This window comes from Mycobacterium europaeum (assembly GCF_002102155.1).
In the GTDB taxonomy this organism is placed as follows: Bacteria; Actinomycetota; Actinomycetes; order Mycobacteriales; family Mycobacteriaceae; genus Mycobacterium; species Mycobacterium europaeum.
In genome coordinates, this window is record NZ_LQOU01000035.1 from 1 (window position 1) to 57,071 (window position 57,071).

General features: G+C 66.4%; 49 protein-coding genes and 4 pseudogenes (1 of these 53 running past the window's edge). 28 read left to right on the forward strand and 25 right to left on the reverse strand.

Annotated features, from left to right (window positions below; translation table 11 throughout):
• Positions 1-363 (reverse strand): annotated as a pseudogene (locus AWC03_RS16610) (transposase); the annotation flags it as partial.
• 56 nt (positions 364-419) lie between these two features.
• Here AWC03_RS16610 and AWC03_RS27030 point away from each other — a divergent pair.
• Positions 420-599 (forward strand): annotated as a pseudogene (locus tag AWC03_RS27030) (IS3 family transposase); the annotation flags it as partial.
• A gap of 218 nt (positions 600-817) precedes the next feature.
• On the opposite strand, the gene AWC03_RS16620 reads toward AWC03_RS27030, so the two are convergent.
• From AWC03_RS16620 to AWC03_RS16640, 5 genes are all read right to left on the reverse strand, one after another.
• On the reverse strand, positions 818-3,790 hold the full coding sequence (locus tag AWC03_RS16620; RefSeq protein ID WP_085241827.1) for a Z1 domain-containing protein: 2,973 nt from the start codon (positions 3,788-3,790) through the stop codon (positions 818-820).
• A complete protein-coding gene (locus AWC03_RS16625; protein WP_085241828.1) occupies positions 3,787-4,773 on the reverse strand; it encodes a PD-(D/E)XK motif protein in 987 nt (328 codons plus the stop codon). Before AWC03_RS16625 ends, AWC03_RS16620 begins: the two co-directional genes overlap by 4 nt.
• Positions 4,770-6,305 carry an ATP-binding protein gene (locus AWC03_RS16630; protein WP_085241829.1) on the reverse strand — a complete coding sequence of 512 codons (1,536 nt, stop codon included), beginning with the start codon at positions 6,303-6,305 and terminating at the stop codon, positions 4,770-4,772. The genes AWC03_RS16625 and AWC03_RS16630 overlap by 4 nt, the downstream gene beginning before the upstream one ends.
• A 555-nt stretch (positions 6,306-6,860) precedes the next feature.
• Positions 6,861-7,847 (reverse strand): NaeI family type II restriction endonuclease, encoded by a 987-nt coding sequence (locus AWC03_RS16635; protein WP_085241830.1) that lies wholly within the window; start codon positions 7,845-7,847, stop codon positions 6,861-6,863.
• A gap of 441 nt (positions 7,848-8,288) precedes the next feature.
• Positions 8,289-9,386 carry a DNA cytosine methyltransferase gene (locus tag AWC03_RS16640; protein WP_249025905.1) on the reverse strand — a complete coding sequence of 366 codons (1,098 nt, stop codon included), beginning with the start codon at positions 9,384-9,386 and terminating at the stop codon, positions 8,289-8,291.
• A 64-nt stretch (positions 9,387-9,450) separates the two neighbouring features.
• Between AWC03_RS16640 and AWC03_RS16645 the strand changes: the two genes are divergently transcribed.
• The 3 genes from AWC03_RS16645 to AWC03_RS16655 all read left to right on the forward strand — a co-directional run bounded on the left by AWC03_RS16645 (position 9,451) and on the right by AWC03_RS16655 (position 12,936).
• The gene (locus AWC03_RS16645; protein WP_085241832.1) at positions 9,451-9,888 is read left to right on the forward strand and encodes a very short patch repair endonuclease; all 438 of its coding nucleotides are present in this window, start codon (positions 9,451-9,453) and stop codon (positions 9,886-9,888) included.
• Positions 9,889-10,096: 208 nt separating this feature from the next.
• A complete protein-coding gene (locus AWC03_RS16650) occupies positions 10,097-11,911 on the forward strand; it encodes an ATP-binding protein (RefSeq protein WP_158089977.1) in 1,815 nt (604 codons plus the stop codon).
• On the forward strand, positions 11,908-12,936 hold the full coding sequence (locus AWC03_RS16655) for a DNA cytosine methyltransferase (protein WP_085241834.1): 1,029 nt from the start codon (positions 11,908-11,910) through the stop codon (positions 12,934-12,936). Before AWC03_RS16650 ends, AWC03_RS16655 begins: the two co-directional genes overlap by 4 nt.
• 437 nt (positions 12,937-13,373) lie before the next feature.
• Here the strand turns inward: AWC03_RS16655 and AWC03_RS16660 are convergent.
• Positions 13,374-13,832 (reverse strand): annotated as a pseudogene (locus AWC03_RS16660) (VOC family protein).
• A gap of 226 nt (positions 13,833-14,058) precedes the next feature.
• On the opposite strand from AWC03_RS16660, the gene AWC03_RS16665 reads away from it, so the two are divergent.
• Positions 14,059-14,817: a hypothetical protein gene (locus AWC03_RS16665; RefSeq protein WP_085241835.1), complete on the forward strand. Its 759-nt coding sequence runs from the start codon at positions 14,059-14,061 to the stop codon at positions 14,815-14,817.
• A gap of 121 nt (positions 14,818-14,938) precedes the next feature.
• On the opposite strand, the gene AWC03_RS16670 is transcribed toward AWC03_RS16665, so the two are convergent.
• Both AWC03_RS16670 and AWC03_RS16675 read right to left on the reverse strand, forming a co-directional pair.
• A complete protein-coding gene (locus tag AWC03_RS16670) occupies positions 14,939-15,697 on the reverse strand; it encodes an SCO6745 family protein (protein ID WP_085241836.1) in 759 nt (252 codons plus the stop codon).
• 230 nt (positions 15,698-15,927) lie between these two features.
• Positions 15,928-16,380 carry a VOC family protein gene (locus AWC03_RS16675; protein ID WP_085241837.1) on the reverse strand — a complete coding sequence of 151 codons (453 nt, stop codon included), beginning with the start codon at positions 16,378-16,380 and terminating at the stop codon, positions 15,928-15,930.
• 88 nt (positions 16,381-16,468) lie between these two features.
• On the opposite strand from AWC03_RS16675, the gene AWC03_RS16680 reads away from it, so the two are divergent.
• Genes AWC03_RS16680 through AWC03_RS16690 form a run of 3 tightly spaced genes read left to right on the forward strand, consistent with a single transcriptional unit; the run spans position 16,469 to position 19,827 of the window.
• On the forward strand, positions 16,469-17,722 hold the full coding sequence (locus AWC03_RS16680) for a cytochrome P450 (RefSeq protein WP_085241838.1): 1,254 nt from the start codon (positions 16,469-16,471) through the stop codon (positions 17,720-17,722).
• A 47-nt stretch (positions 17,723-17,769) separates the two neighbouring features.
• Positions 17,770-18,771, forward strand: a complete 1,002-nt coding sequence (locus tag AWC03_RS16685) for a tocopherol cyclase family protein (RefSeq protein ID WP_085241839.1) — start codon at positions 17,770-17,772, stop codon at positions 18,769-18,771.
• A 51-nt stretch (positions 18,772-18,822) separates the two neighbouring features.
• Positions 18,823-19,827, forward strand: coding sequence for an NAD-dependent epimerase/dehydratase family protein (locus AWC03_RS16690; protein WP_085241840.1), 1,005 nt, complete (start codon positions 18,823-18,825; stop codon positions 19,825-19,827).
• On the opposite strand, the gene AWC03_RS16695 is transcribed toward AWC03_RS16690, so the two are convergent.
• From AWC03_RS16695 to AWC03_RS16705, 3 genes are all read right to left on the reverse strand, one after another.
• Positions 19,817-21,427, reverse strand: coding sequence for a WS/DGAT domain-containing protein (locus tag AWC03_RS16695; RefSeq protein ID WP_085241841.1), 1,611 nt, complete (start codon positions 21,425-21,427; stop codon positions 19,817-19,819). The two genes, AWC03_RS16690 and AWC03_RS16695, sit on opposite strands and share 11 nt — an antisense overlap.
• Positions 21,428-21,542: 115 nt before the next feature.
• Entirely contained in the window at positions 21,543-22,973 is a 1,431-nt protein-coding gene (locus tag AWC03_RS16700; RefSeq protein ID WP_085241842.1) for a serine/threonine-protein kinase, read from the reverse strand.
• Between the two features lie 148 nt (positions 22,974-23,121).
• Complete coding sequence (locus AWC03_RS16705) at positions 23,122-24,546, reverse strand: CehA/McbA family metallohydrolase (protein WP_085241843.1); 1,425 nt, start codon at positions 24,544-24,546, stop codon at positions 23,122-23,124.
• 141 nt (positions 24,547-24,687) lie between these two features.
• On the opposite strand from AWC03_RS16705, the gene AWC03_RS16710 reads away from it, so the two are divergent.
• Positions 24,688-26,058, forward strand: coding sequence for an FAD-binding oxidoreductase (locus AWC03_RS16710; RefSeq protein WP_420845678.1), 1,371 nt, complete (start codon positions 24,688-24,690; stop codon positions 26,056-26,058).
• Here the strand turns inward: AWC03_RS16710 and AWC03_RS16715 are convergent.
• The 3 genes from AWC03_RS16715 to trxB form a co-directional block, all read right to left on the reverse strand.
• Positions 26,055-26,870 (reverse strand): 1-acyl-sn-glycerol-3-phosphate acyltransferase, encoded by an 816-nt coding sequence (locus tag AWC03_RS16715; protein ID WP_085241949.1) that lies wholly within the window; start codon positions 26,868-26,870, stop codon positions 26,055-26,057. The two genes, AWC03_RS16710 and AWC03_RS16715, sit on opposite strands and share 4 nt — an antisense overlap.
• 140 nt (positions 26,871-27,010) lie before the next feature.
• Positions 27,011-27,655 carry a TIGR03085 family metal-binding protein gene (locus AWC03_RS16720; protein WP_085241845.1) on the reverse strand — a complete coding sequence of 215 codons (645 nt, stop codon included), beginning with the start codon at positions 27,653-27,655 and terminating at the stop codon, positions 27,011-27,013.
• Between the two features lie 22 nt (positions 27,656-27,677).
• Positions 27,678-28,679, reverse strand: coding sequence for a thioredoxin-disulfide reductase (gene trxB, locus AWC03_RS16725; protein WP_085241846.1), 1,002 nt, complete (start codon positions 28,677-28,679; stop codon positions 27,678-27,680).
• 485 nt (positions 28,680-29,164) lie between these two features.
• Here trxB and AWC03_RS16730 point away from each other — a divergent pair, with 485 nt between their 5' ends.
• The 3 genes from AWC03_RS16730 to AWC03_RS16740 are packed head-to-tail and all read left to right on the forward strand — an operon-like array spanning position 29,165 to position 32,344.
• The gene (locus tag AWC03_RS16730; RefSeq protein ID WP_085241847.1) at positions 29,165-30,832 is read left to right on the forward strand and encodes a nitrite/sulfite reductase; all 1,668 of its coding nucleotides are present in this window, start codon (positions 29,165-29,167) and stop codon (positions 30,830-30,832) included.
• Between the two features lie 55 nt (positions 30,833-30,887).
• On the forward strand, positions 30,888-31,631 hold the full coding sequence (locus AWC03_RS16735) for a phosphoadenylyl-sulfate reductase (protein WP_085241848.1): 744 nt from the start codon (positions 30,888-30,890) through the stop codon (positions 31,629-31,631).
• Positions 31,628-32,344, forward strand: a complete 717-nt coding sequence (locus tag AWC03_RS16740) for a sirohydrochlorin chelatase (RefSeq protein WP_085241849.1) — start codon at positions 31,628-31,630, stop codon at positions 32,342-32,344. Before AWC03_RS16735 ends, AWC03_RS16740 begins: the two co-directional genes overlap by 4 nt.
• Here AWC03_RS16740 and AWC03_RS16745 read toward each other — a convergent pair.
• Complete coding sequence (locus tag AWC03_RS16745) at positions 32,341-33,285, reverse strand: LysR family transcriptional regulator (protein WP_085241850.1); 945 nt, start codon at positions 33,283-33,285, stop codon at positions 32,341-32,343. The genes AWC03_RS16740 and AWC03_RS16745 overlap by 4 nt on opposite strands.
• 102 nt (positions 33,286-33,387) lie before the next feature.
• Between AWC03_RS16745 and AWC03_RS16750 the strand changes: the two genes are divergently transcribed.
• Both AWC03_RS16750 and fdxA read left to right on the forward strand, forming a co-directional pair.
• The gene (locus AWC03_RS16750) at positions 33,388-34,749 is read left to right on the forward strand and encodes an FAD-dependent oxidoreductase (protein ID WP_085241950.1); all 1,362 of its coding nucleotides are present in this window, start codon (positions 33,388-33,390) and stop codon (positions 34,747-34,749) included.
• Between the two features lie 32 nt (positions 34,750-34,781).
• Positions 34,782-35,108: a ferredoxin gene (gene fdxA / locus AWC03_RS16755; RefSeq protein ID WP_085241851.1), complete on the forward strand. Its 327-nt coding sequence runs from the start codon at positions 34,782-34,784 to the stop codon at positions 35,106-35,108.
• A gap of 2 nt (positions 35,109-35,110) precedes the next feature.
• Here fdxA and AWC03_RS16760 read toward each other — a convergent pair whose 3' ends face one another.
• On the reverse strand, positions 35,111-35,776 hold the full coding sequence (locus AWC03_RS16760) for an esterase (RefSeq protein ID WP_085241951.1): 666 nt from the start codon (positions 35,774-35,776) through the stop codon (positions 35,111-35,113).
• A 152-nt stretch (positions 35,777-35,928) separates the two neighbouring features.
• Between AWC03_RS16760 and AWC03_RS16765 the strand changes: the two genes are divergently transcribed.
• The 3 genes from AWC03_RS16765 to AWC03_RS16775 are packed head-to-tail and all read left to right on the forward strand — an operon-like array spanning position 35,929 to position 39,274.
• A complete protein-coding gene (locus tag AWC03_RS16765) occupies positions 35,929-36,765 on the forward strand; it encodes a PPE family protein, SVP subgroup (RefSeq protein WP_085241852.1) in 837 nt (278 codons plus the stop codon).
• Positions 36,766-36,795: 30 nt separating this feature from the next.
• Complete coding sequence (locus AWC03_RS16770) at positions 36,796-37,950, forward strand: PPE family protein (RefSeq protein ID WP_085241853.1); 1,155 nt, start codon at positions 36,796-36,798, stop codon at positions 37,948-37,950.
• A gap of 49 nt (positions 37,951-37,999) precedes the next feature.
• A complete protein-coding gene (locus AWC03_RS16775; RefSeq protein WP_085241854.1) occupies positions 38,000-39,274 on the forward strand; it encodes an alpha/beta hydrolase in 1,275 nt (424 codons plus the stop codon).
• Here AWC03_RS16775 and AWC03_RS16780 read toward each other — a convergent pair.
• Positions 39,271-39,894 carry a TetR/AcrR family transcriptional regulator gene (locus AWC03_RS16780; RefSeq protein ID WP_085241855.1) on the reverse strand — a complete coding sequence of 208 codons (624 nt, stop codon included), beginning with the start codon at positions 39,892-39,894 and terminating at the stop codon, positions 39,271-39,273. The genes AWC03_RS16775 and AWC03_RS16780 overlap by 4 nt on opposite strands.
• Before the next feature lie 62 nt (positions 39,895-39,956).
• Between AWC03_RS16780 and AWC03_RS16785 the strand changes: the two genes are divergently transcribed.
• Positions 39,957-40,445, forward strand: a complete 489-nt coding sequence (locus tag AWC03_RS16785; protein WP_085241856.1) for a DUF1707 domain-containing protein — start codon at positions 39,957-39,959, stop codon at positions 40,443-40,445.
• Here the strand turns inward: AWC03_RS16785 and AWC03_RS16790 are convergent.
• A complete protein-coding gene (locus AWC03_RS16790) occupies positions 40,432-40,884 on the reverse strand; it encodes a protease inhibitor I42 family protein (RefSeq protein WP_085241857.1) in 453 nt (150 codons plus the stop codon). The two genes, AWC03_RS16785 and AWC03_RS16790, sit on opposite strands and share 14 nt — an antisense overlap.
• Positions 40,885-41,126: 242 nt before the next feature.
• Here AWC03_RS16790 and AWC03_RS16795 point away from each other — a divergent pair, with 242 nt between their 5' ends.
• From AWC03_RS16795 to AWC03_RS16810, 4 genes are all read left to right on the forward strand, one after another.
• Positions 41,127-42,719 (forward strand): Na+/H+ antiporter, encoded by a 1,593-nt coding sequence (locus tag AWC03_RS16795; protein ID WP_085241858.1) that lies wholly within the window; start codon positions 41,127-41,129, stop codon positions 42,717-42,719.
• 30 nt (positions 42,720-42,749) lie between these two features.
• Positions 42,750-43,940, forward strand: a complete 1,191-nt coding sequence (locus tag AWC03_RS16800) for an AAA family ATPase (protein ID WP_085241859.1) — start codon at positions 42,750-42,752, stop codon at positions 43,938-43,940.
• Positions 43,941-44,032: 92 nt separating this feature from the next.
• Positions 44,033-44,680, forward strand: a complete 648-nt coding sequence (locus tag AWC03_RS16805; RefSeq protein ID WP_085241860.1) for a TetR/AcrR family transcriptional regulator — start codon at positions 44,033-44,035, stop codon at positions 44,678-44,680.
• Complete coding sequence (locus AWC03_RS16810) at positions 44,673-46,199, forward strand: FAD-dependent monooxygenase (RefSeq protein ID WP_085241861.1); 1,527 nt, start codon at positions 44,673-44,675, stop codon at positions 46,197-46,199. Before AWC03_RS16805 ends, AWC03_RS16810 begins: the two co-directional genes overlap by 8 nt.
• Here the strand turns inward: AWC03_RS16810 and AWC03_RS16815 are convergent.
• Together AWC03_RS16815 and AWC03_RS16820 are read right to left on the reverse strand one after the other, a co-directional pair.
• Positions 46,196-46,903 carry a TetR/AcrR family transcriptional regulator gene (locus AWC03_RS16815; RefSeq protein ID WP_085241862.1) on the reverse strand — a complete coding sequence of 236 codons (708 nt, stop codon included), beginning with the start codon at positions 46,901-46,903 and terminating at the stop codon, positions 46,196-46,198. The genes AWC03_RS16810 and AWC03_RS16815 overlap by 4 nt on opposite strands.
• A gap of 38 nt (positions 46,904-46,941) precedes the next feature.
• Positions 46,942-47,532 (reverse strand): annotated as a pseudogene (locus tag AWC03_RS16820) (SRPBCC family protein); the annotation flags it as partial.
• 45 nt (positions 47,533-47,577) lie between these two features.
• Here AWC03_RS16820 and alsS point away from each other — a divergent pair.
• The 3 genes from alsS (at position 47,578) to AWC03_RS16835 (ending at position 51,294) form a co-directional block, all read left to right on the forward strand.
• Positions 47,578-49,260, forward strand: a complete 1,683-nt coding sequence (gene alsS, locus AWC03_RS16825; protein ID WP_085241863.1) for an acetolactate synthase AlsS — start codon at positions 47,578-47,580, stop codon at positions 49,258-49,260.
• Between the two features lie 5 nt (positions 49,261-49,265).
• A complete protein-coding gene (gene budA / locus AWC03_RS16830; protein ID WP_090423333.1) occupies positions 49,266-50,063 on the forward strand; it encodes an acetolactate decarboxylase in 798 nt (265 codons plus the stop codon).
• 85 nt (positions 50,064-50,148) lie between these two features.
• Complete coding sequence (locus AWC03_RS16835) at positions 50,149-51,294, forward strand: glycosyltransferase (protein WP_085241865.1); 1,146 nt, start codon at positions 50,149-50,151, stop codon at positions 51,292-51,294.
• A gap of 37 nt (positions 51,295-51,331) precedes the next feature.
• Here AWC03_RS16835 and AWC03_RS16840 read toward each other — a convergent pair whose 3' ends face one another.
• The 3 genes from AWC03_RS16840 to AWC03_RS16855 all read right to left on the reverse strand — a co-directional run bounded on the left by AWC03_RS16840 (position 51,332) and on the right by AWC03_RS16855 (position 53,487).
• Complete coding sequence (locus tag AWC03_RS16840) at positions 51,332-51,811, reverse strand: MPT63 family protein (RefSeq protein ID WP_085241866.1); 480 nt, start codon at positions 51,809-51,811, stop codon at positions 51,332-51,334.
• Positions 51,812-52,352: 541 nt separating this feature from the next.
• Positions 52,353-53,072, reverse strand: coding sequence for a TetR/AcrR family transcriptional regulator (locus tag AWC03_RS16850; RefSeq protein ID WP_085241867.1), 720 nt, complete (start codon positions 53,070-53,072; stop codon positions 52,353-52,355).
• Complete coding sequence (locus tag AWC03_RS16855) at positions 53,056-53,487, reverse strand: hypothetical protein (protein WP_085241868.1); 432 nt, start codon at positions 53,485-53,487, stop codon at positions 53,056-53,058. The genes AWC03_RS16850 and AWC03_RS16855 overlap by 17 nt, the downstream gene beginning before the upstream one ends.
• 154 nt (positions 53,488-53,641) lie before the next feature.
• Here AWC03_RS16855 and AWC03_RS16860 point away from each other — a divergent pair, with 154 nt between their 5' ends.
• A complete protein-coding gene (locus AWC03_RS16860; protein ID WP_085241869.1) occupies positions 53,642-54,496 on the forward strand; it encodes a sulfurtransferase in 855 nt (284 codons plus the stop codon).
• Between the two features lie 3 nt (positions 54,497-54,499).
• Here the strand turns inward: AWC03_RS16860 and AWC03_RS16865 are convergent, their stop codons facing one another.
• Positions 54,500-55,378 (reverse strand): 5'-methylthioadenosine/S-adenosylhomocysteine nucleosidase family protein, encoded by an 879-nt coding sequence (locus AWC03_RS16865; protein ID WP_249025906.1) that lies wholly within the window; start codon positions 55,376-55,378, stop codon positions 54,500-54,502.
• A gap of 133 nt (positions 55,379-55,511) precedes the next feature.
• Between AWC03_RS16865 and AWC03_RS16870 the strand changes: the two genes are divergently transcribed.
• Positions 55,512-56,309: an alpha/beta hydrolase gene (locus tag AWC03_RS16870; RefSeq protein ID WP_085241871.1), complete on the forward strand. Its 798-nt coding sequence runs from the start codon at positions 55,512-55,514 to the stop codon at positions 56,307-56,309.
• Between the two features lie 7 nt (positions 56,310-56,316).
• Positions 56,317-57,071, forward strand: partial view of an SDR family NAD(P)-dependent oxidoreductase gene (locus tag AWC03_RS16875; protein WP_085241872.1) — the 5' portion only. It continues 28 nt past the right edge of the window; the window shows 755 of its 783 coding nt (coding positions 1-755); its start codon is at positions 56,317-56,319; the stop codon falls past the right edge of the window.

The following is a 57,071-nucleotide window of genomic DNA, read 5'->3' on the forward strand; positions in this document are numbered from 1 at the left end:
CGTCGATGAAGTCGACTATTTCTTGTGTTGGCGGTCGAGCTCCGCCCCGAAGAAACTGGCCGCTCGTTTCAGTATTTCGTTGGCGCGCTTGAGTTCTCGGTTCTCCTGCTCAAGTTCTTTGATCCGGGCCGACTCCGCGGTGGACACTCCCGGTGCATACCCGTCGTCGATGTCGGCTTGACGCACCCAGGAGCGCACGGACTCGACCCCGTAGCCGAGCTGACGAGCCACCCGCGAGACGGTGCCCTGCTCGGTGCCCAGCTCCGCGCGCAATGCCCGCACCATCCGCACTGCGGCGGCCTTCTCCTCCGGGCTGTATCTGCGACTGGTCGGCTTCTTCCCCGACGACGATTCCGTGGGCATACCTGCATCCTCGTTTCCAAGGTCAGGAGCCTCCGGGATTTCCAGGGCGTTTCAGACCGGCCCACAGCGGGCCCTGGAAAACCGTCGAGGACGTCGAGCTGGCCACCCTGGGGTGGGTGTACTGGCACAACACCAGCCGCCTCCACAGCTACCTCGCTGACGTTCCTCCGACCGAGTTCGAAGCCGCGTTCTACGATGCACAACGGACCGACCAACCCCTGGTCGGAATCCAATAACCCGAGCCTCCGACAGAGTCAGGGCGTTTCACTGATCGTGCAGCAGACCCCATCGAACGCTGCCCGCTCAAACTCCAGCTATTCAATTGGACTTGGTCGTTGCACCGACGTGTTTCGGTTGGTCTAGGAAGTGCAGACAGAGCGGTTTGCCCCTTCTTGACCACCTGATCCGCCGGTTTGGCCACCTATTGGCCCGCATCCGAGCTCGTCGCGGTGGCTCACACAGCGTCGACGGTGGCTTCGGTGGTGTCTTCCACTTCTACGCTGAATTTCAAAACCGTATCCTGTCCCACCGCGGAGTGCGGTAAGTACAGGGCGAACGCCAGGATGAGACCTCGCTCGGCGGAAGCTCCCGCTGGCGACTTGGTCGATGCCTGCGGGTCAAGTTGAGGCTTCTGCTCTCTAACGAGGTAGACAAGGGCGACGCCGCGTGTGGGCTTCCACCATTGTGCAAGCGGCCTTCCTTTGGGGGCATGGGGATTGACCAAGGGCAGCACGAGATCTCGATGCTTTGGATCCGTGATCTCACCGAATTTCTGGACGAACTCTCCGCCACGAGCTCTCCGATCGCGGTTGACGATCCTCCGTGTTCCGACGCCGGAGAGCTTCACGTTCTTTTCGCCTGGCTGGGGAAGAATGACAAGGAAGTCCTTCAGCGGCGAGGGTTTCTTCTTGAGTAGCTGTCGATAGTGGGCGAGTTTCGGGTCGACCGAAGTGATCTTGTAGTCATACATCCATTGCATGTCGTCGATCACGTCGATCAGCCGCTGAGCGTCGACAAGTCCGGCAAAAGCGCGCAAGTTGTTTTGGTCGCCCGCGGGGAATGCGATGTCCTCATCGCAGGCGCTGAGAAGCGGGCGCCAAAGATCCAGGTTTTTCCTTTGAGCGTCGAGGTGGTGTGGATAACCTGCGGGGCTGAACACTCGGTCGCTCTGTTCTTTGAGCTTTGCGTTGAACATTTTGTTCCCCGCAGTGGGCTTGAGCCATGGAAGATGCTGCCACACGAGAGGCGGTATCTGCGAAGGACGGACTCGGGGCTTGTCGCCATCCCATTCGGCGTAGATAGCGAGTTGGTCGCGGAACGCCGCTTCATCGAGAGCGATCGCCTCGAAGGCTTTGTAGAGGTCGACCCGTTTTGTGGCATTGAACCTGGCGTCCCGGTCGATGAAGAGCCGCACCAGGTCTCGGTATCCATGACGAAATCCAAACCAGCGGCCCATCTGAGTGAGGGAGTCAGCCATCTTGGCGGTTCGCCGGAAGTAGGTGACCGTCAGTCCCTCCACTGTGAAGCCCCGACTCAGCTTCGCGCCCCCGACGAGAACCCGCCATGTGCTGTTGCGGTCGAAGTCCAACTGCTGCTGCAATTGTTGAACCTCTTTGTCACTGTTCACCACCAGAACCGGGTTGTTGTTATGTTCAGTGATGCGGCCGACAGCTTTTGCGATGTAGGGTTTTAACGCGTCGAACTCGGGGAGAGCCGGCACGTTTTTCTCGCGCCGCGCCTTGGACACCCGCAAGACGTCGTCGGTGTAGAGGCTCCGCAACCGCTTCATTCCGGCAGGAGTGGTGAAACCGGCGTCGCCCCACAATTCTCGAATGTCGTCGGCGAGTCTCTTCTGGTCGGCGGTGCGCACCGATTCGTGGATGAGCATGGTGTGATGCCGAAATTCCGAACCCCCCTTCCGCGTTGCACGGTAGAGCTTGCACGCTCCCGTGAGAACGAACATGTCGAGCGCCCTCGACAGCTCCTCCATTCGCTCATGTTCGTCGTCTGGACTGTCCGAGGCTATGAGATCTCTGACGTAAGCGTCGTAGTTGCTGTTGGCGGCTGTAGTAGGCGGCTGGATCTCCTCGAGGTCGTGGAAGTCCTCCACGCCCATGTAGCCATCCGGCCTCGGGAGGCTGAGCACGAAGTCCTTGGGATAGATGTCCTCGGGGTCAGACGGGTCGATGAAGACGTTGGCGAATGGAGTCGCGGTGTAACCGACGTATTGGGCGCGCGGCATTAGCGCCAACATTTCGGCGATGCGTGCGTTGATCGCGCGTCGCTCTTTGGCTTCAGACGATTCCTTCTGCGACTTCTGCGGGTTGACAGTGTTCACGGAAGCCTGGTCGGACTCATCGTCGATGATGAGGACGGGAATCTCGGCGAATGCCTTTTTATTAGCCTTCACGTCGGAAACGATTTTCTTGAGAACCGTCGAGTTCTTCTTCGTCACCACGAGGCGGGCGGCTGTCGAGAACAGGTTCACCGGGTCGTACAGAGGCTTGCTGGCTTGGAACCGCTCGAGCTTCAGATTCACGAATTGCTTCTGATAATCGTGCTTATGGCTGGTGAGGCGAATGATCTCCGTGGGCCTCGCCTCCTGCTCGAAGTCGAGGAAGCGCCCTGCCTGCCAGTCGCCATCATCCTGGTAGTCGACGTGTTCGGAAGCAGCTTCGTCGGGAGTGAGGTCCCCGAGGATGTTTTGTTTCCCCAACATCTCCATGTCGATCCGACGCTGCGTCTGCGCTCGGAGCATCTCGATAGTCCCGGTCATAACGATCACCAACCGGTAGCCGGCATCGATGGCCTTCGCGATCACGCCGGTGAAGTTGGCCGTCTTCCCGCTCTGGACGTAGCCGACGACGAGACCCTTGGCCTGGTGACGTTCCATTCTCGTCGGGTCCGCCAGTCGTTCCACGACACGGGTTGTGGCGAGATCGAGTGCGGTGACGTTGTCCTGGGGCCATTTTCGGACTTGAAGCAAGTAGTCCATGTAGTGCGACCAGTAGAAGCTGTGCGAGTTCGCCCGTTCAGGGGTGTACCAGTGATTCCATTCTGCTGTGACGATCACGCTCGTGTCGACGAAAATTGGTCTTTTGGCTAGCAGCTCGGCTGCGGCCGACTTATTGAGCCCGAGATTGGAACAGATCAAGTCTCTTCTCGCGGGTGTCGACGGAGCTGTCCCGCCCGTCCACTCAACCTTGTCCGACTCTGCGTCCCATTTGTGAACCTGCATTCCCAACGCTGTCAGCAACGGGTCGGCAGGCGACGCATCTTTGATCAAGGTCGTTAGATCGCCCGCACTAACACGTACCCCGTGGTCGTCGGCGTCGGGCTTGACACGGGCGATGAGGTCCTTCGGCGGCCCGTTGCCGATAGCTTTGAGCACACCGAGAAGCGACGAAGAGAGCCAGTCATGAGTCATGGGGATTGCCCTGGTAGTGCGATGGGGAACAGCTCGTCCTGCGCGGTGAGGCCTTCAAGATGAATGCGGTAGCGTACATCGGTGATGCGTTCGGCTTGAGGAACATTGGCGAACAGCAGCTTGCTTGTCAGCGCAGGGAATTGGTCGTCGACGAGATAGAAATTCGGTATTGACCGGAGCCTCCAACGCGATCGATAGAGGTCGGCGTGCCGGTCGTAATAGCCAGCCGATTCCAGTGTGCAATTCAGCTCCGCCATCGGCATTCCGGGACGTGTGCGAGCGGTCTGCACGATCTCGGCCAAGCTCATGCCAGGCTCGGCCCCAGCCGTTGTTAACTGTATCGACAGCAGTCGAAGAGCGCGTCCGGGAGATGGGTACAGCTGGGCCAGGCTGTTAATCCAGTGCGATCGCTCCTCGAAGGTGGTGGTCTTCACTTCCAAGTCGCTATCCGGCAATCCGAAGTCGTGTTCTTCTCGATCCGGACCACGCCAAGCTTTGACCGCCTCTTCTGGGCCGAGCTGGGCAGCAAGGGAGAGTAGCACCAGGAGTTCGCCGAAGAGACCGACTTGTTGCTCGCGGGACAGTCCGCCACGTCCTGCGAGAATCTCGCCTAACCCGCTCAAGACTGACAGAACGGCCTCGGTGAAGGATTCGCCTTTGAGCTGAACGCGATCAAGAACGGTGCAGAAGACCGGATACACCTCGCTGAGGTTGTCCTCATAGGCTACGTCGAGACGGTGCCAGACGATGCCCGCCTGGTCTTCAAGCGCATAATCGAGGTTCGCCAGGCTTTGAACATCGGGGCCCGGCACGTTATCGGTTGCTTGTACCAGAAGCGTGATGATGTGCTGGCCCGGCGATATTTGGATGCGACCGGGCGGAGTTCCCTCCGCTGGAAAAACGCCCGACACCCCTTCGGCCGCGTAGGTTTCCAGGACGGTGGGCGGCACATGCCTGTCGGCGGGCTGCTCGGACATGGTCATTCGTACTGGCTCCCTTGCTCGGCTTCGGCCGCCGCAGTGAGGACCTCGCCCCAAAAGTCGCGGTTCTCTTTGTCTTTGGGGCCCATGGCCTGCCCTCGAAATAGGTCTTCGTAGAGCAGAAAAAGGAGTGCCTTGACTATTGGGGCGTCGTTTATGCCAGCTGGATCACCGTGCAGGACGGCGCTGCGATAGATGTTGTTGAGCCACAACGTCCGGTTCGGTCGATCCACCTCGACGAAGTCGTCGCCGCTTATGCGCTTCCACCGGATGCGAATCGGATCTTCGCCCTCGAGCAGTGGTGACTCGCGTTCGATCGCTCGCTTCACCCGCGGATGTAGGCCCGGTCCGGGTGGAAGGATCTTCGTGCGTTTGCGTTTTCGAACATTGCCCTTCTTGAAGGCTTGTTCGGCGTCGTTCAGGTAGTCCCGAAATGAGACGCGGCGCCCGTCGCTTGCCTGCTCGATGGCATGTACCAGGTCTTCGGACAGTTGCACGCCTGCCTTTTCGACGCTCATCTTGAACACGTCGAGATGCTCGTCGATGTCGATCGCGACCCGCGCGAGTCGGTACGACTTCTTTTCGTGTATCACGCCCCCCCAGCCGCCTGCCATGAGTAGACGGTTCTTGCGGTACAGATAAAGACCCTGGAAGTTCTCGACAGGCTTTCCGTACAAGCGGTATTGGTGCGAGTCGGATCGGGCTGGCCAGATGCAACAACGCAACACGACCTTGCTGTCGGCGAGTTCCGCCACGAGATCCTTCGGGTATCCCTGGCATCCGGTCCTGCGAGCTGGATATGGGAAGGGATTCACGGGCTCGATCATCACGGGAGGTCCTGATTCATCGTCGTCCGCCTCGTAGGCATCGACGGTTATCTGCACGTCCCCCCGCTCAAGTAGTCGGTGGTACACCATCCCGAGGTGCCATCGCAGCGCCGCGACCTGCTTGTCGACGAACGCTGTCGTCACCGCTGGATCCCGCGATTGCGGGAAGCTGCGGCAGTCGTCCCATTGCACGACGGTCCCTGTCTTACCGGTGATCCCCGGTCCGACGAGGCGGAGATACTGTCCTAGTCGGTGGGACACAGTCTCCGGGTTCAACACGTCCACGTCGAAGTCGCGTCCCGGTCTCTCCCGATACATCCGACGACCCTGTGCCTGGCTGCGAGTCCGCTTCGACATGACCGTCAGGGTCGAGGCCTGGCCGAATGAGGCGGCTTTCAGACCCATCCCGTAACGACCATGACTTGCCTTCGCCACACTCTTAGGCCGACCGAGCTGCATAGCAGCGTCAATCCGCGGCTCATCCATCCCTTTCCCATTGTCGACGATGAGAAGCTGCATCACCCGGCCGGAGTGTAGGACGAAGCGGACGAGGACCTCGTTCGCTTCCGCGTCCAAACTGTTGTCGATGAGGTCCGCGACAGCCGCCTCGAAGCTTTGGTTCAGCCCAAGCGCGCGGAAGATACCCGGATTCGGCGGCACGCGAATACGGCGAACAGTTTCAATCGGTGTCGCCCTTAGATCGGTCATCCCACTGGCGTCTTCCCCCCTTCAGCATTTCCAGCAAGTTCTAACACACCGCGTTGACTACGACGGGCGGATTGAATTCAGCGAGATCTGCACCGTCGCCCGGGACGATCTCGACCGGCGGCGTTGTCGAACGGTCGTGCGGGGCATTCTGCGGTTTCGCTGAAGTCACGCCGCGAACCGATGTGCCTCGGCTTGGATGACGAAAGCTGACCGGAGACGTCCATAGAGGCTGCTGCTCACCACCGCAATCCGCCTACTACCCCCGCCGAAACATCTAAGAGAGTGAAAAGCATGTGGTCGACCATCATTGCCGCGACTAACCGTCGCGCTCTCTTGCCTTGCGATGGGCAGCTCTTGCATGACTTCCGAGGTTGGAGATGGTTCGAAGCACGAAATCAATCGGACGCTGGCGGCTCTGCTCCGCAGCGGCGAGTTATCCGAATCGTCGAGGCATCTAGCGACGCCCTGGTGTAGAGCATGGACCATCACGGCTAACAGCGACGCAGGGCACATGCTGGCTGGGCGGCCAAACTCAGGCCTTCCGTCGACACAGACTCACCTATTGCGGGCTTTGGTTCCGGCGCTCGTGCCCGGCATCGTGGCGAGGCGTCGCTGCTTGGGCTTCTCTTCTAGGCGTCGCGGCGTCGATCCGTCGGTGCGTAGGCAGACCCACTCCGTGTGGTTTGCGATCACTACGCCGCCGAGATCCAGTGCACGGGTTCGGTCGGCTCTCCAGTGACCGTTGAGCACCTCGAAGCCCAGGTTCCGCATATTCTGACGCGTCTCACCTCGGAATCGACGAGCTTCATCGATCTGCTGGCCGATCGATTCGATGGTGTGTCGCCTGATGACGACACCTTCGCAGCGCAGGAATAGCTCACGCGCACGGGCATCACCTCCCTTATGGCCCAGGATCGCTTGTCTGTCCTCGTCGGGGAGCTGAAGCAAGAAGTTGGGCGGAAGTGCATTCGTCCGGGGAACGAGCCATCGTATCTCGCCGCGCCCCTCGGGCGACTGGATCTTGCGCTTCTTGTCTTGGTTTCCGCCCACGAGGATGTCCTCCCGGATCCGAAGGACTCCTACGGCAAACTCGCAATCGTCATCGCAGGCCCAGACGAGCAGGCATACGTGCCCCACGGCCTCGCGCGGTATCTCCCATCCGCCCCAGTTCTTCGACCACTTGCAGTCGACGTCGACACCGTCGATGCAGTAGTCCATACGGTTCGGCCCGCATGCCAGATCGAAGCGCGCGCGAATAACATGCTCGACTTTCACCCCCACATAGGCCTGCTCCTGCTTTCCGCAGTCGTCGAGGTTCCAACGACCCGTGCGTGGAGTGTCGATCACCTCATCGATCGCCGTCCGTACGCACATGCCAAAGGTCTGCTCGAGATCGCCCTGCGACTCAAACCATTCAGAGACCCGGTCTAGTTCCGGATCAGCTCCTCGTGGCGGCGGCGGCACCCAAGTGAGCATGCCAGCGAGCCTCGAGGGCATCAAGGCCAGAGCCAGCGGATAGAGCACGACCAACGCTTGCGGCACACTGCAACCATGTCGCCGGACCCCGGCGCCGCCGACCGCCCGCGTCGACTATCCCGCTAACTCGTCGCCGTGGCCGACCTCTGTGTAAATGCGTCCCGGGCGGGCCTGACAACATTGCCGCCGGCCTAGGAGTTGTGCTCGTGCGGCGGTTCGGTTGAAGACCTCGTGCGGCTCGGGGCGAAGAAGCCCGTCGCCAATCCTCGCGCGCCTACGGCCAACCTCGATCAACGGCTCGACGGAGGGGAGCTGGTCGCGGTGAACGGCATCCGGGTATGAGCACGACGCGTCCGGCAACCGTGAGTCAGGCAGGGTGGCATTGTCGAGCGCGACGACCATTACCGGTTACGGTGCGCCGAACTTAACTGCACGACAGCGATGGCTGGGATGTGGCGGAAACCGCCGATTTCCAAAAGAGCGGCGCCACGAGCACCGGAACACTGATCAGCCGAGCGCTGCGCGAATCACGCGTGCGACGGCTGCGGCCAACCCAACAGGCACCGCATTGCCGATTTGTTTGGCAATCTCGATTTTGGAACCGCACCATGCGAATGATTCCGGGAAGTCCTGCAGCAGTGCGGCTTCCAGATGTGTGATTACCCGATTTACGCGCTTGCGCGGATTCTTCCGGTCCCACTGCGGGTGAAGATACTGCCCCTTTTCGGGCTTGAAGAATTCCGTACGGATCGTAAGCGAAGGGGCATCCCACCGCATACGTCCCATTACGTCGGTTGTGCCGGTGGGCTTGTTCCGCCAGCAATCCGGCAACAATTCGTCAGGAAGGTCGAACCTGCCGCCGCCAGGTGGGATGCAGTCGTAGCGAAGTAACGACGATTCACGCGGGTTCCGGCCGAAGTGTAAGTCGAGCCATTTGAATTCACCCGGGACGACCTCTCCGAAGAAGCTCGTCCGAGTGTCCGGCAGCGAGGTCGTCGAAGGCCGTTCCGGCAACTTCCGTATTCGATCCCTAACAGTACTCCACGGCTCGAGTCCGGGATTCGGGTGTCTTGCGTGCGTCGGCGCTGGCAGGTCAATTAGCCCCATCCGTGACCCGATGACAATTGTCCGGGGTCTCCGCTGTGCAACACCGTAGTCCGCAGCAAGCAAGACGCCATGGGATAGCTTGTAGTCGCTGATCATCCCATTCTTGGCTTCATCGATCAGCAGCTGGAATTCAGCGCTACTTCTAAATCGATCGACGTTCTCGATGACAAACACCTGGGGATGGGCCTGTTCGACCACCTGCAGGTAGCTCTTCCAAAGCTTGTTTCGCGGGTCGTCGACGTCCTTGGAGCCAAGGTTTGAGAAACCTTGGCATGGTGGCCCCCCGATGACTATGTCGGCCTCTGGCACTCCGTCCGCGAGCGCGTCGTTGATATCGCCCCAATAGGTGTGGTCTTCACCAAAGTTCGCCGCATATGTTGCGGCTGCGCAGAGGTTCGACTCAACGGCTAACACCGGCCTGAAGCCGTGACGAACGAAACCGGACGTCATCCCCCCACAACCTGCGAAAAGATCGATCATCGTCCGGGGCTTGGGCACGCCGACATCGTATTGGCCCCCACCGACAAGTGACGTGTCGGCGCGCCGTTCCTACGCTAGACGGATGACTGAGTCGTGGGCCTCCTCTCCTGCGACCAGGGCTAGCATGCGGTCGAACAAGAGCAGAGACACCAAGCCTGAGGTAGCGCTACGCTCAGCTGTGCACCGACTTGGCCTCCGGTACAGGGTGTCGGTGCGACCACTAACGAACCTGAGACGCACAGCCGACCTCGTCTTCCCGAAGCAGAAAGTCGCGGTCTTCCTCGATGGATGTTTCTGGCACGGGTGCCCTCAACACCACACCGTAGCGGTAACCAACGCTCGGTTTTGGGCTGACAAAGTCAGCGGCAACATGGCACGTGACCGCGACACCGACCGGCGGCTGTCAGACGCCGGATGGGCAAGCATTCGGATCTGGGAACATGAAGAACCCCAGGCCGCTGCCCTTCGCGTCCGCGATGTCGTATTCGCGCGGAGGGATCAGGGCCAGACCGGCCAGTAGGTAGCCCGGAACACAGGACGTCGTCCTCGCCCTTGAAGCTGATCGCACATCGCGACACGCTCTTCAACATCTAGGCTGCGGCTTGTCAGTAGTGCGTCTTGGACCTACCGGCCGACAGGGAGCCAGCATGACGCGCGCTCAGCTTCACCCCGGACGTCTGCGGTGTTTGTTACGTTCCACGAGAAGTTACATGGCGTCAGGAGCGGCCTTGAGCAACATCCACGACGAGTTGTCTGAGATGTGGATTAAAGGCGTGTTTGAGCCAACGATTCACTACATTCGGTTTCCAGTCTTCAAGAACTTGGCTCCGAATATGACGATAGACTTCAGCCATCCAGTTACCGCCCTAGTCGGGACGAATGGATCAAATAAGACGGCGATTTTGCGCGCGCTGCAAGGATGTCCAACCGGAAATGATCTCGGCAATTACTGGTTCGGTACCGCAATGGATGCAATTCCAGCGGAGGCACGTCATCGGTTCATCTATGGTCGGAATTCTAATTCAGTCGACGGAGTCGTCGAAGTTGTTAAGACACGCATTGGCCGCCGGCGAAGCAGCAGGTCCAGGAAAGAAATAGATCCCGATTTATTTGAACCAAGTCGGCCTTTGACCAACCCGCCCGATAGTATGGAGAGATACCCCTTCAAGGAGACACCTCCAAGTGATGGATCGAAAACCCGGTGGAATACTATTGATAAAGAGGTTCTATATCTTGACTTCCGTTCGCAATTATCCGCATTCGACTGGGCGTTCTACCATGCGGAAGCGTACCATACCGGATCGCTCACTTTTCTCCAGGCTCTGCGATTACGTAAAGCGGCAATACGAAAGCGATCTAGACGACTGGCCGCCGCAATTAGCGACAGCAGACAGTCCGATGTTTGGTATGGTATCGAACGAATTATTCAACCGATCCACGACGTAACCGCGGAAGAACTTGGCGTTATCAAGGCTATTTTGGGAAGGGACTATGAGTCGATTCGCATCATTCATCATCGCTATTTCGGCAGGCAGGGTGGTTGGACAGTACTGATGAAGACTTCTGGTATCCAGTACTCGGAAGCCTTTGCCGGAAGCGGTGAATATGCAGCTGTAATGCTAGTTTGTTCCGTGGTTCAGGCAGCACCCAAATCTCTGATTTTGCTAGACGAGCCTGAAGTCTCCCTCCACCCTTCGGCCCAGCGGGCAGTAGTGAATTTTCTGTCGAACACAGCCCGTCAACGCCACCATCAAATAATATTTGCGACGCATTCTCCCGAAATGGTTCGCACGCTTCCCGTGAACGCGATCAAGGTGTTATCGATCCGAGCAGACGACGGGAGGGTGGATATTCCATCCCAACAGGTTGCGCCTCATGCCGCGTTCGAGGCCGTCGGCGCTTCGTACGACCACCCCACGGTGGTTGTTGAAGATCGCCTCGCCGCGGCGCTCGTCGCGCGCGCGATCAAGGACCTCACAATTGCACCATCCGTCGACGTAAAGTTCATCCCCGGAGGCGCCGCTACTCTGTGGAGCCATTACCTTCCGATGTGGGCCCACGATGAACGCGAAAGCCTGCTGTTGCTTCTAGACGGCGATCAATCTACCGCGCAGCCACCAGCCTCGGGTCAAGTTGCGCCAGATGATTTGGAGTCGACGGTCGTTGATGCATTGAAAGGCAACCAACCAAAATTACCGTACGGAGCTAATGAGAAAGACAGCTCCACGCACCGCGCTGAGTCACTTCGTAAAGTGCTCGACTGGCGGGGTTCCTTCGTGAGCTTCTTCCCTTTTGATACCCCAGAAGAGTTTCTGCTCCGTGCACGTGCCAGTCGCCTTGGCGAGGGTCCCCGAGAGGAACAAGCGGCCGATAGCAAGGCGGCATGGAGTGACATCGCCGCCAACGAGTTAGGCCGGCAAGCGTCAGGTGACGAAATATTTGTGTTTCAGCAGGCCGAGATAAACAAGTTGCCGTCTACTAATGAGTCAGTGTTGGCTATCGCGGCGATTGTCCAGACGTTTGTAGAAGGAGTCAGGCCATGAGACCGGACGAAGTTTCGGTCGTTGACTTTTTTGCTGGTTGCGGCGGCACTAGCATGGGGTTCCGTGACGCCGGGCTCAACGTTGTTGGGGCTATAGATCATGATCAGGACAGTGCCAATACATTCAAGGCAAATTTTTCTAATATTCCCGTTCTGACGCGTGATATTCGAGATCTAGAGGTCGATGAAGTCGAGGCTCTCCTCTCGGGCGGAGGAGTTCGGATGTTTTCTGGCTGCGCCCCATGTCAGCCATTTTCACGACATAACAAACACAAATTTAGAGGAGATCCTAGAAGGACGCTGTTGCAGCAATTTCAGCGTTTTGTTTCTGCTTTGCACCCAGAGCTCGTAGTAGTAGAGAACGTTCCCGGCCTCCAGTCGACCAACAATAGCGAGCCGCTGCGCGCGTTTCTACGTGAGCTTGTCAGGCTGGGCTACGACACCGAGTTAGCAGTACTCCGTGCACTCGAATTCGGAGTGCCCCAAGAGCGACGACGCCTGGTGATCGTCGCTTCACGCATCGGCATCGCTGCATTGCCCCGACCGACCCATGTCGTCACAAAGCGGCCAGCCCGAACAGTGCGAAGGGCGATCGGCCATCTGAGGCCACTCACCGACGGCGGCGTGGACAGGTTCGATCCTGACCATGCTGCAATGCGTCTGTCCGAAGCCAATAAGGTCCGTATTCGAGCTACGCCGGAGGGTGGCGATCGCCGCAACTGGGATCGAGCGCTTCTATCCGATTGCCATTTGGCCCATGGCGGTCACACAGACGCCTACGGTCGCATGTGGTGGGACAAGCCCGCGTCAGGCCTGACCACCCGCTGCCTTTCTTATTCGAATGGGCGATTTGGTCACCCGGAACAAGACCGTGCGATCAGCCTCCGTGAGGCGGCCTTGATCCAGACTTTTCCGCAATCATTCCGATTTAAGGGCTCGCTTACCTCTCGGGGGCGGCAGGTCGGAAACGCAGTACCACCCGTGATGGCAAAGCGCATTGCCCAAGCGCTACTCAAGTCTCATTGAGAGGACCATGACGCTATCTGGGCCGTCGCCAGCAAAAGTACTGTGTCCGATCCAACGCCAGCCGAAACATTGAGTCACAGTGGCTCAAGCTGCATTTTACGACGGCTTGTCGTACCCATGGCTGACAGTTGGTTGATCGAGGGCCAGGGTTGCGGGGCGTGTATGACTCTCGATGGATGACCTTCAAGACCTTTATGGGTCGGCATTCGGCGGCCCTGGTACTGAGCTGAGTGAGCATCTGCTCCGACGCCACCACCAGCGTGCCGCGGCGTTGCGACGAACCCAGTCGGGCCACTGAGCCAAGTCGCTATAACCAGCGATGACCAAATCGATTCAGGCGGGCCGGGTGAGCTCGAATTCGCCACCAAAGGATTATGAGCCCGAAGCCTCCGCGAGACGCGATCTGGACCGGTCGAACCAACGAATTCAAAAGGAGTTCACGTCCACGGCCGCGATGGCAACGCCGACAGCCACCCATCGGAAAGCAACTTGAGCAGCTGCCCATCCGGGTCACGGATCAGCGCCATCGCCTAGGTCACCGTGCCGTCGACCACCGCTCCCCCGAACTCGACGACCTTCTCCAACGCGCCACGAAGAGCGGACACCGAAAACGACATATGGTTCAGGCCAAGCTGATCCCTCACGCGTTCCTAGGCGGTATGGACCTGACGTTTCGAGTAGTCCATGAGTTCGAGCATGAAGCCGTCGCGCACCAAGTAGGTCGCGTGCATCCCAAGTGGCTCGGGAAGCCCCACAAGCTCGGTTGTGGGCCCGTCGGGCGGATCAAGTTCCCACCATAACTGAAATCCCAACACGTTCTCGTAGAACCTCCGCGACCGCTCGTGATCGGAGAGACACAATCCGACGTGGTTAAAGGTCGTCCGGTGACCAGTCATCGCGGCCATTCTCGACAGAACCGACGAGCGTAACAACGTCATCGAAGACGCCATCGTCGACCGACCGCCACCCCGACACCTTCAACCTTAACGAGCTAGCCATCAACGCCGAGCTCCGTCAAAGTGCCCGGCGGCGTAGAACGCGAATTACGGTTACCTCTGGTGGGCTACATCGCTGACGGGCGAAAAGGCGGCCCCACTCGAGGAGCACGACGCAAGGAGCGACATGAACAGCGGTCACAACCCGAGCGAACCGACCTCTGCCGACTGGCACCTCGCCACCCTCGCTCACGTATGGAGCTACCAAAACAGGGCGATCATCGCGGGAGCTGACCGGCTCGAGGCCCATTCCCCGGCCGACCGGGCGCGCTCGCTGGAGGCGCTCGGAGACCGGGTGCGCGCCCTCGTCGCGACACTCGACGACAGCTGGCTCGTCGCAACGGCCGTCTTCATGGTCGACGATCTCTACAAGTCCTGCTTCCGCGAGTTTCGCTGGTCACCGGGCGTCGCCGACTACATCGCCGGCAGCGCGGGCGTGTTCATGCACGCGTTCACCGAGCGCGGGTTCGTGCTGAACTATGTCATCGACAACACCGAGTCAGAAGCCGACCTCGCCGAGCTGCTCACCTATGTGCCAGAAGTCTTCCGAGCGGCGGGCCTGCGTGTCGTCGGACCGCAACTCATGGCGCTCGAGATCATGGAGCGCATCGAAGGTCGACCCCGAGATGTCGCCACGATCCCGTCCACGATTGATGAGGGCCAGCACCTTGCCGAAGAGTTCGTCACCCAGTGCCACACGGATCGTCGGTCCTACGTGTACCTCAATCTGCAACTCGCCGAGGACAATTCGCGGCAATCGCTCGACGTTGCCCTGTCGAACACCGACGCACCCGGGGCGCTAGTGGTTTTCCGCAATCAGCCTCCGGCCGCCGGCACAACGGTGGAAGTCTCCGCGCCACCCGGAGTGACGATGCCAACCGTCTGACCCGGACTGCGCCCGGCGCTTCGGGTCAGCCAGCCGGATCCAGTTGAGCGACAACCTTTCCGACCTGCGCTGACCGCTCACTGCGTGCGATCCCACCTCGGTCGCATCGCCCGTTGGCCGTTCAGGTCGCGGCGTTGGCTTTCAGCGAGTCCAGGGCGCCGGCGCTGAGCCGGGCGAGTTCACCGGCCTCGTCCGGGGTGAGGGTGGCCGCGAAAATCTCGGCCATCCGGCGGTTGGTCGCCTGCTCGACCTCGGCGTAGCGGTCCTTCTTATCCGCGCCGTCGGCGAACGGCTCGGGCCAGCCGAACATCGCGGCGTACTGATGCCCCTTGTTCAGCATGTGCGCTTCGATGGGGGTGATACCGGAAATCGTGAGGGCATTGAAATGCACACCGCCGCGCAGCTCACGCAGGATCTGCATGACCTGCAGCGCCCGCGCGGGCGCGTCGTCGGCCAACGGCATGGTGCGCCAGCCCGCATACAGCGGCAGCCCCCCGTCCGGTGTCACCGCGATGATCTTTTCCCCCAGCGCCGCGATGCGGTCCAGCCCTTCGGCGCCGGCCAGGTGCCTACGGCCGAAGCCGGCGAACTGCTCCCAGTACACCTCGGCCGCGCCGCTCGCGCCGCGGACCGCGACGCCTTCCTCCCACATGCCCCGCAGGAACGCGGGCTCGAACGCCACGAACACCGAACTGACCGCGACGCCGGTGGCCTCGCCCAGCACTCCGCCGCGGCCGGCAACGTATCCGGCGAGCGGGTTCTGGTAACCGGCCGCGATGCTTTCGGCGAACGTCTCGGGGTGCAGCATGAACACCGCAACCGCTTGTTCGATCGGCGAACCCGCGGCGACGGCGGCGTCGAGCACCTCGTTGTGACTCATGGCTTTTCTCCTAATCAAGCTGTCGGTTCATGCCGGTGTTCCCTGCTGCGTGGGTCGACGCTACTCCTGGCGATCGCGGCGACGACTTCGAGGACGTCGGCGGCCTCTTTGACGAGGGCGTCGGTGGCCGTCGGCGATGAGTTCGTCGACCTGGCCTTGACCGAGACGGTAATGGCGTGGGTGCGAACAGAAGCTTCCAACCAGTACTCCCGCGCGTCTCGCCGCCCGATTTACGGCCTTGGTGGCAAAGCCGACAGCCACCCATCGGAAAGCAACTCCAACAGCTGCCCGTCGGGATCCCGGATCATCGCTATCGCCTCGGTCACCGTCTCCTCGACCACCGCTCCCCCGAACTCCACGACCTTCTCCAGCGCGCCGCCGAGATCGGACACCGAAAACGAGATGTGCGTCAGCCCAATCTGATCCATGACCCGTTCCGAGCCGGCATGGACCTGACGTTTCGAGTAGTCCATCAGTTCGAGCACGAACCCGTCGCGCACCAAGTAAGTCGCATGCACCCCGAGCGGCTCGGGAAGCTGCACCAGCTTGGCGGTGGGGCCGTCGGGCGGATCCAGCTCCCACCAGAACTGGAACCCGAGCACATTCTCGTAGAACCGCCGCGACCGCTCCCGATCGGAGACGCACAGGCCGACGTGGTTGAAGGTCGTCCGGTGACTACTCATCGCGGCCTTTCTCGACAGAACCCACGAGCGTAATAATGCAAAGATAGTGCAGATAGCCGAGCGCCCGGAATGGTGGAGGCCCGACCAGATGACAACCCGTCCCGACGTCACCGACGACGCCATCGTCGACTTCGACCACCACTCCGACGCCTTCAACCTGAACGAAAACGCCGTCAACGCCGAGCTGCGCCAGAGATGCCCCGTCGCTTGGAACACCAACTACGACGGATTCTGGTACCTCAGCAGCTACGACGCCGTCAGCCGCACGGCCAGGGACGGCGACACCTTCGCCCACAAGTACGAGCCCCACGCCGCAGACGGCGTCGACTACCAGGGCGAGATGGGCGTCCCGCGCCCCGAAGGCCAGCCGGCCCTGGGCATCGGCGAGGTCGACGGCCCCTACCACCAAGCCCTACGGCACGCGTTGGCCCCGTTCTTCTCCCCCGGCGCCGTCCAGAAACTCAAGCCCTTCATGGAACAAAAGGCGCATGAGTTCCTCGACCAGAAAATCGAGGACGGCCGGATGGACCTCGTCCTGGACTACGCCAGCCCGGTCCCCGCCATCCTCACGATGAAGCTGATGGGCCTGCCCCTCGACAACTGGCACCTCTACGCCAACCTCTTCCACTCCGTCATGGCCGTGCCGCAGGACAGCCCGGCGTACCTCGACGCCATCGCCAAGGTCCCGAAGATGATGGAAGAGGTCCTCGAGTACTCGGCCGGCAGACGAGCCAAACCGACCGACGACCTGACCAGCTTCCTGCTTCAGTTCGAGGTCGACGGCCGGCGCCTCACCGACGAGCAGCTGCTCAACATCCTGTGGAACCTGATCGGCGGCGGTGTCGACACCACCACGTCGCAAACCGCGCTGACGCTGCACCACCTGGGCACCCACTCTGCGCTCAGACAACAACTCATCGACCGCCCCGAGCTCTACCGCACCGCCACCGACGAATTCCTGCGCTACTTCTCGGTCAACCAAACCCTCAGCCGCACAGTCACTCACGACGTCGAGCTCAACGGCCAACGCCTGAGCAAGAACGACAGAGTCGTCATCAGCTGGCTCTCGGCCAACCACGACGAAGAGGAATTCCCAACGCCCGACGAGATCATCCTGGACCGGACCCCCAACCGGCACGTCGCCTTCGGGCTCGGGCCGCACCGCTGCATCGGATCCCACCTCGCGCGGCTGATGGCCGAAGTGATGCTCAAAGCCGTCCTCGACCGCATCCCCGACTACCAAGTCGACGTCGACAACGTCCACCAGTACCTGGGCAACCCGAGCATGACCGGGCTGGGCACGCTGCCGGTCACCTTCACCCCCGGAGCCAAGCGAGGGTAGATGCCAGACAACGCCCGCGGACCCGGCAACCCGATCACGCACGAGAGATGACCGCCTCCTACCTGCGCTGGATAGCGGCGAACGCGGCCAAGCCACTCGTCCATGCCTACCGGCGCACCGGTGCCGACGTGCCGTTCGGCGATCCGGTTCCGTCGCACAGAACGGAAATGGAGGGCTGGTTCTGGCGCCTCACCGACGCCGCATCGGGCCGCGTCGTCGTCGCGCTGTGCAGCGTGAACCGGCACCGCGACGGCGACTGGGCCACCCTGGCGGTCGCGCTGCATCCCGGCGACGTGGTGCGCTCCGTGGCCCTAGACCGTGCCCACGCCGAATCGTCCACGTTCTCCGTGCACGCGGGAACCGCTCCCGACTGTCGCCTGGCGGCGAGCACCGATCGGCTCGAGATCGACCTCGACGGCATCCGCCTCGATCTGCATTTCACCGATCCGTTCAACTGGCCCAAGGCCTTTGGTGGAGGCGGCGTCTTCTCGTCGGTCCCGTTTCTCAACCAATACTGGCATCCCTACCGGCTCGGCGGAAAAGCCAGCGGCACAGTCGAATTCCGCGACCGCACGTGGTCGTTCAGTGATGCCCGGCTGTACACGGAACGCAACTGGGGCGCGGGCTTCCCCGAGCGCTGGTGGTGGGGGCAGGCGCACGATTTCGCCGACGCGGACGTCTCGGTCGCGTTCTCGGGGGGCCTTCTTCAGCTCGGCCCGATCCGCAGGGACGTCACCGGAGTCGTCGTGCGACTCGGCGACCGCGTCATCCGGGTGACCCCGCCGGCGCCCGTGCGGTCGGAGGTCGGCGACGGGCGCTGGACTGTGTCCGCGCGCACACCCCGCTACCACATCGAGCTGGACGGAGACGGCGCCCGCGCGGATCCGCACGTCCTACCGGTGCCGCTGCCCGCGCAGCGGCGCAACATCGACACCGACTTCGAGCACCTCGCCGGCCGATTGCATTGCAGCGTGCGGGAGTACGGCCGGGTGGTGTTCGACGGCACCTGCGAGCTGGCCGGCCTGGAGGTCGGCAGCCGGCCGGCATAGCTCGACTCACGGTCCGTACCGCCTGCCACCGCCCGGTAGAGTCACGAACTCGTGCAGATCGCAGTGACAGGTGGCACCGGATATCTGGGTGCGCACGTCGTCCGTGGCCTACTGAATGCCGGCCATCAGGTGCGGCTCTTGGCCGAACCCGGCTGGGACAATCCCGAACTGCTGCGCAGGTTTTCCGAAGTCGGCTCGATAACCGTGCTCACCGGCGATGTTCGCGAGTCCGACACCGTGGCCACGCTCCTGGACGACTGTGACGCCGTGCTGCACGCGGCCAGCGTGGTCGGGACCGACAACCGGCGCGAGAAGCTGATGTGGGAGATCAACGCGTTCGCGACCGAGTCGGTCCTGCGTCAGGCCCACGACCGCGGCCTGGACCCGATCGTCACGATCAACAGCTACAGCTCCCTGTTCTCGCCGGCGGTCCCGGTGATCGGGCCCGACACTCCCACCGCGGCGGGTAGGTCGTCCTACGCCAAGACGAAGGGCTACGCCGATCGCACGGCCCGGCGGCTGCAAGACGAGGGGGCGCCCGTTGTCATCACCTATCCGTCCAGCGTGGTCGGTCCGGCCTTGATGACGGCCCCCGGCATCACCGAACAGGGCTGGGCGCCGATCATCCGCGCGGGTGTGGCGCCGCGATTGCAGCACGCCGGAATGATGATGGTTGACGTGCGTGACGTCGCCGATGTGCATGTCGCGTCGATGCGGCCGGGCCACGGCCCCAAGCGGTACGTGTGCGGCGGCGTGATGCTGAGCTTCGACGAGATGATCGGCGCGCTCGAGGCCGGCTCCGGACGTCGCATCAGGCGAATTCCGGTGACCGGCGGGATGTTTCGGGCCCTGGGCAGGATCGCCGACGCCGTCGGGGACCTACTGCCACTGGGGGCCGGATTCAGTTTCGAAGCGGCACAACTGCTCACCGCGGCGACACCGACCGACGACTCCCGCACCCTGGCCGAGCTCGGGGTGACCTGGCGCTCGCCGCGCGAGGCGATCATCGCGACGTTCGCGCCCCCCAGCGGAGAAGAAGCCTCGTTCAGGCCGTAACGCCGGGAGTCGCCGCCAGCAACCGGTCGAACGTGTCGGCGAAGCCGTCGACGATCGCCTCATGTTCGGGCACAAGGGTTTTGTCGCAGGCGATGCCCACGGTCACGTCACCGTTGTAGGTGAAGATGCCGAAGCTCATGGGCTGGTTGCCCGACACGGGTGCCCACCCGACGATGCCCTCCACCTTGCTGCCGGCCAGGTACACCGGCATCGGCGGGCCGGGCACATTGGTGAGCGTGCCGATCGTGCGGTTGGTGAACAGGTCCACCGACGCTTCATAGATCTGCCTGTTGAACCCGGCGATGGTCTCCTGCAGGCGAAACGCCACGGCCGCCTCGTGGCCGTGCTTGATCCGGTTCATCCGCCGTTTGGCCACGGCCAGCACCCGCAGGGGATCGGGCTGATCGGTCGGCAGTTCGAGTTGCACGAGGGCGAACTCGTTTCCGAGATTGTCGGGCAGCGTCACGTCGACCGGCTTGAGGTTGACCGGGACCATGAAGGTCACCGCGGAGCACCGGGCGTGTTGGGCCTCGAGGTAATGGTGCAACGCCCCGGCCACACACGTCACCAGCACATCGTTGACCGTGCACCGGTTCGCCCTGGCGACGGCCTTCACCTTGGCCAGCGGGATCGGCTCCGACCATGCCACCGCTTTGTCGAGGCCCGCGGTACCGGTCCACAGGGTCGCGTCGTTGCGGGTGCCGACCAGCAGTTTGCGGACCGTGTCCAGGTCACCGGGCGCCGACGAGAACACGTCGACCAGCGCGCCGCTGCCGGGCACCGCCGCCCGCAGGGTCGCGCGGACGGATTCGACGATGCCGGACACCGCCGCCCGCGCCGACATCGTGATCGTGTGGCCGGCGCCCACCGGGTTCTCCGCCGCCAAGCGACCGAAGTCGTTGGCACGAGCGAGCATTCGAGGCAGTCCGGCCGCGGTCGTCACGGCGCCTGCCGCCATGCCCGTCGCCCGTCCGACCGGGTCGCCCAGCATCTCATCGACGATCGACCTCGCGCGCCGCGCCGTGCCCGCCGCCCGCACCGCCGCGGTCCGCAACCGGTCCTTCATCGGCCGCCCCGGCGGGTGGGGCCGCACCGCGTGCTGCACCACGTCGGGACCACGGATGGGCCCGCCCTCGGGCGACGCGTCGAACAGGCTCATCGCCAGCTCGACCATGCGCATGCCGTCGGCGACGGCGTGGTGGGTCCGCATGATCATGGCGCTACCCTCCCGGTAGCGGTTCACCCAAATGCTTTTCCAGAGCGGCTTTTTGCGGTCGAGCATTTCGGTGTGGTGGCTTGCCACCAGTGCCTGCAACTCGCTGCGGTCGTCGGGGTCGGTGAGGTCCACGACCGTGACGTGCTCCCCGAAATCGAAGTCGTCGTCGATTTCCCACCACCACGAGCCGTCGGAGTCCTTGACCGCCAGGCTGCGGAACACGGGGTAGCGGTTGGTGAGGCGCTCCTCGATGACCCGGCGCACCCGGTTCCAGTCGAGCGGATCGGCCGTCCAGACCACCGTGTCGACGACCATGAGGTTGTTGGGGCGGTCCATCTCCAGCCACAGGTCGTCCTGGATGCCGAGCCGGCGTCGCTCTGCCACCTTGCACCTCCACGACCTGCAGGTACCCGAGTCTTCATCCACGGCCGGGGTACGGCCAGAGGACAAGGTCCCCTTGTCGGGTGGAGGATTTCAAAGGGCGACTCGTCCCTGGTGTTTACGACGCCGTCGCGTACTGCAACACCGGTTCCGACGAATCGACGTGGCCGAAGCTGATGATCCGCAGCCGGTTCCGGCGCACCTCGTAGCGCACGCCGTTCACCGGGTTGGTGACGTCGAACCCGTCCCCGGCGCGCTCGGCGTTGGACAGCTCGATGTGCGCCCCGTCGCGGATCCGTTCGCCGCGATAATAGTAACTGCCACTGAGGTTTTCGCACACCACGGCCAGCGACTGGGCGGTCCGCACCACGGCCGCCGGCGGATTCCCCGGGTCGCAGCGGGCCGGCTCGCCGACGAACCCCAGCCCGTCGGCGCCCCGCACCGGGGCCGACAGCGTCGGCGTCTTCGGCGGCGGCGAACTCGACGGCGCGGGCGAGACGTTCGAAGCCTGCGGCGGCGGCGCGCCGTGGTCGACAAACGCCGACACCAGCGCCACGACCAGGCCCGCGATCACCAGCAGCACCGCGGCCCCGGCCACCACCAGCGGCAACCGCCCGCCAAGAGGCCGATGCGCGGTCGGCGGAGGCGCTTCCGGGGGTGGATACGGGCTGGAGCCGGTGTCGTCGGGATTTGGATAGACCGTCGCGAAGGGCCGGGTCCCCAGGGGCCCCGCAGCGGCGCCGACCGCCGCCGGCTGGTACACCTCGGACACGGCCTCGCCGGCCGCCCGGGCCAGTTCACCCGCGGACCCGAACCGCGCCGTCCGCTGTTTGGCCATGCCGCGGGCGATCACGTCGTCGAAGGCCCGGCCGATACCGCGGCGCATGATGCTGGGCCGCGGCGCCGGCGACAACAGGTGCGCGCTCTTCAGCTCGGCCGGGCCCGCGCCCTCGAACGGCGGCTGGCCGGTGAGGCATTCGTAGAGCAGGCAGGCCAGCGAGTACACGTCGGTCTGCGGTCCCACCCGGCCGGTGGTGAACCGCTCGGGCGCCATATACACGCGCGACGCGTCGGCGTGCCCGACCCCGAAGTCGGCCAGATACGCGAAGTGGTCCGGGGTGAGCAGCACGTGCTCCGGCCGCACACCCAGGTGCACCAGCCCGGCGGCGTGCGCGGCGTCCAGCGCCCGCGCCACCTGCCCGACGATCGACGCCGCCCGCGGCGGCTCCAGCGGCCCCCGCTCGCGCAGCAGGTCCCTGAGGCTGCCACCCTCGACCGGGTGCATGTCGACGAAGAAAACCCCGTCGATCTCGCCATGGTCGTGCACCGGAACGACGTGGGGCTCCTGCAGCCGCGACGCGACCGCCAACTCGCGCCGAAAGCGTTGCTGGAAGCCGGTTTCTGCGGACATCGAGGCAGGCAGCAGCTTCAGGGCGACCGTGCGATCCTTAGCGGTGTCGTACGCCCGGTAGACCTCGCCCGTCGCGCCCGTCCCGATCAGCGATCGCAGCTCGTAGGGCCCGAACCGGGTGCCAAGCCGCGAGGTCAACGGGCAGTCCTTTCGATGCGTCGAACAAGTCCAGCCCGCGGGGTTCCCCAATCCGCCGCCGGCCTAACGTGGGCCGGCTCACGCGTGCGCGGGCACCGGCACCAGAGGCCGCAGATGCCGGCCGGTCAGCAGCGCGGCCGCGCGCGGCTCATGCCAGCCAGATCGGGTTGGTGAACGCGACCATCGCGCCGAGCGGACGCCGTTGTGCGTCGCGCAGCTCCAGCCGCGCGAAGCGCGCGGACTCGGCGTCGAGTTCCCACCGCAGCATGGTCCGAGCCGGGCCGCCGACCCTCGCGCGCCCCACACAACCGGCCGCGGTGATCAGGGTGGCAGTTGCGCCGGCGGCTCCCGTGACCATTGCCGTGACGGTGACCGGGGTCTCGCGCGAAACCTCCAGTGTCTGGCCGGGACCGGCGACGTCGGCGGCGTCCGGGCTGGACGCGGTGAACTCCACAGTGAAGGCGCGTGATCGGGCGATGTACGAGCGGCCGCGGCGCAGCCCCTCGATGATCGCGGGCACCGACAACTCACGCGCATGCACGACGGTCTGCGGTGAACCCACCGGCTGCTCGTGGGTGTGGGAGTCACTGCCGGCGACCGCCGCGACGCGCCGGCCCGCGGACAGCAGCCGCTGCCAAATGCGAAGCGAAGCTTCATCGTCGAGGTTCCACCGGCCGTTCCATACCTCGAGTGCGTCCACCTCGCCAAAACCGAACTCCCACAACGACCCGGGCACCGGCGCGGCAGGATGGGCGGCGACCACCAGGCCGCCGGCGTCGCGCACGTCGGCGGCGAAACGCCCGAACACCCGGTCACGCGGCGCGTATCGCCAGTCGACCCAGGCGTGCGGCGGCAGGCCGACCGCGAGCCAGTGCCCATGCCTGGTGGTGACCTCCTCGCCGGGAATCACCAACAGACCACCGGTGCGGCATGCGGGCCACACCCGGTTCGCGGAGTTCGTGTTGTGGTCGGTGGACACGATGAAGTCCAGCCCGCCCGAGTGCGCGGCCTCGACCAGCTCACCGGGATGGCGCTGGCCGTCGGAGTGAACGGTGTGCAGATGCAGATCCCCCCGGTACCACCCGGCACCGCGGGCCGACGGCGCCGGACCGGCAAGGACGGTGTCACCTGCCGGGGCGGGCCGCCCACGCTCGAGGACGACGCGCGCGTCCCATGCCATCCCCCACGGGCTCAGGACCACCGGCCCGAGCGCCACCGCCCATCGACCCGGCTCGATCGGGCCGGCAAGATAGCCCGGCGTCGCGTGCGTGCCGGAGATCACGAAGCCGTCGCGGGCTCCCCCTGACCACCCCCGGAACCCGGCCGCATTGCCCACGTCGTGGCCGGCTGGTCCAAAGACCCCTAGATCCAACACGTTTCGGATCGGCCCGCCCACCGCGAAGCCGTCATGCGCGGTGTTGACGCGGATTCGGTGGACTCCCGCCGGCACCTCGAATGGCAGGTACGCCCACTGGTCGATTCCAAACCCGAATCGCCCTGAAAACGCTATGTGGATCGTTGCGCCCTCGCGCTGCTGGGTGATGGCACCGGGGGCGACCATCGCGACACTCATGGCAGTCCTTCCTATCGGTACACCACCAGCATTCGGCACCAAGGAGTGACGACCCGTTACATCGACACGAACACCGTGCGTCGGGCCACTGTCATGTTCGTGTGGTGCCGCGGCGGCATACAGTGAATCACTGTGAGCGAGATGAAAGCGCGGTTCGCCGAGATCGTCGGCCAGCACAACCTGCTGACCGGCGACGCCATCCCCGAGGACTACTGGCACGACGAGGTGTTGACCAAGCCGCCGCAACGGCCGGCCTACGTCGCCAAACCGGCCACCGCCGAGGCGGTTTCGCAGTTGCTGAAAGCCGCCTCGGACAACAAGATCCCGGTGACGGCCCGCGGATCGGGAACCGGCCTGTCCGGCGCGGCGATCCCCCGGGCCGACGGGCTGCTGATCTCCTTCGAGCGCATGAACGCCGTCCTGGAGGTCGACACCACCAACCAGGTCGCCGTCGTGCAGCCCGGGGTGACGCTCACCGAGCTGGACGCCGCCACCGCCGACACCGGCCTGCGCTACATGGTCCACCCGGGCGAGCTGTCGTCCAGCGTCGGCGGCAACGTCGGCACCAACGCCGGCGGCATGAACGCGGTCAAGTACGGCATCGCCCGCCAGAACGTGCTCGGGCTGCAGGCGGCGCTGCCGACCGGCGAACTCATCCGCACCGGCGGCAAGATCGCCAAGATCTCCACCGGCTACGACCTGACCCAGCTGATCGTCGGCTCCGAGGGCACCCTGGCCCTGGCCACCGAGGTGATCGTCAAGCTGCACCCGCGGCTGGACCACACCGCCTCCGTGCTCGCCCCGTTCGCCGACTTCGACCAGGTCATGGCCGCGGTGCCCAAGGTCGTGGGCAGCGGCCTGGCGCCCTACATCCTGGAGTACATCGACAACGTGACGATGGCCGCGCTGGTCCACACCCAGAACCTGGAGTTGGGCATTCCGGACAGCGTCCGCGACAGCTGCGACGCCTATCTGGTTGTGGCACTGGAAAACCGGACCGCGGACCGGCTGGACGAGGACGTCGAGAAGGCCGGCGAACTGCTGGCCGAGCTGGGCGCCGTGGACGCCTATGTGCTGGAAGGGGGTTCGGCGCGCAAGCTGATCGAGGCGCGCGAGAAGGCGTTCTGGACGGCGAAGGCGATCGGCGCCGACGACATCATCGACACCGTGGTGCCCCGCTCCGCGATGCCGAAGTTCCTGTCCGCCGCGCGCGGTCTGGCCGCGGCCGCCGGTGGCGCCTCGGCGGGCTGCGGACACGCCGGCGACGGCAACGTGCACCTGGCCATCTTCTGCAAGGACCCCGACACCCGCAAGCAGCTGATGACCGACATCTTCGCGCTGGCAATGGAATTGGGCGGCGCGATCTCCGGCGAGCACGGGCTGGGCCGCGCGAAGACCCCGTACTTTCTCGAGCTGGAAGACCCGGTCAAGGTCGACCTCATGCGCCGCATCAAGCAGAGCTTCGACCCGGCGGGCATCCTCAATCCCGACGTGGTCTTTGCGGCGACTTAACCGATAATCGGGTAACGGCGTTGGGCGGCAAGAGCTTTCAGTGCCTTCTGCATCTTCAAGCGCACATGCGCGTCAAGCCTTTTGATATCAGGACTTTCGCCGAATTCGGCGAGATTGATCGGCGGCAACACCTCGGTGACGATCTTGGTGGGCAGCGGCACGTTCACGGGGGCGAGGATACTGAACCCGAAGGGAAACCCGAACGTCATCGGCACCAGGTCCGTTCGCAGTAGCTTGCGCTCCAGCTTGTCGAGCCGAAGCATCCGCGACAGCCACCGGCCGCGCGTCAAGAAGAACTGGCTTTCCTGCCCGCCCACGGAGACCGCGGGAACGATCGGCACATTCGCCTCCAGGGCCGTGGTGATGTAACCGGTTCGGCCGTCGAAGTCGATGGTGTTCTCCTGCAGGGTTGAGCGGTAGACGTCGAAATCGCCGCCCGGAAAGACCAGAACGACGGCCCCGGCGGCCAGCGCCTTGGCGGCGTTCTCGCGTGTCGCCCGGATCACGCCGGTGCGCCGGAAGAAGTCACCGGCGGGCCCGGCGAAGATGGTGTCGAACCCCAGCGCGTAGAGCGGGCGGTCGTAGCCGAACCTGTCGTAGTAGCCGACGGCGAACACCGAGAGATCGAACGTCATCAGGCCGCCGGAATGGTTCCCCACCACCAGCGACGGCCCGTCCGGGATGTTGTCCAGGCCCCGCACCTCGGAGCGGAAATAGTGCTTGACGATCGGGCGGGTCAGCGCGATGACGTGCTCGGTAAGACCGCGGTCCCATCTGTCGACGTCGGTCGAGTTGGTGTGGGTGTGGGTCATGTCGTCCTCGCTCACCGTTGAGCGTGAGCTGATGCTACGCCCGCCGCTGTGGAGCGAACACAGTTTCGCCGCCCGGGTTTCTCCCGGCGATTTGGAAGGATTAGCCGATGTGGCCCCTGTGACCCAAGAGGCCGGCGGACTCACATCCCGAAGTGTGCGCGACGCACCGCCGCGACGGCGTCGGGCGGTCCGCTCACGGCGACGTCCGCGACGCCGACGCGGCCGAACAGGTACAGCAGCAGCTCACCCGGTGGCCCGCTGAGCACCGCCACCGGCGAACCCGGCCGCACCGGCGCGCACTCGCCGGCGCCGGCCCACTCGACCGCGAGACCGCAACCCCTGAGCCGCCGACTCAGATAGCGCCCGCCGCGCCGCACGTTGCGCCACAACGCGGCGTCTAACTCGGGCGTCAGAGCGCGTGGACCCAGCCCATTCGCCCGGCGCAGGTCCTCGTGATGAACGAAGAACTCGTTGAGGTTCGCCAGCGCGCGCACCCAGCCGATGCGGAAGAACCCGATGGGCGGGCCGGAGCGGATCGTCGTGACGAGCGACGCGAAGTCCGTGCGCTCCGCCAGCGCGGCCCGGCGCCGCTCGGCGAACCGTTGAAAGCGGCCCGGCAGCACCAGGCACGGGCCGGCCACGAGATCGTGTTCGCGCAGCACGAGATGGGCGGCGAGATCATGCGCCGCCCAGTCACCGAGCAGGGTGGGCGCGGCGGGCCCCAGCTCGTCGAACAGGGAGCACAAGCCAAGGCGCTCCCGGGTGTCCAGCACCGCGCGGGACATCGCTCAAGGGTAAGCCCAAAGCCTAAGCGGCGGAATCGGTATCGCTTCCGGGAATCTCGGTGGCGTCGCCTTGTGCGGCGGCGCTGGAGGCTTCGTGTTCGGCCAGCCAGCGTTCGGCGTCGATGGCCGCCGAGCACCCGCTGCCCGCAGCCGTGATGGCCTGGCGGTAGGTGCGGTCCACCAGATCGCCCGCGGCGAACACGCCCTCGATCGAGGTGGCCGTGGTGCGGCCCTGCACCAGGACGTAGCCGTCGGGGTCGGTGTCCACGACACCGCGCACCAACTCCGAGCGCGGGTCGTGCCCGATCGCCACGAACACCCCCGTGACCGGCAGCGTGGATTCCTCCCCGGTGACCGTGTCGCGCACCCGCAACCCGGTGACGGTGTCGGCACCCTCCACGGCCACCACGGCCGTGTTCGTCAGGATCGTGATCTTCTCGTCGGCCCGCGCCCGTTCGAGCATGATCCGCGAGGCGCGGAATTCGTCGCGGCGGTGCACCAGGGTGACGCTGCGGGCGAACCGGGTCAGGAAGGTGGCTTCCTCCATCGCCGAATCCCCACCGCCGATGACCGCGATGTCCTGGTCCCGGAAGAAGAACCCGTCACAGGTCGCACACGAGCTGACCCCGCGGCCCAGCAGCTCCTGCTCACCCGGCACCCCCAGGTAGCGGGCCGCCGCGCCCATGGCCAAGATCACCGACCGGCCGCGCACCGTCTCGCCCTCGGCCGTCGTCACCGACTTCACCGGCCCGTCCAGCGACACCGACTCGACGTCTTCCATCCGCAGGTCGGCCCCGAACCGCAACGCCTGCTCGCGCATCTGATCCATCAACTCCGGGCCCGTGATGCCCTCGCGGAAACCGGGGAAGTTCTCCACCTCGGTCGTGGTCATCAACGCTCCACCAAAGGACGTCCCCTCGAACACCACCGGCGCCAACTGCGCCCGCGCGGCATACAACGCCGCGGTGTACCCCGCGGGACCCGAACCAATGACGATGACGTCGCGGACATCGGAGGTAGTCATGAGGAACCTTTCAGCCAGTGTCGACAGGGGCCCACCCTACTGGTGATCGCCGGCCGTTTTATGTGACCGTCGACACGATCGGCCTTATGACGCATGGATTCTAGGACGCTGGCCCATGAGATCCCTTGCAGCACACTGTCGTTCAGACCGCCCAGTCGGACTATGTTTGCCAGACAACCCAGGATTACCAATCTTGCAAAAGCGGGAATCACGATGGCGGGTAAGGCATTTAAAGTGAAGCGGAGCACACAACCAGAGGTTGTGTGCTCACAACCTCTGCACCTCTACTACTGTCGCCGGGGGAAATGCACCATGAAGTAGTGGCCCGTGGGTCCGACGGCGTACCCACGGGAACCATAAACGTCACCGTCGACGCCAGGGCCCGGCAACCAGCCCGGAACCGCCCGGCCCCCGACGTCGAGCCTCAGCCGCCACAGCCCCGGCCGGCACAGCAGGCCAGCATTGTTCGCGAAGGAGAACATCACATGACCACAGCACCTCCCGCCAAGACTCGCAACGAGGGCCAGTGGGCGCTGGGCAATCGCGAACCGCTCAACGACACCGAGCAGGTCAAGCACGATGACGGGCCGCTGAACGTGCGCGACCGAATCATCAACAAATACGCCAAAGAAGGCTTCGAGAGCATCGAAAAGTCCGATCTGCGTATGCGGTTCAAGTGGATGGGCCTGTACACCCAGCGCGAGGAGGGCTACGACGGCAGCTGGACCGGCGACGAGAACATCGACAAGCTCGAAGCGAAGTACTTCATGATGCGCGTGCGCTCCGACGGCAAGCCGATGTCGGCGCAGACGATGCGCGTCCTGGGCCAGGTCTCCTCGGAGTTCGCCCGCGACACCGCCGACATCGGCGACCGGGAGAACGTCCAGTTCCACTGGCTCAAGATCGAGGACATCCCCGAGGTGTGGCGCCGGCTGGACACCGTCGGCCTGACCAGCATCGAGGCCTGCGGCGACTGCCCCCGCGGCATCCACGGCAGCCCGCTGGCCGGCGACTCGGTCGACGAGGTGCTCGACCCCTCCCCCGCGATCGACGAGATCATCCGGCGGTTCATGAACAACCCCGACTACGCCAACCTCCCGCGCAAGTACAAGACCGCGATCTCGGGCCTGCAGGACGTCTCCCACGAGACCCACGACGTCGCGTTCGTCGGCGTCAACCACCCCGAGCACGGGCCGGGCATGGACCTGTGGGTGGGTGGCGGCCTGTCGACCAACCCGATGATGGCCCAGCGGGTCGGCGTGTGGGTGCCGCTCGACGAGGTGCCCGACGTGTGGGAAGCGGTCACCAAGGTGTTCCGCGACTACGGCTACCGGCGGCTGCGCGCCAAGGCCCGGATCAAGTTCCTGGTCAAGGACTGGGGCGTGGAGAAGTTCCGCGAGGTCATGGAGACCGAGTACCTCGGCCGCAAGATGATCGACGGCCCGGCCCCCGACCCGGCCAAGCACCCGATCGACCACGTCGGCGTGCAGAAGATCAAGAACGGCAAGAACGCCGTCGGCGTCGCCGCGATCGCCGGCCGCGTCTCGGGCACCACCCTGCAGGCGGTGGCCGACCTGATGGAGAAGGTCGGCTCCGACCGGGCCCGGTTCAGCCCCTTCCAGAAGCTGATCATCCTCGACGTGCCCGACGACCAGGTCGACTTCCTGGTCGCCGAATTGGACAAGCTGGGCCTGCCGTCGAACCCGTCGAATTGGCGCAAGAGCACGATGGGCTGCACCGGCATCGAGTTCTGCAAGCTGTCGTTCGCCGAAACCCGCGTCCGCGCACAGACTTTGGTGCCCGAACTGGAAGAACGACTGGCCGACGTCAACGACAAGCTCGACGTGCCGATCAGCGTGCACCTCAACGGCTGCCCGAACTCCTGCGCCCGAATTCAGGTGGCCGACATCGGGTTCAAGGGCCAGTGGATCGACAACGGCGACGGCACGTCGGTGGAGGGCTTCCAGGTCCACCTCGGCGGCGGCCTCGGCGAGGAGAGCGGCTTCGGACGAAAGCTGCGTCAGCACAAGGTCACCAGCGCCGAGCTCGGCGACTACATCGACCGGGTGACACGCAAGTTCCTGGAACAACGGGAGAGCGGAGAGCGTTTCGCCAACTGGGCGCTGCGCGCCGACGAGGCCGACTTGCGCTAGCCCCCACCAACACCGCCACACCGAGCGCTGACGTTACGAACCGAGGACGAACGAGATGAGCGAAGTGGTGACCAACTTCACCGAGGAAGAGCTGCGTGAGTTGGCCGAGCGCGGGGCGGCCGAGCTGGAAGGCGCGGACGCCAAAGACATCCTGCGCTGGGCCGACAAGCACTTCGGCGGCCCCGACGGCCCGCGTGACTGGGCGACCTGCAAGTGGGTCGTGGCGTGCAACATGCAGGAAGCGCTGACGGTGTCCCTGGCCGCGGATGTGCGGCCGGGGGTGCCCGTCATCTTCCTGGACACCGGCTACCACTTCGCCGAAACGCTGGGCACGCGCGACGCCGTCGAGTCGGTCTACGACATCCACCTGCTGAACGTCACCCCGGACCACACCGTGGCCGAGCAGGACGAGTTGATGGGCAAGGACCTGTTCGCCCGTGACCCCAACGAATGCTGCCGGCTGCGCAAGGTCGTCCCGCTGCGCCGGGCGCTGAGCGGCTACGCGGCGTGGGTCACCGGGCTGCGCCGGGTGGAATCGCCCACCCGCGCCAACGCGCCGGTGGTCGGCTACGACGAGTCGTTCGGGCTGGTGAAGGTCAACCCCATCGTGGCCTGGACCGACGAGGACGTCGAAGAGTACATCCAGCAGAACGGCGTGCTGGTCAACCCGCTCGTGGAGGAGGGCTATCCGTCCATCGGCTGCGCCCCCTGCACCCGGAAGCCGGCCCCCGGCGAGGACCCGCGCAGCGGCCGCTGGGCGGGCCGCAACAAGACCGAATGCGGGTTGCACAGCTCATGAGCACACTCGTCCTGACCGCGCACGGCAGCCGCGATCCGCGCTCGGGCGCCAACGCCCGGGCGGTGGCCGAGCGGCTGCGCGGCATGCGACCCGACCTCGACGTGCGGCTGGCGTTCCTGGAGCTCAGCGCACCGAACTTCGTCGACGTCCTCTCCGGACTGCCCGACAAACGTGCCGCCGTGGTCACCCCGCTGCTGCTGGCCAGCGCCTACCACGCGCGCCGCGATCTTCCCGAGCAGATCGCGCGGGCCGGCGCCTACGGCGTCCGGCAGGCCGACGTTCTGGGCGAAGACGACCGGCTCCTGACGGTCCTGCGTGAACGCCTCGCTGAGGTCGGGGTGTCCCCGCACGACGAGGAAGTCGGGGTGATGGTGGTCGCGATCGGGTCATCGAACACCGCCGCCAACGCGCGCACCGCCAAGGTCGCCGCCCGGCTGTCCACCGGGACCCGTTGGGCCGCAACCGCGATGGCCTTCGCCACCCGGCCCGAGGCGTCGGTGGCCGACGCCGCGCGCCGGTTGCGCCGCCGTGGCGCAAGCCGGTTGGTCATCGCGCCGTGGTTCCTGGCCCCCGGGCTCATCACCGACGGCGTGTCAACCTACGCGCGGGACAACGGGATTCCGATGGCGGCGCCGCTGGGCGCGCATCCCCTGGTGGCCGAGACCGTGCTGGACCGCTTCGACCAGGCGCGGGCCGACCACGTCGCCGCTTAGGGCTTCGATACGCGACTGCTGATGTGGCTCAGCATGTCCCGGATCGCTCCCGCGGGCGGCGTGCGGCCGCCGACCCAGATGGCATGAAACTTGCGCCTCAGGTCCAAGTCCCGGATGCTGACCGCCTGCAGCCGGCCGACCGCCAGGTCGTCGGCGACCGCCAGCCGGCTCATCGCCGCCGGTCCCGCACCGGCGAGCACGGCGGCGCGCATCGCCGCCGCCGACGTCAGCTCCATCACGGGCGGCGCCTGCTGCATGTCCTCGCCCAGCACCTGACGCAGCGCCACGGTCAGCGAATCGCGGATGCCCGAATGGGGTTCGCGCGCCACCAACCGTGTTTCGGCCAGTTCGCGGGCGGTCACCACCCGCGAGCGCCGAGCCCACTTGTGCCCCGGCGGCACCACGATCACCAACTCGTCCTGCCCCACCACGCAGCTGCCCAATCCCTTCGGCTGGCCGGGGTTTTCGACAAACCCCAGATCGACGGTGCCGTCGCGAACGAAGGCGATGGCCTGCTCGCTGTTGGTGGCGGTCAGGATGACGTGCGGCGCTGCCGTCCCGCGCCGGGCCGCCTCGGTCTGCAGAGACAGCAGCCAAGGCGGCATCAGCTGTTCGGAAATCGTCTGGCTGGCAGCCACCCTGATGCGTTCGCGGCCCTCCTTGCGCAGCCCGCCCAACCCCGCGTCGATCTCGTTGGCGACCTCGAGCAAGCGCGCGGCCCACTCCGCCACGATCAGCCCCGCGGGCGTCAATTCCGAACCCCGCGTTGTCCGCACGGCCAGCGTGACGCCGACCTGCGCCTCCATCGACGCGAGCCGCCGGGACACGGCCTGCTGGGTGATTCCGAGCTCGCGGGCGGCGCGCCCGAGGCTGCCCGTCTCGGCGATCGCCAAAAACACCTCGAACGAGGCAAGTTCGGGCATGCGGGGGCTGAGCGGCATGGGGGTCGGTCACAATCTGTCGGCTTGACACAACCATAGCTTGTGACTCCACAACACCGGAACCTCTACTCGCGCTTCAGCCGGGCGAGCACCATGGGAACCATGACCCGCACAGCCCCTTACCACGTCGCGATCGTGGGTTCCGGCCCTTCGGGGTTCTTCGCGGCCGCGTCACTGCTCAAGGCCGCCGACGCCTCCGAGTTCGGCATCGCCGTCGACATGCTCGAAATGCTGCCCACCCCTTGGGGGCTGGTGCGGTCGGGCGTGGCGCCTGATCACCCGAAGATCAAGTCGGTCAGCCAACAGTTCGAGAAAACCGCCGAAGACCCCCGCTTCCGCTTCTTCGGCAACATCAAGGTGGGCGAGCACGTGTCGGCCGGTGAACTCGCCGAGCGCTACGACGCGGTGATCTACGCCGTCGGCGCCCAGTCCGACCGCGCCCTCAACATCCCCGGCGAAGACCTGCCCGGCAGCGTGGCCGCGGTCGACTTCGTCGGCTGGTACAACGCGCACCCGCACTTCGAGCAGATGGCGCCCGACCTGTCGGGTGCCCGCGCCGTCGTGGTCGGCAACGGCAACGTGGCCGTCGACGTGGCCCGCATGCTGGTCACCGACCCCGAGGTGCTGGCGCTCACCGACATCGCCGACCACGCGCTGGAGTCGTTGCGGCCCCGCGGGGTTGAGGAAGTGGTGCTGCTCGGGCGGCGCGGTCCACTGCAAAGCGCCTTCACCACGCTGGAATTGCGTGAGCTCGGCGAGCTCGACGGTGTCGACGTGGTGGTCGAACCCGCCGATCTGGAGGGCGTCACCGACGAGGCCGCGGCCGCCGCCGGCAAGGTCACCAAGAACAACATCAAGGTGCTGCGCGAGTACGCCACCCGCGCGCCCCGGCCCGGGCACCGCCGAATCGTGTTGCGGTTCTTCACCTCCCCCATCGAGATCAAAGGTGCCGAGCGGGTGGAGAGCATCGTCCTCGGGCGCAACGAGCTGGTGACCGACGCCGGCGGGCGGCTGGTCGCCAAAGACACCGGCGAGCGCGAGGAACTGCCCGCGCAGCTGGTGGTGCGCGCGGTCGGCTACCGCGGCGTGGCCATACCGGGTGTGGCGTTCGACGAGAAGACCGGGACGATCCCCCACACCGACGGCAGGATCGAAGGCAGCCGCAACGAATACGTGGCCGGCTGGATCAAACGCGGCCCGTCCGGCGTCATCGGCACCAACAAGAAGTGCTCACAGGACACCGTCGACACGGTGCTGGGCGACCTGGCCGCCGGATCGGCGGACCGCCCGGGCGACTACGGCGACGAGCTCGCCGAGTGGCTCACCTCGCGCCAGCCGCAGCTGGTCACCGCGGCCCACTGGCGGGCCATCGACCGCTTCGAGCGTGAGGCCGGCGAGCCGCATGGGCGCCCGCGCGCCAAAGTGGCCAGCCTCGCCGAGCTGCTGCGAATCGGGCACGGTTAATCTCCGATAGCTGATAGGGAAGGACAACATCCATGGCGTACGTGATCGGCGAACCCTGCGTCGACATCAAGGACAAGGCGTGCATCGAGGAATGCCCCGTCGACTGCATCTACGAGGGCGCGCGGATGCTCTACATCCACCCCGACGAGTGCGTCGACTGCGGCGCCTGCGAGCCGGTGTGCCCCGTCGAGTCCATCTACTACGAAGACGATCTGCCGGCTGAATACAGCCAGTACACGCAGATCAACGCCGACTTCTTCGCCGAGCTCGGCTCGCCCGGTGGCGCGTCGAAGGTCGGGATGACCGAAAACGACCCCGCCGCCGTCAAGGAGCTCCCCAGCCGGGCCGAGGCGACGTAGGACTACGTCATCACAGCAGCGAGTTCGGTACGGGGTACCGAAACTTGCTGCGGCCCGTCGACCGCCGGCAGCACCTGCCCCTGGCCGAAGAAGAAAATGACGGCGTCATTGGTGATCGCGAAATTCTGATACGCGTCGACGCCGGGATCGCCGAACGGCAGCGGGCCTAATTGGCGCGTCACGATCGGGTTGAGGACGTCCAGCGGTTTGCTGCCCGGCTTGAACAACGTGTCGAAGGTGATCGGGGCGCCCTTGCCGAGGTCGTAGTTGAACGCCTTGAAAGACGTCACGGGGTGCGCACCCATGTCCTGGTTCATGTCCAGCACCACGCTTTGGGTATTCGAGCCGGGCGTGGTCGATCGATACGCCGTTCCGGTGATGGCCAGCAGGTAGGGCGGCCGATCGTGCGGGGGGTACGTCCGGGCGTCGTCGGCCCAGGTGTCCCGGGTGTGGATGAGGTAGTCGGTCATGGCCTGCTGGTCGGGATAGCTGACCGGGAAGCTCAGGTCGAGCGTGTAGTGGGCCGTGGCGATGTGGCCGTGGCAGACCTGGTTTTCGTCGACGGTTCCACCGAGGGCGGCGCACGCCGATTGCGCGCCGGCGATCGGGGCGATCGAACAATTCACCCAAGCGCAGACGGCCGCGGCCGTTCGCCACAGTAAGCGCATCTTGGTAGCCATCTTCTCGCTGCCTTCTGGCGAGCCTGATTGACTCGCGCCGCTTTAGCCCAAATCGTAGGACTCGGTCGAATTCGCAGGTTTTTACCTGCCAAAAGTGGGGGCACTCAACTATCCCCGCAACAAATTATGAGGAGACACCGATGTCCTTTGTGATTACCAATCCGGACGCCTTGACCTACGCGGCCGCCAAGCTGGAAACGCTCGGCGCCGAGATGGCGGCGGAAAACGCCGCCGCCGCGGGCCCGACCACCGGCCTGGCGCCCGCGGCCGCCGATGAGATATCAGCCCTGCAAGCGGCGATCTTCGACGCATACGGCACCCTCTACCAGTCGGTCAGCGATCAAGCCGCAGGCATCCACCAGCAGTTCGTCAAAACCCTGGACACCAGCGCCGGCTCGTATCGAACCACCGAGGCCACCAACTCCGCGGCGACCGCGTCGCCGTTCGCGGCCGCCCCGGCGATCGGGAGTACGGCAAGCCCGGCGGCCGCGGCCGACCCGCCGCCCGGCAGCGGCCTGCTCAACATCGGCGACATCGGGGCCGGCAACTTCGGCTCGGCGACGTCCGACCTGCTGGGCGTGGCGGGCGGCGGCCTGCTCGTCCGACCCGACGCGGCGGGCCCGGTCGCGGCGGCCCCGTCGGCAGCGACCGCCTTGGCGTCGTCCACCTCGCCCGGGACGACACTGGCGGGCGCGGCGGCACCCGTCGGGGTCCCGATGGTGTCGGGTCCCGGGCAGGCGGCCTTGGTCGGCCGCCTATCGGTGCCCCCCAGCTGGGCGGCGGGGGCCGGTGCGCCGGCCGCGCCTCCCCCGGCCCCAACGTTGACCGGCTGGACGACTCCCGCGCCCCAGGGCCCGACCGTGACCGGCGTGCCGGCCGGTATGCCCGCGGTGGCCACCGCCGGGAAGTCCGGTGGCCTGGGCGCGCCCCGCTACGGCGTCAAGCCCACGGTGATGCGGCGCCCGGCCGGCCTCTAGAAACTTTCGAGCGAAAAGGAGAGCAGGACAATGGATTTCGGAGCACTTCCCCCAGAAGTCAACTCGGCACGCATGTACGCCGGAGCCGGCGCCGGCCCGATGATGGCCGCAGCGGCCGCGTGGAACACGTTGTCCGCCGAGCTGAGCACCATCGCGGCGGGATACGAGTCGGTGATCTCGGAGCTGACGGGCGAGCAGTGGGTGGGTCCGGCGGCGGCATCGGCGGAAACCGCCGTCCAGCCCTTCGTGACGTGGCTGAATACCACCGCGGCGGCCGTTCAGCACGCCGGCGCCCAGGCCATGGCGTCCGCGGCCGCCTATGAGGCAGCCTTCGCCATGACGGTTCCGCCTCCGGTGATCGAGGCCAACAGAGCCCAGTTGGCGGCGCTGGTCGCCGGCAACGTGCTGGGCCAGAACACGCCGGCGATCATGGCCACCGAGGCGCAGTACTCGGCGATGTGGGCCCAGGACGCCGCGGCCATGTACGGCTATGCGGCCTCGTCGGCGGCCGCCGGAAAGCTGAACCCGCTGACCTCGCCGACACCGACGACCAGCCCCGGGGGAATCGCCCGTCAGGCCGCGGTGGTGTCCGGCGCCGGCGCCGCCACCAATACGCAGGCCGGGCTCATGCAGACGGTCAGCACGTTCCAGAACACGGTGGCGGGATTCGCCGCCCCGAGCCTCGGGGCCGACCCTCCCGCCGCCACACCCCTCTTCCAGATCCCGATCGTGCAGAACACCATCAACGGTGCGATCAATACCGCGGCATGGTGGACCATGAACACCATCCCCAACGCGACGTTGTTGTCACACACCATGAACGGCGCCCCGTCGGTCATGCTCGAATCCGCCGGGCCCTACGTCGGGCCCACGCTGGCGGGGTCGGTGGCCCCGGGCGGATCGACCGGAATGGCCCAGGCGCCCGTACTGGCCGGCGTGGGCCAGGCATCCACGGTGGGTCGCCTGTCGGTGCCGGCGGGCTGGTCGGCGGCCACCCCGGCGCTGGATCCGGCCGCTTCGGCGTCAGCCGGCTCCGGTTGGGCGGTGACGCCGGAGGAGACGCCGCCGGTGACGGCGGTGCCGGCCGGGATGCCGGCACTGGCCACGGCCGGACGGGGTCTCGGCTTCAATACGCCGCGGTACGGGGTCAAGCCCACGGTGATGCCCAAGACGGTGTTCGCCTGAGACAACTGCTCGTGCTCGACCCCGCGGGGCCTTTTAATAAGGTGAGCCCATGCGGACAGCTCGAGTCATCCACGTCAGCCGGCAGATCGGGTCGCTCGCGGTCACCGCGGTGACCGCCCTCTCCACGCTCAACGCGTACCGGCCGTTGGCGCGCAGTGGATACCTTTCGCTCTTCTCCTGGATGTTCGGGCTGGTCGTCACCGAGTTGCCGCTGCAGACCCTGGTCAGCCAGCTCGGCGGTCTGGCCTTGACGGCCCGCCGCCTGACGCGGCCGGTGCGGATCGCGGCCTGGGCGGTGGCGGGCGTCTCGGCGCTGGGGCTGCTGAACTTCAGCCGCGCCGGTCACCGGGCCAACGTGCCGCTGACCGAGGCCCTGGACAACGGGTTGGGCGCCTCCCGGCTCACCGAATCGCGGGATCTGTGGCGCCGGCCGGCCGGCAGCGGCACCGCGAAGGCGCCGGGGCTGCTGCGGATGATGCGCATCTACCGCGACTATGCCCACGACTCCAACATCAGCTACGGCGAATTCGGCAGCGCCAACCACCTGGACATCTGGCGCCGCCCGGATCTGGACCCGACCGGCAAGGCGCCGGTACTCTTCCAGATCCCGGGCGGGGCCTGGACGACGGGAAACAAACGCGGACAAGCGCATCCGCTGATGAGCCACCTCGCCGAGCTGGGCTGGGTCTGCGTCGCGATCAACTACCGGCACAGCCCCCGCAACACCTGGCCCGCGCACATCGTCGACGTCAAGCGCGCGCTGGCCTGGGTCAAGGCGCACATCGCCGAATACGGCGGCGATCCCGAATTCATCGCCATCACGGGCGGTTCGGCCGGCGGCCACCTCTCGTCGCTGGCCGCACTCACACCCAACGATCCGGAGTTCCAGCCCGGCTTCGAGGACGCCGACACCCGGGTGCAGGCGGCCGTGCCGTTCTACGGCGTCTACGACTTCACCCGGTTCAGCGACGCGATGCACCCGATGATGCCGGCGCTGCTCGTCAAATCCGTTGTCAAGGAACGCCCGTCGACCAACATGCAGCCGTTTATCAGCGCGTCGCCGGTCAACCACGTCTCGCCCGACGCTCCCCCGTTCTTCGTCCTGCACGGCCGCAATGACTCGTTGGTGCCCGTGGAGCAGGCGCGCGGTTTCGTCGAGCGGCTGCGACAGGTCAGCACCCAGCCCGTCGTGTACGCCGAATTGCCCTACACCCAGCACGCGTTCGACATCTTCGGTTCGGCGCGCGCGGCCCACACCGCGGTCGCCGTCGAGCAGTTCCTGGCCGAGGTCTACGCGGCCCGCCGGCAGGCCAATGTGGCCTAGCCGCTGAGCATTTGGGCCACCACGCCGGCGACGATGGCGTCCGGGTCCTGCTCGATGCCGACCGCACGCAGGTCGCCGTCGATCGCCAGCGACGCGACACCGTGCACCAGCGACCACAGCGGCGCGGCGAGTTCGCGCGGGTCTTCACCGCCGACGATGCCCGTCTGCTGGCACGCCGCGATCGCGCCGAGCAGGTCACCGAACGCCTGCTCTCCGGCGGTCGCGAGGTCGGGATGGTCGGCCTTGGAGAGCTCGGCACCGAACATCACCCGGTAGTGATCCGGGTGGGCGACGGCCCAGCGCACATACGCGCGGCCGAGTTCGGCCACCCGGTCCCGTGGGCCGGGCGCCGCTTCGGCGGCCGCGTTCAGCGCGGCGTGCAGCTCGCGGAAGCCCTGTTCGGCCACCGTCGCCAGTAGCGCGGCCTTGTCGGCGAAGTGCCGGTACGGGGCGGCGGCGCTGACCCCCGCCCGCCGCGCCGCCTCGGTGAGGGTGAAACCTTTCGGCCCCTTTTCGGCCACCAGCGACAGGGCGGCGCTGGTCAGGGCGCGTTTCAGGTCGCCGTGGTGGTAGCTGTCCCGACGCTTCGCTCCCCCCGGGGCTTTCCGTGCGGCCGCCATGTTGACGATATTAACATTACCGAGGTATGTTAAAGCCATTCACATCTTCGGAAGGGGACGAAATGGACCAGCAACTCATGGCCCCCCGCGCCGGCGACCGCGACCGGGAGGTGGCGGCCGACCGCCTGGGCCAGGCATTCGCGCAGGGTTACCTGCCACTGGACGAGTACGAGCAACGGTTGCAGGTGGTGTTCGGCGCGCACACCACCGGTGAGCTCGACCGGCTCCTCGCCGACCTGCCGCTCGAGCGGATCCGGCGCGCGGACCCGCGCCGGCGCGCCGCCCGCGTCGAGGCCGCCCGGCGCGGCGTGCGCCTTCACCTGGCCGCCTACCTGGCGATGACCGTCATCGTGCTCGCCGTGTGGGCGGCCGTCGCCGCCACCACCGGTGCCGCGTACTTCTGGCCGGTCTGGCCCATCCTGGGAGCCGGAATCGGCCTGCTCAGCCACGCGCTGGGCGTCCGCCCCGCCGCGAAAGGCGTTGCGGGATGGGCAAACCCGTGCCGTCCCGTGGGGCGCACCCGTTTGCCGGAGGGGCTTACTGCACCGTGACGGTGGCCGTATAGGTGCACGCCGGTTTGGGATCCTTGGCGACGAAACTGGTGTAGGACGTGCCGATCGTGGTCGTCCCCGGCTTCAACGCCGTGAACGTCCACACCTCGGTGCCGGGCGCCCCCAATGCGTCGGAGCTCGGTGGCACGAACTGATGGCTGGTTTGCTGGATGATCGTCGGGTCGCCGATCTTCGTCTCCGGCGCCCACCGGTACGGGGTGGTGTAGTTCGACCCCAGCTTCACGACCAGCGTGTTGCCGACGGCCAGGGTGATGCTCTGCGTGATCACGTCTTGGGTGAGGACGTCGGTCATGGGCACCTGCAGCGTCTTGGTCGACGGCGGGTTCCTGGACGCGAAGTGGCAGCCCGCCAACAGCGGCCAAACGAGCATCGCGACGGTCACCAAGAGCCTGATCTTCCCGACAGTCATCGAGCCCATTATGTCCTGACGCCCGAGGGGCGTGCCGCGGCGGGAAGCGACGGGTGCCAGCCACCTCGCCCGCGGCGTCGCGTGGGCGCGGATCCTTCAACCATGACGTGACTCGCAAACTTGATATCGCGGGCGCTATCACTTTCGAGAGGCACACACCACCCCGCCGACGGGGCTGAAGTGACTCGAGTGACGGCGCTCCGCGGACGCCCTGCTCGGCGCGACCCGCGCCGGTCCGGCAGGATGGGCTGGTGTTTGGCCTCGTCCTGATCGTCGCGCTCGTCTCCACCGTCATCGTCGGGACGGTCGTCGGCCGGCGCTACCGGGTGGGCCCGCCGGTGCTGCTCATCGTGCTCGGCACCCTGCTGGGTCTGATCCCCCACTTCGGTCACGTCCACATCAACGGCGAGATCGTGCTGCTGCTGTTCCTGCCGGGCATTCTCTACTGGGAGGGCCTGAACACCAGCTTCCGCGAGATCCGGGCGAACGCGCGCATCATCGTCTTCCTCAGTGTCGGGCTGGTGATCGCCACGGCCGTGGCGGTGTCGTGGACGGCGCGGGCGCTGGGCATGGACTCACACACGGCGGCCGTGCTGGGCGCCGTGCTCTCCCCCACCGACGCCGCCGCCGTGGCCGGCTTGGCGAAGAAGTTGCCGCGCCGGTCGGTCACCGTGCTCAAGGCCGAGAGTTTGATCAACGACGGCACCGCGCTGGTGCTGTTCGCCGTCACGGTCCACGTCGCGATCGGCGGATCGGCGATCACCCCGGCCGACCTGGTGGGCCGTTTCGTCGGCTCGTATTTGGGCGGCATCGCCGCCGGACTCCTGGTCGGCGGAGCGGTCACGCTGGTGCGCAAGAGGATCGACGCCCCGCAAGAGGAAATGGCGTTGAGCCTGCTGACGCCGTTCGCGGCGTTCCTACTGGCCCAGAGCATGGACTGCAGCGGGGTGGTGGCGGTGATGGTCGCGGCGTTGGTGCTCGCCTACGCCGGGCCGGTGGTGATCCGCGCGCGATCCCGCCTGCAGTCCTACTCGTTCTGGGACAGCATCACCTTCCTGCTCAACGGCTCGTTGTGGGTGTTCGTCGGTGTGCAGATCCCCGGGGCCCTGCACGGCATCGCCGGGGTGGACGGCGGCATTCGCCGCGCGCTGTTCATCGCGCTCGCCGTCACCGGCGTGGTGATCGTCTCGCGCATCTTCTGGGGCGAGCTCACCGTGGTCTTGATCCGGCTGATCGACCGCCGAGACGCGCAACGCGAACGTCGGGTCAGCTGGCGGCAACGCTTCGTCACCGCCTGGGCCGGATTCCGCGGGGCGGTGTCGCTGGCCGCGGCGCTGGCCGTCCCGGCCACCACGCTCAGCGGCGCGCCGTTCCCCGACCGCAGCCTGCTCATCTTCATCGTGGTCGTCGTGATCCTGACCACCGTCCTGGTCCAGGGCAGCACGTTGCCCGCCGTGGTGCGCTGGGCGAAGATGCCCGAGGACGTCGCCCACGCCGAGGAACTGCAGTTGGCCCGCACGCGGGGCATGCGGGCCGCCCTCGACGCGTTGCCGGCCGTCGCCGACGAGGTCGGCATCGGCGACGACCTGCGGCGCCGGCTGCAGAAGGAGTACGAGGAGAAGGCCGCGGTGGCCGTCGCCACCGAGAACGGGTCGACGGACAACCACCTCGTCAAGAAGAAGGAGCTGGTGCGCCGGGTGCGGCTGGGCGTCCTGGACAGCAAGCGACGCGAGATCACCGCGCTGCGCAACCAGAACCTCATCGACGACATCGTCCTGCGCGAGCTGCAGAACGAGATGGACCTCGAGGAAGTGCAACTGCTCAACGCCGCCGACAACGAATAGCCGTCGGCCCTCGACCGTACAGTCGGCTCCATGTTGCAGACGGTGGCGATCCGCGGATATCGCTCGCTGCGCGAGGTGATCCTGCCGCTGGGCCGGCTCTCGGTGGTCACCGGCGCCAACGGTGCCGGGAAGTCGTCGCTGTACCGCGCGTTGCGGCTGCTGGCCGACTGCGGCCGCGGCGAGGTGATCGCGTCGCTGGCGCGCGAGGGCGGTCTGCAGTCCGCGCTGTGGGCCGGACCCGAGGAGCTGACGGGCGCCCGCCGGACCGGCAAGGCCCAGGGCACGGTGCGCACTCGGCCGGTGTCCCTCGAATTAGGTTTTGCCGCAGACGATTTCGGTTACCTCGTCGACCTGGGCATCCCGGTGTCAGCGGGCCGAGCGGTCTCGGCCTTCGCCCGCGACCCCGAGATCAAACGCGAGGCGTTGTTCGCCGGGCCGGTGTTGCGCACCGGCACGACGTTGGTGCGCCGCGCCGCGAGCCTGGTCGAGGTCAGCGCCGACACCGGCCGCGGATTCGACGAGCTGTCGCGGTCGCTGCCGTTGTATCGCAGCGTGCTGGCCGAGTACGCGCACCCGCACGCGCTTCCCGAGCTCGCCGCCGTGCGGGAGCGGCTGCGCGGGTGGCGGTTTTACGACGGCTTCCGGGTGGATGCGGGGGCGCCCGCGCGTTACCCGCAGGTGGGCACGCGCACACCGGTGCTCTCCGACGACGGCAGCGACGTGGCCGCCGCGATCCAGACGAGCATCGAGGCGGGCTTCGACGATGTGAGCCGCGCGGTCGCGGACGCCTTCGACGGCGCCACGGTGTCGGTCGCCGTGAACGACGGGTTGTTCGACCTGCAGCTGCGGCAGCCCGGCATGCTGCGGCCGCTGCGCTCGGCCGAATTGTCCGACGGCACACTGCGATTCCTGCTGTGGGCCGCCGCGTTGTCGAGTCCGCAGGCGCCGTCGCTGATGGTGCTCAACGAACCGGAGACGTCGCTGCATCCGGAGTTGGTGCGTCCACTCGCCGGGCTGATCCGCACCGCCGCCGCGCGGACACAGGTCGTGGTGGTCACCCACTCCCGTGCACTGCTCGAATTCCTCGACACCATGCCGGTGGCCGAGGGCGAAACCTGCGACCGGGCCGTCGAGATCGAGCTGCACAAGGAGTGGGGCGAAACGCGCGTCGCCGGCCAGGGCCTGCTGACCACGCCGCCGTGGGACTGGGGCAAACGGTAACGCGGACGCCGTTGTGCGCACGGACCGCACACTAAAATATTGCCCAGTAGGTAATATTGCCCACCGGGCATGTTTTCCGTAGGGTGGTCGTCATGACCGAACCACCGCGCGGGTTGCGCGAGCGCAAGAAGGCCGACACCCGACGTGCGCTCAGTGACGCCGCGCTCCACCTGGCCTTCGAACGCGGACTGGACAACGTGACGCGCGAGGACATCGCCGGCCTGGCCGGAGTTTCGGTGCGCACCTTCAACAATTACTTCGGCGGCAAGTACGAGGCACTGGCCTACCGGCAGACCGAGCGCCTGCGCCTCAGCATTTCCGCGTTGCGGGAACGCCCCGCCGACGAGCCACTGTGGACGGCGGTCTTACACGCCGTGCTCGAACCCCTGGAAGCCGACTTCGGCGAGGTCTACGGGCAGGAGAACCAGATGCGCAGCCGCCAGGAACTCGTCGAGGTACGCAAGATCTTGATGAACCCACAGGTGCGTAACGCGTTCCCGCAGGACCTATTCGACGAATGGCTCGCGGTGATCGCCGAGCGCACCGGCACCGATCCCGAACACGACCTGTACCCGCGGCTGGTCGTGGCCATCGTGCGCGCCGTCGGCGACGCCGCGGCGGAGGCCTATGTACGGGCCGACCCGCCGGTCCCGATCACCGACCTGATCCGTTCCGGCTTCGCCGCGGTCAGCGCGGGCCTGCCCGAACCCGCCAAGCACATGGAGACATCCCATGGCTGACGAACAGGCCGGCATCGTCATCTCCGGCGCCGGCCCCAACGGGCTCATGCTGGCCTGCGAGCTCGCGCTCGCCGGCATCCGACCCGTCGTGCTGGACGGCCTGCCCGGCCCGAGCGACGAGCCGAAGGCGAACGGCCTTGTGGGACAGGTGGTCCGGGCTCTCGACATGCGCGGCATGTACCGGGAGTTGACCGGGGACGCCGAGCCGCCGCGGCCCAGCTACGGCTGGATGTTCGCCGCGATGACGCTGAACTTCCTGGGCCTGGAAGACAATCCGATGTACGCGATGGTCATGCCCCAGCCCCGGCTGGTGCGATCGCTGGAAAAGCGGGCCCGCGATCTCGGAGTCGACCTGCGCTGGGGACACGAACTGACGGGGCTGCAGCAGGAGGAGCACGCGGTGGTGCTGCAGGTGTCCTCCCCCGAACGCGACTATCGCATCGACGCCGGACATCTGGTGGGCGCCGATGGCGGACGCAGCCTGGTCCGCAAGACGGTGGGAATCGACTTCCCCGGTACCACGCTGGAAGGCGTGGTGGGCCGGCTCGCCCACGTGCACGTTCCTGACCACCTCCGCCGCTCCGACGGCAGCGTGGACATTCCCGGGTTCGGCCGACTCCCCCTGGGCCACACGCGGTTGGACCGCGGCGGGGTGATCTACGCCGAGTTCGAACCCGGTCGATCCCTGTTCGGCACATTGGAGTTCGGGCAGCCGGTCGAGGACACGCCGATGAGCGTGGCCGAAGTGCTCGCAAGTGCCCGTCGTGTCCTGGGTGTCGAGGTTCCCTTCGACGAGCCGAAAGGCGCTGGGCCGCATGCGCTTCGCCGGATAGACGGGCAGAACACCCGCCACGCCGAGCGCTACCGCGAAGGCCGGGTCCTGTTGCTGGGCGACGCCGCCCACGTCCACAGCGCCATGGGCGGCCCCGGCCTGAACCTGGGCCTGCAAGACGCCATGAACCTGGGCTGGAAGCTCGCCGCCCACCTCGACGGGCGGGCGCCGGCCGGCCTGCTCGACACCTATGAATCCGAACGGCATCCCGTCGGCGAACGCGTGATGATGCACTCGCAGGCGCAGACCGCGCTGATGTACCCGGGCCCCGGAGTCGGCGCGCTCCGCACGCTGCTGGGCGAACTGTTCACCCTCCCCGACGTCGCCAGGCACATGGCGGCGTTGCTGGCCGGCACCGACGTGCGATACGAGGTGGGCGACGACCACCCGTTGTCGGGTTGGCCCGTACCCGAGCTGACACTCGCGGATGGCCGGCGGGTCACCGAACTGCTGCACAGCGCGCGCCCGGTGCTGCTCGATTTCGACGGCGGCGCCGCGGCCACGGCGTCAGGGTGGGGCGATCGGGTGAACATCGTGACCGCGACGCTCGACGAACCGCCCGCGGCCGCACTGCTGATTCGGCCCGACGGGTACGTCGCCTGGGCCGCGAGCGAATTCGGGGCGGCCGACGAAGCCCGCCTGCACGCGGCGCTGCGGCGCTGGTTCGGGCCGCGGTCCAGCGGTTAGGTGGAAAAATTCGCCGAGTGTGCGCCTATGGCGGCGTCGCTCGGCGTGTCGCCGCCCTGAGCGCACACTCGAGGCCCCGAGCGCACACTCGAATCTCCGTCGACGGGCTGGAAGTGGGCGATCGCCGGAGCGACCCACTGGCGCAGGTACTCCCGCAGCTCGGCGCCCGACCGAGGCGGTCGTCCGGGGTCGACGATGAAGGACTGCAGAATCCGGAGCATGAATTCGACCAGGCCGTCGCGCCTGTCGCCGGTGATGCCGACGCTGTCCCAGTCGACGTTGAAGCGGTCGATGATGGAGCGGCCGAGCGCCAGTGCGACATCGGAGGTCACGCTCGCCGAGTAGAACACTGCCTTCTCGGAGGTCAGAAGCAGCCCGAGGTACTTGTCCTGGGGAAGCAGTTCCAGAGTGTGCGCAATCCCCTCGACCACCGCCTCGGCGGGGTCGCGGATGTCCGCCACGTGGGCGGCCAACCGGTCGAGGGCGGGGCCCGCCTCCGACAACGCGGTCGCCACCAGCAACGCATCGGTACTCGGGAAATAGCGGTACACGGTTTGCCGGGTGACCCCCAGCTCGCGTGCGATGTCGCTGATGGTGATGTCCGGGCCCGACTGCTCGATCGCGCGGCTCGCCGCCGCGACGATGCGGGCGATGGCTTCGTCGTCGCTCGACGGCAGCGCGCCGGCCCAGCCATGTCTGCGCATCTACGGTGCCCTCACGTCGAAGATGTTCGCATGAGAGCTTAAATCAACGCGATCCCGGTTTCGCCCGCGAACACGTTGATCATGTGCTGAACGCCGATCTCGTTGCGGCCGATGACCATATGGTCATGTTGGCCCCGGCGCACACCCTCGCCGCACTGCGGCAGCATCGCGAAATCCTCGTCGCGCACCGCCGCGTGTACCGCGTCGTAGATCATGTCGTAGCCGTGCCGCTGGTCGTCGGTGGTCGCCGGGACCCGCGCCAACCAGCTGTGCCGCACGGTGCAGCGGGTCGGGGTGCCGGCGGGCAGGATGTCGATGACCTCCACCCCGACGTTGCTGTTGGCCAGGATCAGGTTCGGGTAGATCCAGTAGATCAGTCCCATGTTGTCCCGGACGTCCCATGACCCGCCGGGGTCGGCGTCCAGGTTGGCGATCCAGTTGAACGGAAATCCGAGCCGATGTTGCTTGCCGTATTCGTCGTAGATCGCCACGTTCGGCAGCGCGTTCTGCCCAATCAGGCTCTCCCCGTGGACAAACGGAAAATGGTAGCCCTCCGCGAACGCCTCCAGAGCGCCCTTCCACGACACCTCGGAGGTGAATTCGCGGTGGTCGTGATACCCCCTTCTCGACCTGGCCGTTCTGCAACACGCCCCGACCCGTGCTTGGCTGGGTGCATGGCCCCCACGAACCCCGGTGAGCCCGTGCGCAGCGCGCAGAAGATCGTGGACGTCTTGTCGGCGCAGGGAGTGCAGTACGTCTTCGGCGTGCCGGGCGCGAAGATCGACGCCGTCTACGACGCCCTGCTGGACTCCGGCCCGCCGCTGGTGGTGTGCCGCCACGAACAGAACGCCGCCTTCATGGCCGGGGCGATCGGCCGCCTGACCGGGATCCCCGGCGTGGTGCTGGTGACGTCGGGCCCCGGTACCACAAACCTGGCCACCGGCCTGCTGACCGCCAACACCGAACAGGATCCGGTGGTCGCGCTGTGCGGCGCGGTGCGCCGGGAGGACCGGCTCAAACGCACGCACCAGTCCATGGACGCCGCCGCGATGCTCAGGACGGTCACCAAATTCACCGGCGAGGTCAACGACCCCGGCAACGCCGCCGAGGCCACCATCGGTGCGTTTCGCGCCGCACTCAGCGAACCGCGCGGAGCCGCCGCCGTGGTGCTGCCCGCCGACGTCCTGGCCGCCCCTACCGCGGCAAACATCCCTGGGCCGCAACCGATCCCGCCGTTAGCGGCCGCCCCGACAGCGGCCGTCGCGAAGGCGGCCGAGCTGATCCGCGCCGCGCGCCGGCCGGCGTTGTTGGTCGGTATGCGCGGCGCCGACCCCGACAGCTGCCTGGCATTGCGTGCCCTGGTCGCCACCACGGGGTTGCCCGTCGTCGAAACCTTCCAGGCCGCGGGGGTGATCTCCCGCGCGCTCGAGGACAACTTCCTGGGCCGGGTGGGGCTGTTCCGCAATCAGCCCGGCGACGTCGTCCTCGCCCACGCCGACGTCCTGGTCACCATCGGATACGACTCCGTCGAATACGACCCCGTGCTGTGGAACACCGACGTGCACCGCACCGTCGTGCACGTCGACTCGGTTCCGGCCGACATCGACAACCACTATCAACCCACCCTCGAACTGCGGGGCAACATCGCCGCCACCCTCACCTCGTTGACCGGCCAGCTCGCCGGCCTGACCCTGACCGGCGACTACCGCAACGAGATCGCCGCGCAGCGAAAAGCGTTGAACGACATCGACCTAGCGGCCGCGCAGGCGGCGCCCGAAGGCCCAGCCCTCAACCCCGTCGCCGTCCTCTTGCGGCTGCGCGAAGAACTCGACGACACCGCCACCATCACCTGCGACATCGGCTCGGTCTACATCTACATGGCCCGCCATTTTCGCGTGTATGAGCCGCGGCGGCTGCTGTTCTCCAACGGGCAACAGACCCTGGGCGTGGCGCTGCCGTGGGCCATGGCGGCCTGTCTGGTGCGTCCCGGCACGCAGGTGGTGTCCGTCTCCGGCGACGGCGGATTCCTGTTCTCCGCCCAGGAACTCGCGACCGCCACGCATCTGGGGCTGACCTTCACCCACATCGTGTTTCGCGACAACAGTTATGACATGGTCGGCTTCCAGGAGGTGCTCAAGTACGACCGCAAGTCCGGTGTGGAGCTCAGCGACTACGACCTGGTCTCCTACGCGACGGCCTTCGGTGCGCGCGGCTATCGGGTGACGACGCTGGACGAATTCACCACCACCCTGCGCCAGGCGCTGGCCGAGGACGGCCCTTCCCTGATCGACGTCCCGGTGGACTACAGCCGCAACACCGATCTCGCCGCACACCTGCACGACGACCCCTTCGAATGAGGACCATGGACACCCCTACCGGCGCCTACGAACGCTTCCGCCATTGGGCGGCAACGTTGCTCACCCATCAACGCGCGAACGACGCCGAGGTGTACCAGTTCTCGACCATCGGCGCCCTACTGGAGGGCGTCTACGACGGCGACGTCACCGTGGCCGAGATCCTGAGCCACGGCGACTTCGGGCTGGGCACCTTCAATCACCTCGACGGCGAAATGGTCATTCTCGACGGCGTCTGCTACCGGTTGCGCGCCGACGGCTCCGCCAGCCGGGCAGCGCCGACCGACCGCAGCCCGTTCGCGGCGGTCACCCGATTCCACAACGACCTCGAGATCGCGATCCACGGCCGCACCACCCGGACCGAGCTGACGGCCGCCATCGACCGCCAAATCACCAGCCCCAACCTCATTTACGCCGTCCGGATCACCGGGCGCTTCGCCGAGCTGCACACCCGCACCGTGATGGCGCAGAAGCCGCCCTACCCCCCGCTGACCCAAGCCACCGAGGAACAGGCCGAGACCGTCTTCACCGACGTCACGGGCACGGTGGTCGGGTTCCGCACCCCCGACTTCGAGCAAGGCATCTCCGTCGCCGGTTATCACCTGCACTTCCTCAACGCCGACCGCACCGGCGGGGGACACATCCTCGACTTCACCCTCGAGCGGGGAGAGGTCGCGATCAGTGGGGCGTCACAACTGCATCTGAGCCTGCCCACCTCCGGCGACTTCCTCGACGCGCGGCTGTCCGGCGCCGACATCGCCGACCGAATCGACAAAGCCGAAGGCCCGAGGGGTGAGCGAACGTAGCCCGATCGGCGGAATTCATGGACTGTTCAGGCCAGCGTCAAGTCCACATTGTTGAACGCACACGCGCACCGCGTGTCCTCACGGTATGCGCGTAGTACAGGTCGCCAACTTCTATGGCCCTCGCTCCGGCGGCCTTCGCACCGCGGTGGACCGGCTGGGCGCCGAATACTGCGCCAACGGGCACGAGGTGTTCCTGATCGTCCCCGGCCAGCGCGCCGAGCGCAGTCAGCTGCGCACCGGCGTCGTGCGAATCACCCTGCCGGCGCGGCTGATTCCGCTCACCGGTGGCTACCGCGCGGTCTTGCCCCGCCCGGTCAAGTCGCTGCTGGAGGCGTTGCGGCCCGACGCGTTGGAGGTGTCCGACCGGCTCACGCTGCGGTCGCTGGGCCGGTGGGGCCGCAACCACGGCGCCACGACGGTCATGATCTCCCACGAACGGCTGGATCGCCTTGTGGGGCAGGTACTTCCGCGTCGCACCGCGATCAAGTTCGCCGACCTGGCCAACGCGCGCACGGCGGCCGATTACGACACGGTGGTGTGCACGACCGGTTTCGCGCGTGAGGAATTCGACCGCATCGGCGCGACGAACACCGTGACCGTCCCGCTGGGCGTGGATCTGCAGACGTTCCACCCGCGCCGACACTCGTACCTGGTACGGCGCCGCTGGGCCGCGCCGGGCCAGTTGCTGCTGGTTCACTGTGGCCGGCTGTCGGTGGAAAAGCGCGTCGACCGCAGCATCGACGCGCTCGGCGAGTTGTGCCATGCCGGCGTCGACGCCCGGCTCGTCGTCGTGGGCGAGGGCCCGTTGCGGGCCAGGCTGGAACGGCAGGCCGCCCGGCTGCCGGTGGACTTCACCGGATTCGTCTCCGATCGTCACACGGTGGCCGGGCTGCTGGCCTCCGCCGACGTGTCGCTGGCCCCGGGGCCGCACGAGACGTTCGGGCTGGCCGCGCTGGAGTCACTGGCCTGCGGCACACCGGCGGTGGTATCCCGGACCTCGGCGTTGACCGAGATCATCACCCCGGACAGCGGCGCTTCGGCGGACAACCACCCGGCCGCGATCGCGCGGGCGGTCGGCGCGGTCACCAGCCGTCCCGAGCACTACCGCCGCGTCTCGGCCCGCCGCCGCGCCGAGGACTTCACCTGGCACCGGGCGGCGACGGGCATGCTGGCCTCGTTGGGGGCGCCGGCGCTGCAGGATCCGCGCCCCGAATCCGAGAACACCGCATAACCTCACCCGCGCGCGGTCTCGCCGCGGGGCCGAGGGCTTACGGCCCCCAAATGAGCAGGTCTTCCATCCCGTTGTTCATCGTCACCATGGTCGGCGCTGGACCCGTAACGTCGAAGTGGATTTTGCCGGTCGCCTGCGCACCGTCAGGAATGGTTGCCCCGCTGATGTTCGTCGGGCTCGCGACGTACCACAGAACCCGATAGGCGGCCTCATTCGGGGCGACGGCGTTGAACTGGGAAATCGCTGGAGTGACGGTGCCCCGAATTGACCTGACGGTAGCCGTGGCTTCCCACAGCTTGCCGGCCGGGGTGTAGCCGGGGGTGGGGTCGGTGCTGGGCTGGAGGTTGCTGACCGTCCATGCAAAGACAACCTGTCCGACGGTGTCGGTCATCGTCAGTTCGCTGCCCAGTTTGCCGACCACCGGATAGGTGGTGGCCGATGCGCTCGGTGCGCTGCTCAGACCAATGGCGGTCATTACGACGGCTGCTACCGCCATGATCGTCCTGCTGATCTTCACCGGTATTCCTCCTCGTTCGAGCGGCAAAACCATTTGCCGCTAATCGACTCCGAAGAATTCACCGTGTCTCGCACATTTTCTTTTCGCTAGGGCCATTTGACCCATTAGTTCAGGGACCTCCGCCCAACCGAATGGCCCGACATTCGCCGCCCACGGTGGAAATGGGAAATGGTCGCGAACTCAGAATCGGTAGACAACCACTACGGTGCCGACCAGCCGGGAAATGCGCGCGCTGGGAGCCGCCAGCCGTGCCGTCGCGCGCAGCAAGGGTGGAAGCTGCGCAACCCCGGGGCCCGGGTGAGGAGAATTTCGTCGACCAGTTTGATGCTGCCGACCCATCGCTGCGGCTGAAGGGGGGCGGGTCAAGGAACTTGGTTGTCAGCGCGGGAAACCGGGCCAGGTCGTAGCCCGCTTCCGTCAGAACCTCGTCGGCCATGGTGTCGCCCAGACAGGGCCGCGGCAAGCGGCAGTCGAGGGCGCTGCCCCCCGAGGGTGAGAACCAGGCTCTCTTGCGCGGGCGTGAGGGCCGGAAGCTGCAAGGTCATGCTTTGGCCTGCGACCAGTTGCCTGGCAGCGCGGACACCAGCGCTTCGACCTGCGCTCGCGTGAGTGTGGTGACGCTGCCGTCCGGCAGTCCGAGGATGCGATCGGTCGCGAGCCCGTGCAGCTTGAAACGTTTTGCCATGCTGTCGATCTCGCGTTCACGGGCGGCCTCGTCAGGTGCCTGCAACACCTTGAGGATCGCGGAGTTGGTGCGCGCGGCGAGCCCGTAGATCATGTCGGCGACGCCTTCGGGGTCGAAGGTGCCGAAGACACCGTCGGCGACCCCATCGTTGATCAGGCGGGTCAGCAACGGCAGGACTAGCGCTTCTTCGACGGCCAGTATTCGTCCGTAGAGGTGGGCGTTGTCCGGGCGCAGCAACGACGCCATTGCGGCCAGATGCTCCGGCACACCCATCTCCATCTTGACGTCGAACCCGGCCCGTAGCGCCGCGTTCAGCCGGGCCAGCGCGTCACCGCCACAGGCGGCGACGGCGGCCTCGACACCGGCAAACGCATCGCGCGCGCTGCGCTCGGCCAATGCGGCGATCAACGCGTCCTTCGACGGAAACCAATGGTAGAAGGCACCTTTGGAGACCCCAGCGTCGGCGATCAGATCGTTGAGGCTGACGTTGTCATAACCATCACGCAGAAAAAGCGCTGTCGCCCGGTCAAGCAGCTCCACGCGCCGGACGTCGGGATGCTTAACTACCCGCGGCACGCTCTGGCTTCCATCCGACGTACGTCAGGTAGAGCCCGGTGGAGGCGAGGCAGATGAACAGCACCCATATCGCCACCGTCGCACCCGAGCTGTAAATGGCGTTGCCGGCCGCGTCGTACGCCCTTGGCACGGTCAATAGCAGCACTCCACGTATCGAGAAAAACCAGCCCACGGCGGACACCATGATCGCCGCAGGGCCGCGCCAATACTGGTGAAAGGCGATGATGAAGATGCCGCCCATCAACAGAATGGCCCCATAGAGCCAGGGCCACATCGGATTTGCCTTGAACTCCGTGAACAGTTCCTGCATGTATGAGCCCCGGACCGCGACCGTGGTGGGCACGATCGTGAGGTACGGGCCCAACACACGGGCGAACATGCGGGTACGGGTCTGCGGTTGCCCGGATGTGCTCATTGCGCCTCCTCCATAGTCTCGAGGGAGCATAACCGACCGCTGGTCGGTATAACAGACCGCTGGTCGGTAAATTAGCCAGTCGGACGCTTTTGCGGAGCGAGGCCGCATTTCGCGCGGCCGCTAGGCTCGGTGCAGACGATCGGGAGGCGAAGCGGTGACAGCCCGGGACCAGGTGTTGATCAGCGTCGCGCGGCTCGCCGCGCTCATCGAGGCCGGCGAACCGGTGGCCATCCTCGACGTGCGGTGGCGGCTCGACGAACCGGACGGGCGGCCCGCCTACCTGCAGGGCCACCTACCGGGCGCGGTGTACGCGTCCCTCGAGGAGGAACTCAGCGATCACACGATCCCGGACCGCGGCCGCCATCCGCTGCCGTCGGGAGGCAGGCTGCAGGCCGCCGCGCGCCGATGGGGAGTCCGACAGGATTCACCGGTGGTGGTCTACGACGACTGGAATCGCGCCGGTTCGGCGCGCGCCTGGTGGGTGCTGAGGACGGCCGGGCTGCCCGACGTCCGCATCCTGGACGGCGGCCTGGCCGCCTGGCGAAAGGCCGGGCGGAACCTGGAAACCGGCGAGGTGACCCCGCACCCCGGGAATGTGACTGTGCCGCACGGTGATCTGTATGCCGGTGCCCTGCCGACCCTCACCGCCGAACAGGCCGGCGCCGGCACCATGACGCTCCTCGATGCGCGCGCACCCGAACGCTTCCGCGGAGAGGTCGAACCACTCGACCCCGCCGCCGGCCACATCCCCGGCGCCCACAACCTGCCCAGCACCGCCGTCCTGGCCGACGACGGCACGTTCGCCGGCGGCCCCGCGCTCACCCGGCTGCTGGCCGACCGCGGGATCGACCATGACGGCGCGGTGGGTGCCTATTGCGGGTCGGGCATCACCGCCAGCGTCACGGTCGCCGCGCTCGCGGCCGTGGGCCGGGAGGCGGCGCTGTTTCCCGGGTCGTGGTCCGAGTGGTGCTCGGACCCGGGCCGCGCGGTCGCCCGCGGCCCACGGTAACGATCAGACACCGGGCCAGCTCTCCAGGAAGGCCGCGGTGACCCGGGCCGCGTTGGTCGCCGCGATTCCCTTGTAGCAGAAGAACTGAACCGGAAAGCCCGGCAGGTGCAGCGGATCGCCCGGCCCGTCGGTGATGCCCCGGATGCCGAGGAAGGGGACCCCGTGCGCGTCGGCCACGGCCTGCGCGGCCGCGGTCTCCATGTCCGTCGCCTCGAAGGCCGGGTCCGACGTCGAGACGAGGTGCAGGTTGCTGATCAGGGCGCTCCTCAGCCAGCGGCCCGCCGCCTGCCGGAAATTGCCGGTGTACCGCAGGGACCGGTCGGGCACAGTGCGGGGCTGGCAGCCGAAAACGTCGCCGCCGTTCGGGATACAGGGAAACGCCACCCCGTTGTTGTTGTCCCAACTGCAACCGTCACCGCCGACGACGACGCGCGGCCTGCGCCGCAGATCGATCCGGCCGATCGCGCCGTCCAGTGCCACGGAGAGCCTTTCGGCCGTGGCCAGCATGCCGGGGTCGACCGGGCGAAACGTTTCGCCATGGTCCAGGCTCCAGCGGGCCGGCACGGCGACGTCGGCGATCCTGGTGCGGCCCGCCCCGCCGGCGACACCCGAAAACACCACCGCGCCAATCGCATCGGAGCCCCCGCGCGGGAAGCGGGCGAAGGCGGCCGCGGTGGCCTCCCCCGCGTTCACCAGGCCGATGCCGGTCATCGCCACGATCACCCTCGTGCCGGCGATCGAGCCGCGATAGAAGTGCCGGCGGTCGGCGACCACCACCGGGTCGGGATCGAGCGCGGTGTGGCACAACACCGCGTCGGCCTCGGCCGGTAAGGCCGACAACACCAGCACGCGCGTCGTGCCGCGATCCGCGTCAGCAGCCACCGGCCCAGTAAACGCCCGTCCGGGCGTCCTTCGGCGCACCTTTGCTGATTCCCGCCCTGCATGGGTGGGCCAGCGGCTAGTCTCAGCGGCGGTGCAGCCGACCCGGGGCGCGGCCCACGGAGGAGTCACGCTCATGCTCGAAGTGATCGAACGACCGCCGCGCGGCGAATCCCGCAAGCCGCCGGTGTTATTCGTGCACGGCGCCTGGCACGGCGCCTGGTGCTGGGACGAGCATTTCCTGGACTTCTTCGCGGACAAGGGCCACCGAGCGCTCGCGGTGAGCCTGCGGGGTCACGGAAACAGCCCGGCGCCGCGGTCGATGCGGTTCTGCTCGATCACGGACTTCGTCGCGGACGTCGCCGCGGTCGCCGACGGGCTGCCCGGGCGGCCGGTGGTGGTGGGCCACTCCATGGGCGGCTTCGTGGTGCAGAAATACCTGGAAACACACGAGGCGGCCGCGGCCGTGCTGCTCGCCTCGGTTCCCCCCAGCGGGATCCTGGGCTTCCTGGCGCGCAGGCTCAAGCGCCACCCGTGGTACACCACGAGCGGCCTGGCCAGGACCAGGTCGTTGCGCGGCGTCGGCGGCACACCGGAATTGGCTCGCGAAACCTTCTTCTCGCAGTGGGCCGCCGATGCCGATGTGGCGCGCTACGCCGCGGCACTCGACGAAGAGTTCGCGCTGAGGATCGCGATCGACATGTTGTGGCGCAAGCTTCCCCAGCCAGATCTCGTGAAAACACCGCTGCTGGTGCTGGGAGCCGAGGATGACATCTGTTTCACCGTGCGGGAAGTTCGGGCCACCGCGGCCGCCTACGGCACCCAAGCCGAGTTCTTCCCTAAGATGAGCCACGACATGATGCTCGACCCCGGGTGGCGTGCCGTCGCCGAACGAATCCACGCGTGGCTCGAGACATGTGTGCCCGCAAGGTGACTGCGCCATGACGGGCCGCCTCGACGGCAAGGTGGCGATCATCACCGGGGCGAGCACCGGTCTGGGACCCGTGCTGGGCTCGCGGTTCGTCGGTGAAGGCGCCAAGGTGTTGCTGGCGGCGCGCCGCGAAGAGCTCGTCCGCGCCGCCGCCGACGCGGCCGGCCCCGGTGCGATCGCGATGCGCACCGACGTGACCGACGAGCACGACGTCGCGGCCATGGTGGCCCGCGCCGTCGACGAATTCGGCCACGTCGACATCTTGTGCAACAACGCCGCCACGCCCGGAGAGGACCGCTGGATCTGGGAGCAGACCCTGGACAACTGGAACGCCACCATCGCCGTCGATGTCACCGCGGCGATGCTGTGCACCCGGGAAGTGCTCAACCAGTCGATGTTGGCGCGCCGTCGCGGCGTCATCCTGAACTTCTCCTCCACGGCGGGCTATTCCGGCATCGTCCGCAAGAGCCACTACGTCACCGCGAAGGCGTCACTGCGGGCGTTCACCAAGACCGTGGCGCTGGAGGTCGGCCCATACGGGATCCGGTGCAACTGCATCGTGCCCGGCTCGATCGACACCGAGCTGTGGCGCCGATGGGTGCAGCGCACCGCCGACGAACGCGGCGTCGACTTTGCGACCCAACGCGATAGGTCCGTCAAAGGCGTTGCCCTGCAGGATATCTCCACGCCCGACGACGTCGCCAACCTGGCGCTGTTTTTGGCCAGCGACGAAAGCCGGACCATTACCGGGCAATCGATCCCCGT

Bases quoted from the DNA above. Each gene is read 5' to 3' on its own strand.
- AWC03_RS16620 (WP_085241827.1), bottom strand. From the start codon at position 3,790: ATGACTCATGACTGGCTCTCTTCGTCGCTTCTCGGTGTGCTCAAAGCT.
- AWC03_RS16625 (WP_085241828.1), bottom strand. From the start codon at position 4,773: ATGACCATGTCCGAGCAGCCCGCCGACAGGCATGTGCCGCCCACCGTC.
- AWC03_RS16630 (WP_085241829.1), bottom strand. From the start codon at position 6,305: ATGACCGATCTAAGGGCGACACCGATTGAAACTGTTCGCCGTATTCGC.
- AWC03_RS16645 (WP_085241832.1), top strand. From the start codon at position 9,451: ATGACTGAGTCGTGGGCCTCCTCTCCTGCGACCAGGGCTAGCATGCGG.
- AWC03_RS16655 (WP_085241834.1), top strand. From the start codon at position 11,908: ATGAGACCGGACGAAGTTTCGGTCGTTGACTTTTTTGCTGGTTGCGGC.
- AWC03_RS16665 (WP_085241835.1), top strand. From the start codon at position 14,059: ATGAACAGCGGTCACAACCCGAGCGAACCGACCTCTGCCGACTGGCAC.
- AWC03_RS16670 (WP_085241836.1), bottom strand. From the start codon at position 15,697: ATGAGTCACAACGAGGTGCTCGACGCCGCCGTCGCCGCGGGTTCGCCG.
- AWC03_RS16675 (WP_085241837.1), bottom strand. From the start codon at position 16,380: ATGAGTAGTCACCGGACGACCTTCAACCACGTCGGCCTGTGCGTCTCC.
- AWC03_RS16680 (WP_085241838.1), top strand. From the start codon at position 16,469: ATGACAACCCGTCCCGACGTCACCGACGACGCCATCGTCGACTTCGAC.
- AWC03_RS16685 (WP_085241839.1), top strand. From the start codon at position 17,770: ATGACCGCCTCCTACCTGCGCTGGATAGCGGCGAACGCGGCCAAGCCA.
- AWC03_RS16705 (WP_085241843.1), bottom strand. From the start codon at position 24,546: ATGAGTGTCGCGATGGTCGCCCCCGGTGCCATCACCCAGCAGCGCGAG.
- AWC03_RS16710 (WP_420845678.1), top strand. From the start codon at position 24,688: ATGAAAGCGCGGTTCGCCGAGATCGTCGGCCAGCACAACCTGCTGACC.
- AWC03_RS16715 (WP_085241949.1), bottom strand. From the start codon at position 26,870: ATGACCCACACCCACACCAACTCGACCGACGTCGACAGATGGGACCGC.
- AWC03_RS16720 (WP_085241845.1), bottom strand. From the start codon at position 27,655: ATGTCCCGCGCGGTGCTGGACACCCGGGAGCGCCTTGGCTTGTGCTCC.
- trxB (WP_085241846.1), bottom strand. From the start codon at position 28,679: ATGACTACCTCCGATGTCCGCGACGTCATCGTCATTGGTTCGGGTCCC.
- AWC03_RS16730 (WP_085241847.1), top strand. From the start codon at position 29,165: ATGACCACAGCACCTCCCGCCAAGACTCGCAACGAGGGCCAGTGGGCG.
- AWC03_RS16735 (WP_085241848.1), top strand. From the start codon at position 30,888: ATGAGCGAAGTGGTGACCAACTTCACCGAGGAAGAGCTGCGTGAGTTG.
- AWC03_RS16740 (WP_085241849.1), top strand. From the start codon at position 31,628: ATGAGCACACTCGTCCTGACCGCGCACGGCAGCCGCGATCCGCGCTCG.
- AWC03_RS16745 (WP_085241850.1), bottom strand. From the start codon at position 33,285: ATGCCGCTCAGCCCCCGCATGCCCGAACTTGCCTCGTTCGAGGTGTTT.
- AWC03_RS16750 (WP_085241950.1), top strand. From the start codon at position 33,388: ATGACCCGCACAGCCCCTTACCACGTCGCGATCGTGGGTTCCGGCCCT.
- fdxA (WP_085241851.1), top strand. From the start codon at position 34,782: ATGGCGTACGTGATCGGCGAACCCTGCGTCGACATCAAGGACAAGGCG.
- AWC03_RS16760 (WP_085241951.1), bottom strand. From the start codon at position 35,776: ATGCGCTTACTGTGGCGAACGGCCGCGGCCGTCTGCGCTTGGGTGAAT.
- AWC03_RS16765 (WP_085241852.1), top strand. From the start codon at position 35,929: ATGTCCTTTGTGATTACCAATCCGGACGCCTTGACCTACGCGGCCGCC.
- AWC03_RS16770 (WP_085241853.1), top strand. From the start codon at position 36,796: ATGGATTTCGGAGCACTTCCCCCAGAAGTCAACTCGGCACGCATGTAC.
- AWC03_RS16775 (WP_085241854.1), top strand. From the start codon at position 38,000: ATGCGGACAGCTCGAGTCATCCACGTCAGCCGGCAGATCGGGTCGCTC.
- AWC03_RS16780 (WP_085241855.1), bottom strand. From the start codon at position 39,894: ATGGCGGCCGCACGGAAAGCCCCGGGGGGAGCGAAGCGTCGGGACAGC.
- AWC03_RS16785 (WP_085241856.1), top strand. From the start codon at position 39,957: ATGGACCAGCAACTCATGGCCCCCCGCGCCGGCGACCGCGACCGGGAG.
- AWC03_RS16790 (WP_085241857.1), bottom strand. From the start codon at position 40,884: ATGGGCTCGATGACTGTCGGGAAGATCAGGCTCTTGGTGACCGTCGCG.
- AWC03_RS16800 (WP_085241859.1), top strand. From the start codon at position 42,750: ATGTTGCAGACGGTGGCGATCCGCGGATATCGCTCGCTGCGCGAGGTG.
- AWC03_RS16805 (WP_085241860.1), top strand. From the start codon at position 44,033: ATGACCGAACCACCGCGCGGGTTGCGCGAGCGCAAGAAGGCCGACACC.
- AWC03_RS16810 (WP_085241861.1), top strand. From the start codon at position 44,673: ATGGCTGACGAACAGGCCGGCATCGTCATCTCCGGCGCCGGCCCCAAC.
- AWC03_RS16815 (WP_085241862.1), bottom strand. From the start codon at position 46,903: ATGCGCAGACATGGCTGGGCCGGCGCGCTGCCGTCGAGCGACGACGAA.
- alsS (WP_085241863.1), top strand. From the start codon at position 47,578: ATGGCCCCCACGAACCCCGGTGAGCCCGTGCGCAGCGCGCAGAAGATC.
- budA (WP_090423333.1), top strand. From the start codon at position 49,266: ATGGACACCCCTACCGGCGCCTACGAACGCTTCCGCCATTGGGCGGCA.
- AWC03_RS16835 (WP_085241865.1), top strand. From the start codon at position 50,149: ATGCGCGTAGTACAGGTCGCCAACTTCTATGGCCCTCGCTCCGGCGGC.
- AWC03_RS16855 (WP_085241868.1), bottom strand. From the start codon at position 53,487: ATGAGCACATCCGGGCAACCGCAGACCCGTACCCGCATGTTCGCCCGT.
- AWC03_RS16870 (WP_085241871.1), top strand. From the start codon at position 55,512: ATGCTCGAAGTGATCGAACGACCGCCGCGCGGCGAATCCCGCAAGCCG.